Below are 44,579 nucleotides of genomic sequence, written 5' to 3' on the forward strand. Positions count from 1 at the left end.
AGATACAAAGATAGCGATTTTATCTGACATTCACAAATAGAATCACTGTTATTTTGATGATAATCAGAGGATTATTCTAAAATTGTTGCTGACCAACCTGATTGTATTCGATTCGCTGAATAGTTACTATAATTCAATGGTGGTGATCCATGAAACTAATTGATGCTTTTATAGTTGATTAAACTTGTTCATGGCGTTTGCTCTGATGTCATCCGCTATATCAATGTAGGGCTTCATGGCTTTGTAATCACTGTGTCCAGTCCATTTCATAACCACCGGTGCCGGAATTCCGAGTGCCAACGCATTACAGATGAAAGTCTTTCTTCCGGCATGGGTACTTAACAATGCGTATTTGGGTGTGACTTCATCTATGCGCTCATTTCCCTTGTAGTAGGTTTCCCGTACAGGCTCGTTGATTTCCACCAGTTCACCCAGTTCTTTCAGATAATCGTTCATCTTCTGATTGCTGATGACGGGCAATGCCATGTGGTTCTCGAAATGAACATCCTTGTATTTTTCAAGAATGGCTTTGCTGTGGTCGTTCAGTTCGATTATCAGGCTGTCCGCAGTCTTGACTGTGGTGACTTCAATATGGTCGGGCTTAATATCACTTCTTTTAAGGTTACGAACATCCGAATATCGTAAGCTCGTGAAGCAACAGAACAGAAAGACATCCCTGACACGTTCCAAATACTGCTTGTCATGCGGTATTTGATAATCTTTCAGCTTGTTCAGTTCATCCCATGTCAGGAATATTACCTTTTTAGGGGTTGTTTTCAATTTGGGCTTGAATGCGTCGTATGCAATGTTCTGATGATGCCCTTTTTTGAAGCTCCAACGCAGGAACCATTTGAGAAATCCCATTTGTTTACCGATGGTGCTGTTTCTCATGTCCTTTTTGTCACGCAAGAAATTGACATACTCATTTAGCCCGAATTCGTTGAAGTATTCAAAGGTTACATCCTCCTTGAACTCTTTGATGTGATTTCTTACCGCTGCAAATTTCTCATAGGTGGATGCCGTCCAATTATTCTGGTTGCCACACTCTTTTACAAACTCATCGAACACTTCCCAAAAACTAATCTGCACTTCTTCCTGTTGTTCTCCACTGCTGTCTTTCATCCGCAGATTGAACGCATCCTTTAGCTGCTGGGTGGTAGGTATGGTTTCCTGTACCTCAAACTCCTTGAACACGTTTTGCATTTCGGCATAGTATTTCAGCAAGTCTGCATTGATTTCGGATGCGCTTTGTTTCAGCTTGTTGGTGCATCCGTTCTTTACCCGTTGTTTGTCGGCATCCCATTTGGCTACGTCAATCCGGTAGCCTGTTGTAAACTCGATGCGTTGGCTTGCGTATATGACACGCATACGGATAGGCACGTTCTCTACGATTGGCACACCGTTCTTCTTCCGGCTCTCCAATGCAAAAATGATGTTACGTTTGATATTCATAATTGGGTGCGTTTGAAATTCTACACCCAAATATACACCCAAAAATTGAAATAGCAAAAGGCATTTAGAAAGATTTAGATTTACTCTTCATTGTAGATAATATATGATTATCAGTGATTTGCAATTTTATGATATTTTCTGAAAGCGTAGGTTCTGGAGCCTGTCTCTCCGCTGAAACCTAAGACATTAGGTGGTTAAATTAAGACAAGTCCCGTAAAATCAACGTTTTACGGGATTTTTTCTATTTATCCGGTGGACAACCGAAAGACATTCAAATGTCCACTTCAGACAAAGTTCCGTTACTAAATCGTTACTAAAAAATAGCCTATAAAAATAGTAACGATTTTCGATGTAAGTACTTGATTTGTCGCTCATTGACGTTCAAATGTCTGCTTGTAACCCAATTGTTAATTATTCCTTTGCAGAGGGAAGTCATTACACCCACTGTAACGGAGATAAATTAAAAAAGGATATGAGTAAGAGTACATTTAAGATTCTATTCTATCTAAGAAAGAATCAGGTAAACAAAGACGGAACAGTTTGTATTATGATTCGTTTGTCACTTAACGGTGAAATCACACAGTTCAGTTCTAAACTGAGTGTAAAACCGGATGCCTGGGAGACAGTTTTGGGCAAGGCGAAAGGAAATACACAGAAAGCCTGCCAGTTGAATGAAACATTGGAGGACATCCGTGCTTCGCTGAAAAACCACTACCGGGATATTGAAGTGCATGAGTCATTCGTAACGGTAGAAAAAATACGCAATGCGTTTTTGGGAATAACGGCGAAACAAAGAACACTGCTGGAACTTTTCAAGAAACACAATGAGGATGCAAGAAAACTGGTCGGCATTAGCAAGACTCCTGCCACCCTCGCGAAGTATGGCCGCTGCTACCGGAGGCTGGAGGAATTTATGAAAGTGAAATACAATATTTCGGATATATCACTGAAAGAAATCGGCCATATGTTCATTACGGACTTCGAGAATTATCTGAGAACGGAAAGCAAATGCAATGAGAATACTACGGCAAAATTCATGCAGACGTTCAAGATGATTGTAATCATCGCCAAAAACGAGGATGTAAATTAAACTGTGTCAGCAAAGAATAAAGTATTAACTTTGCTAACACAGTTTTTTTATGAAAGAAGAATTTGATTTTGATAGTATCAAGAACAAGGCAATTGAACAGCTAAAAGCGGGTAAGCCCTTGTTAGGTAAAGACGGTGCTTTTGCCCCTTTATTGGAAAGTATCCTGAATGCAGCTCTGGAGGGTGAGATGGATGCACATCTTACAGAAGAAGAACGTCAGATGGGTAACCGTCGTAACGGAAAAATGCAGAAACAGGTCCAGACTTCATTGGGCGAGGTAACCGTATCTACTCCCCGTGACCGTAATTCAAGCTTTGATCCACAATTCATTAAGAAGCGTGAGACCATTCTTGCAGAAGGCGTTGCAGACCGTATAATCGGCCTTTATGCTCTTGGTAACAGCACACGTGAGATTAGTGACTGGATGGAAGAGAATCTTGGAAATCGTGTATCTGCCGACACAATCAGTGCTATTATTGACCGTGTACTTCCGGAAATAAAAGCATGGTAATCACGTATGCTTGATTCTGCCTATCCTATAGTCTGGATGGATGCCATCCATTACAAAGTAACGGATGAACGTGGCTGTGCTGTTACACGTGCGATATATAATGTGCTGGGTATTGACCGGGAAGGTCATAAGGAGCTGCTCGGAATGTATATATCCAGGAATGAGGGAGCCAACTTCTGGCTCAGTGTACTGACAGATCTCCAGGACCGTGGAGTTGAAGATATTCTTATTGCCTGTATAGACGGATTGAAAGGCTTTCCTGAAGCCATCCAAAGTGTTATCCCAATACGGCTGTACAGCTTTGTGTCGTACATCAGATTCGTAATTCCATCAAATATGTAGGCTCCAAAAATCAAAAGGAATTCCTGAAGGACTTAAAATGTGTCTATCAGGCTGTAAATAAAGAATCTGCAGAAAATGAACTTCTTAAGTTGGAAGAGAAATTTTGCTCCGCAAGCAATAGAACAGAACTTGCCTATTATCAGCCGTTCATGGTTAATGGGATAATGATACAATACGTTGTTTTGCTCAAACAGACACGGGTCTGAAACAAAATCATTGTAAATGGTATAGTCGCCTATTTCGATAGACGGGTCTTTTACGACAGCGTTCAAATAAACGGTTTGCGTGTCACCCTTACGGGGATATATCTTGTTCATCATAACTTTCAGTTCTTAGTATTGTTTATATTTAAGATAAATGACGGATTGTGTACCAAGCAGTATCACATATAAGTATTCCACTGCCCAATATGTCGCTAACGGGACATTACTATAACCTAATCCCCATAAGCAGAACAGATAAGCAATCGTAGTTGTCACCTGAAAAATGAATACTGCCCGTGTCGCTCCAGTTCCGGTTGTAGCATTCAGATAGACATAACCGGGTAATGCAAAGAAGTAATTTAACAGCATAACAAGAAAAGGCAACCATGCAAGCTGTATGATATCGGGATTTTCTGTATATGCTCCTATAATGGGTTGGTGAAAGAACAACGCTAAAGCAATCAGTGGAATACCTGTCGCATATCCTAAACGGATAATTTTATGGCAAAGCGGAAATACTTTTTTCTTTTCACCTGCTCCAATCAAGTTACTCACCAAAGAACTGGTGACACCAGCCAACGAATTGACGATAACGGAAAACAGGGCGGAAACACTTCTTACAATGTTAGATACAGCCAATTCCGGTTCTCCCAAACGTTCGATAGCTACGAAAAACAGAAACCAAATGGCTACACTTGTGAAGAACTGGAGCATACTCCATACCGAGATAGAAAATACCTCTTTCAATATAGTTATATCAATATGCCAGTATAAGCCATATGCTTTTTTATCAATGTGCCCGAAGCCGAGCATATAAATTGCCAAGAACCATATTCCGGCAAGGGCAGATGCGCCCAGTTCCACATCACCCACATGCCCTAAAAACAAAGCATCGGTAATGTTTATCAGTTGTTCGATAAGGATGCTCATCATTACAGGAAAAGCGATGAGCCATATTTTCTTATAGGTATAATTCATTTGTTCAAAACAATATGATACAATACATTCTGTCGCTTTAAGCAGCACGACAATCTTATAGATTTATAATAAGGGATAATGACAAAACAATAACAAGCAAACTTAAAAAATAAGCCTGTCTATTGCTGAATAGCAATAATTGGAAGTGCTATTCGCCCGGCGTAGCTATATGCACAACTGCCATTTCATATTGTTGAACAACTATTTCTTTTTCTGTTAGTTCTGCAAAGATAGCGTTTTTCCCTGAACTTATATTCTCAAATTATCAATTTCTTTCTGAACCCCATCCAAAAAGCGGGAAGCGTGCGCCCCATCCATTTGCGTGTGGTGGAACTGGAAAGAAAGGGTAAGTGCCGTTTTCAGCAGGCGGCGTTTGTATTTGCCCCAAATGAGGAACGGATTATTAAAAATACCGCTATACATACCGACAGCACCGTCTATTTCATATTGTGCCAATGCGGAAGTTCCGATAACCATGCTTTCCGTCAAGTCGTGATTGACGCAACTTTCAGCCACTTGTTTGGTAAGTTGCAGATAGTGTTGATTGAACAGAGACAAATCATCGCAGAAAGGAACATCACACGAACTTACCTCGCCCTTTCTGTTAGCGACAATGGTGTTTACTGCAATGGTATCGTACTGCATCAGTTTACCGCCAACGGGCAGCATATAAAATTCTTTCACGCTTCTTGCGGCTTTGCCGATGCACCAGCACATCAACATATTAAACTTCATGCCCGATTTTCGGCTGATTTTCACAAGGCGTGACACGTTGAGTGTCTTAAAGAACGTCACCATTGGCATGGGGGCGTTCATCCACATTTCAAAGGCGTATGCCCGGCTGGTTTCTTGGGGATTTACTTCTTTCATACTTAATGCTATTTTCATTTAATGATTCAGGTAGCAAAAGTAGGAGAAGCGTTTGACCCTGAATAGAACAAACGGGACATTTATACGGGATTGGTGAACAAATCGGAATATGGATTTGATACTTTCAGCAAAGACATGGGCGTATATCCGCAGAACTTCTTGAACTCCCGGATAAAGTGCGACTGGTCGGCATAACCGCTGGCGTATGCTATTTGTGCCTGATTGATTTCTTTGCCCGTTTGATGCTGCATCTGCGCCAAAGCCTTTTGGAAGCGGACGATACGGGTATATTCTTTGGGATTGATGCCTACAAATGAATGAAATAACCGCTCAAACTGTTTTTTACTTAGGCAGGCAATAGAAGATAATTCGTTTACAGAGATTTGCGGAGTGATATATATTCGCTGTATGGCGGCATCTATCCTTTTAATTCTGTATGTGGTATCAGCTAAATTATCGGCAATTTGTGACACCAGCCATTTTTCTATATAGCTTATGCAAATAGAATTATTCTCACAGTCGAATATTCGTGTAGCCAGTTCATTCAAACTTTTGTTTTCAAGGCTGTAACCGGAAACTTCTTGATTGTAAAAGAGCGATGTCGGTATGTTCAGAAACATACTCATAGCGTGAGGGTGGAATACAACCACTATCATTTCTGTATTGCCATCAGCATACAAATGGGATGAAAAATTAACTTGTCCGCTGATAGTCAATTTGTCCTGTATGACGTTCAGTTCGGGAATATATAACGGTGCTTGTTTATGGAAAATGATTTGAGGACAACCGATAGGATAAGTAAAGGCATCCAGCGGTCGATTGCTTTTGAATACCCAATAATATCTTATATAAGGTTGCAGCAACTTACATGGCTTGTAAAATTTGAACTTCTCTTGAATCATTTTACAAAGGTAAAAGTTTTAATCGACACTGTCCAAAATTTTGTGTAAATCGAGAATACGGGATCCAGAAATGAGTCTCATATTTTCTTTATTATTAATTTTGTGAAAACATAAAATTATGTCAGAACGTAACAAAGTTATTCCCCAGTCGCAGGCAACAATAGCGGTAATTCCCGTAATGGGAAGTATCCGAAGAAGATTCAAACGGAACATGGAGAATCCGTCATATCCATTCCTCGTGACCGTAATGGTGAGTTTGAGCCGATACAGCGCCCAAACATGAAAGCCGTGGACTTTCTATAGAAAAGCTTGTTATTTCCTTATGCGCAAAGGAATGAGCGTTTCCGATATAGAGGAAGAGATGCGTGAGATTTATGAAATAGAACTTTCGACTTCAGCCGATTGGATTTGGAATGAACAATGAAAAAGCGTTGGACGGAATTATCATGCTGTCCAACGCTTTTTTATATCACGTCGTTTCATTTTTACTTCTTCTTCATGCCTTTATAGATGAAGAATGCCACGATGAGTACGCTGATGCCGATAAATACATAGCCTATCTCATGGCTGTATTCCGTTACTTTGGCAAGCAGTTGGTCTTCGTTTTCAATGCCGGGTACTGTGGACAGGTAATATCCGATGAAAGCCAGAATGGAATTCCACAGGCCTGCACCCAGAGTGGTGTACAGTAAAAAAGTTCCTTGCTTCATACGTGCCAGACCGGCAGGGATGGAGATTAACTGGCGCACAGCAGGTATCAGACGTCCGACAAACGTCGATATGGCTCCATGTTTGTCGAAGTATTCTTCCGCATGTTGCACTTTGGCTTCGTCAATGAGGCACATGTGTCCGAAACGGCTGTTGGCAAATTTGTAAATGATGGGGCGCCCCAGCCATTTTGCCATATAGTAGTTTATCAAAGCTCCGATATTTGCCCCTATGGTTGCAAACACCACCACCAGATATATATTCATGTTGTCATTGTTGGCGGCTTTCCAAGCGGCAGGAGGAACTACAACTTCCGAGGGAAAGGGGATAAACGAACTTTCAATGGCCATCAATAAAGTGATGGTCCAGTAATTGAGGTGGTCAAGACACCATTGGATAAAGGCTACTGATTCCATTTGCTAGATTAGTGGTATATAATTACTGTTATTGTAATGCGTTGAAAATATTCTTCATCACTAGGGCCAGCTCTTCTTGGTTATCTTCTTGTAGTATCTGCTGTAATCTATTCAGCTCTTCCAGTTTGAACGGATGTTCGCACAGCTGGTTGTACTTCATGAAATTCTCCTTGTCTTTGAGTAGCATATACAGAGAGGTCAGCCTTTCGTTGATACCTTCAAAATCCGGCTCCATCTCTTTGACATGCTCAAAGGCCAGCTTGGCATAGCTCAGTTGCCCTATCTCCATACTGCACATACCTATTTCGTGCCAAGTATCTGCATAGGGGGCATACTCTAAGGCTTGGGTCCATTTTTTCACACCTTTCTCATATTCTCCTTCTTCCATGTAGATGCGTCCCTCAATCAGGTACGAATCTATCTCTTCGGGTGCCAGATTGTATGCTTTTTTACAATATTGGTGGGCTTTGCGCTTTTTCCCCATCTTGTGCAGGCATAGGGCCGCATTGGCATAAAGAGAGGGCAAGGCGAGGTCATAACTGTCTTCGGCCGTTATGGCTTTTTCCAGATAGTCGTATCCTTCTTCCCATTCTCCTTTGGAGGCTTTGTTCAGACCGATGAAGGTGTTGATGAAACTGCGGGAAACGAGATGGAACTTCTCGGCTTGTAGGTAGTTCTCCATGGCACTTTCTTCATTTCCCAATTGAAAGAAGGAATGTCCTTTCATCAGGTAGGCGTCGGCAAACTCATCATCGGCCACCGTAGCATAGTCGCATGCTTCGATAGCTTTGTCGAACATCTGTTGGTCAAAGTAGCAACGGGCCAGTCCAAACCAGTAAGGAGCTGAATAAGGGTTCTTGTCAATCAGCTTATTGAAGATGAAGGTGGCTTTTTCGAACAGTCCTTGAGCATAGTAACAATCGCCGGTGACGGCAAGATAGGCTTCTTCTTCGGCATATTTTTTAAGTCCGCGCGTCAGCCATGTCAATGCTTTTTCCGGGAATCCCATGTCGATGTACATATAGGATATGTCGACGATATTGGCTAAGTCGTCCTTATCATCTATGCTGTCAAGTATCGCTTCCGCTTCTTCTTCTTTGCCTTCGTCTAACAGTAGGTTGGCTTTCAGCACTTTCACCTCGGAAGATTCTTCGGCAATCCGTTCTACTATACCTTTAGCTTGCTCTTTGTGCTGGGTATCCAGAAATAGGTATGCCTGTTCCACCATCAGGGCGGTATTATCCGGATGTATTGCCAAGCCATACTCTACGATTTCGGTAGCCATGGCATATTTATGATGCATGGCATACCAGTCTGCGAGGTCGGCTAAGTCGTCTGCGTCCAGATAGATGGTTTTGTTCTCTGCTTTAGCGGCTTCATATTGTTCTGCCATTTCTTGCAGTTCTTTGTCTCTTCCGGACAGCAGGTTCTTGTTACTCATATTCTTATTTATTGATTTTACCCCAAACGTCTTTCAGACCCACAGTACGGTTGAATACCATTTTTTCTGGTGTAGAATCCTTGTCAACATTAAAATAACCGATACGTTGGAACTGCAGGTAGGAGAGAGGCTGCATACCGGCAGCATATTTCTCGATGTAGCAGCAGGGCAGTACATTTAAAGAGTCGGGGTTGATTATCTCTTTCATGGCTGTCAGTGCATCGCAGTTCTTCTCTTCGCGGATGGCGGCAAGTCCGTCGCGCGGGTTTTCTACTTTCCACAGCCGGTCGTAAAGGCGTACTTCCGCTTCGAGGCAGTGGGCGCAACTTACCCAGTGGATGGTACCTTTCACCTTACGGTTGGCTCCGGGCAGACCGCTCTTGGTATCGGGGTCGTATTCGCAATATACCTCGGTGACTTCGCCGGCTTCGTTTTTCTTGCAACTGGTGCACTTCACGATGTATGCGTTCTTCAGACGTACTTCTTGTCCCGGTGTCATGCGGAAGTATTTCTTCGGAGCATTTTCCATGAAGTCATCGCGTTCCATCCAAAGCTCGCGGCTAAACTCGATGAAGTGGTTTCCTTCTTCGGGATGTTCGGGGTTGTTTACAGCTTCCATCTCTTCCACTTGCCCTTCGGGATAGTTGGTGATGATAAGCTTCACCGGATTCAGTACGGCGGATACGCGGGTGGCGCGGTCGTTCAAATCCTCGCGCACGGCGCTTTCCAGTAGGGCGAATTCATTGAGCGCGTCGTAGGTGGTATATCCGATTTTGTCGATGAATTTATGGATGGACTCCGGAGAGTAACCGCGGCGGCGGAAACCGCAGATGGTCGGCATACGGGGGTCGTCCCAACCATTTACCAAGCCTTCCTTGACCAGAGTCAACAGGTTGCGCTTGCTCATCAGTGTATAGCTGAGATTCAGCTTATTGAATTCATACTGATGAGGGCGGTTGTCGTCGAGGTCTTTGCCTTCCTTCACCCAGTCCACGAAGAGGTCGTAGAGCGGACGGTGGGGTACAAACTCCAATGTGCAGAGAGAGTGTGTCACACCTTCGAAGAAGTCGCTTTGTCCGTGGGCGAAGTCGTACATCGGATAAGCTTTCCAAGTAGTACCCGTGCGATGGTGCGGATGCTTCACTACACGGTAGATGATGGGGTCGCGGAAGTGCATGTTGGGGCTTGCCATGTCTATTTTGGCACGGAGCACCATGGCACCTTCTTCAATCTCACCGCTGTTCATCTTCTGGAACAAGTCCAGTGTTTCTTCGATGGGACGGTTACGGTAGGGACTTTCCACGCCGGGCTGGGTGGGAGTTCCTTTTTGGGCGGCAATCTGCTCGGAAGTCTGTTCGTCGATGTATGCCTTTCCCTCTTTGATGAGGCGGATAGCGAAGTCCCACAATTGCTGGAAATAGTCGGAAGCGTAATATTCATTACCCCATTTGTAGCCCAGCCATTGGATGTCTTCTTTGATGGCTTCTACGTATTCCACATCTTCTTTGGTGGGATTGGTGTCATCGAAACGTAGGTTGCAGACGCCACCGTGTGCGGCGGCAATACCGAAATCAAGGCAGATGGCCTTGGCATGTCCGATGTGGAGGTAACCGTTAGGTTCGGGCGGGAAGCGTGTCTGTACTTTCCCACCGTTTTTGCCCTCTTTCAAATCGTTTTCTACTATTTGCTCAATGAAGTTCAAGCTCTTTTTTTCGCTTGTCTCTTCGCTCTTTATTTCTGCCATAATGTTACTATTTTCGTATCGTGGGGACAAAGATAGGGTAAAAAAATGAAGAATGAAGAATGAAGAATGAAGATTTATTCTTTATGTACTGGGATATATCCACTCTCTTTGATGATTTTCTGTCCTGCGGCAGGCAAGACGAAATCGAGCAGGGGGATAATCGAGGCGTTTTTCCGGTAATGATAATAGGTATGACAGGCGCACTATCGGATAAGTATTACAACATGCAGCAAGCTGCGCGTGTCAGTGACATTCTACATGGGTGATATGATGGAGTTTGGAGATACCGTGCTCTCCACGCTCGGACAAGCAAGGCAGGCGTTTCAGAAGGAGAGTCCAGAACTGGCTACCGCCGTGTCTGCAAGGACAATATGCTGGACGAAATCAATGTTGATGCCACTGCCGTTCTTGCCGATTGCATCAGCCGGCATCAGGAGAGTACACTCTTTTGTCTGAACCTGGTGAGTGTGTTCCGCAAGTTGGAACGTTCCGATGACCATAATCACGAGTATCGCTGAAAAAATAGTGGTATTTATCGACAAGAAGGTGTTAAAACATGGCAGACGGACAGACAAACACTACTTAAATGATAAGAAATAAACAAAATTTTAGGATAATTTCAGTGTTTCATGGAAAATAGCCTTATATTTGTCCATTGAAAACGATTGCAGGTGTAGAAAAATGCTTTGAAATGATAATAAACTTAAATGATTTCTCAAAAAGATGTTATAAGACATGTTTTTTAATTTGGTTAGTATTACGAAAAGCGCCTATATTTGCGTCGTTATCCTGAAAACAATCTTTTTACCTTAAAAAAAACTAATACCTATTGAAAACTGAAAAAGGAGGCTTTGTGAAAAGCTTCCTTTTTTGTACCTATACGAAGGGCTTTTTGTATCTTTGCGCATATTAATAATAAATCGTGTATAACCTAAAAGTATATAGAACCATGTTTTCTGGAATAGTAGAAGAATGTGCCACATTGGTGGCGATGGTCAAAGACCAGGAGAATGTACATTTTACTTTCAAATGTTCATTCGTCAGTGAATTAAAAATAGACCAGAGTGTGTCTCACAACGGTGTTTGCCTTACAGTAGTCAGCCTGACGGATGATACCTATACCGTGACGGCCATGAAGGAAACGCTGGACCGTTCCAATCTTGGCTTGTTGCAGGTAGGAGATGAAGTGAATGTGGAGCGCAGTATGATGATGAATGGTCGACTGGATGGCCATATCGTTCAGGGGCATGTGGACCAGACTGCCACTTGCATTGATATAAAGGATGCTGAAGGAAGCTATTACTTTACTTTCCGGTATGCTTTTGACAAAGAAATGGCAAAGCGCGGCTACATCACGGTAGACAAGGGTTCGGTAACGGTCAACGGCGTCAGCCTGACTGTGTGCAACCCCACCGACGATACTTTTCAGGTGGCCATTATTCCTTACACCTTCGAGCATACCAATTTTCATACTTTCAAAGTGGGCAGTGTGGTGAATCTGGAGTTTGATATCATCGGTAAGTACATCAGCTGCATGATACAATATAAATAAGGTGGCGGCGCTATGGACGATTTCCTGCAATTAGCGGCATCCCGTCAGAGTGACCGTGCCTATGATATGACTCGTACCGTGGAGCCTGAGAAGCTGGAACGGATATTGGCAGCGGCTTGTCTGGCTCCATCTGCCTGCAATGCACAGCCGTGGAAGTTCGTGGTGGTTATGGAGCCGGAGCTGTCTGCCAGGGTGGGCAAGGCGGCTGCCGGACTGGGGATGAATAAGTTTGCCAAGAATGCTCCCGTCCATATTCTGGTGGTGGAGGAGTCCATGAATATCACTTCCTTTCTGGGTGCAAAAATCAAGGGTAAGTATTTTCCATTGATTGATATTGGTATCGCTGCCGCACATATCACGTTGGCGGCAGAAAATGAAGGGCTGGGTTCCTGCATTTTAGGCTGGTTTGACGAGAAGGAGATAAAAAAACTTGTCGGAATCCCGGCTGGTAAACGCCTTTTGCTCGATATTACGATTGGCTATCCGTTGAAAGAAAAACGGAAGAAGTCGCGGAAGCCGAAAGAGAAAACAATATCTTATAATAAGTATTAGCATTGGCTGAAGAACACAGAGGTGCAGAGATTAAACTAATGGACGAGAAGAAATTTCTGTGCCTCCGTGTTTGAGCCAAACTACAAATCCTTCAGCAGCACCTTGCTTGCATTCTTGTAGTATTCTTCCCGTGCCTTCAGCAATGCTCCCCATTGGCTGTTGAATTCATTTTCCTTGTCAATCTTGAAATCTTCTGAGCCGTGTGTGTCCAGCCTATCCAGTAAGAGGGCCACATTCATCTTGTTGATGTCCATGGAAGGCTGGTAGGCGATGTCTTCACTCTTTTCATCTGTCGCCACTTCATGCAGGAGGTTGATTTCCTGCAATTCATACAGGGTCTCGTGTGTCAGCCGGATAGGAATCTGGCACTCTTCTGATATCTCTTCGGCCGTATAGGGCTGAGCGTCTTGTTCAAAGCGCTTGGCTATGAGGGACATTATCAGGATGGAGATAAAGTCGCGGTAGCGCCGGCTGATGTTGCGTGCATCCTTGTCGAAACTGAAGTTCCGGATATTCTGTCCAGCGTAGGTCAGTTCGGCACCAAATAGGCAGATGGTCCAGGACACCTGCAGCCATAGCAGAAACATCGGAAGGGCAGCGAAACTACCATAGATGGCATTGTAACGGGAAACCCACAACTGGCTGCTGATGTAGAGGAACTGGAATGCCTGGTGTGCCGTACCTGCCAAAATACCGGATATGAGTGCGTGTTTCAGTTTGACCTTTGTATTCGGCATAAAGACGTATAGCGCTGTAAACATGAACCAGGTCAGTACGAAGGGGATGAGACGCACCATAAACTTGCCGACGGGAGCCAGCAGGGTAAAGTCTTCGAGGTTCTTCACCATTGTGCTCATGAAGATGGAAAGACCACCGGAAACCACCAGCAGAATGGGCATCAGCAGAAGCATGGAGAAGTAATCCGTTATTTTACGGTACATGCTGCGCGCCTTTTTCACCTGCCAGATGCGGTTGAAGGTGATTTCCATATTGTTGATTAGATTCAGGACTGTCCACAGCAACATAATCAGACCCACTCCGATGAATATTCCGCTCTTGGTCTGAGACAAATATGAATTCACAAATTGCAGGATGACTTCCGTGGTTTCCGTAGGACCGCTGAAACCGTTGACAATCTGGCTTTCCATCAGATTATCGAATCCGAAACCGCGAGCTATGGCAAACAAGATGGCAAGAATAGGCACAATGGCCAGCAGCGTACTGTAAGTCAGCGCCGAGGCTTTGTTCACTATCCGGTCTTTGGTGAAACGGTTGATGCAAAGATAAATCGTCTTGATGATATTGTATACGGAAAAAGTCGTTCGCGTAACTTCATCTTCTGTAATACGCCAGATGTCGTAGGTGAGGAATTTCCAAAGGGCAGCAATACGCTTGTTCATGCTATTGTCTCGATTATCCATTGTCAGTAAAAAAAAGCAGTCGGTCTGTAAGCCGGGTTCTGTTCTTCTGTTCCTGAAGAAGCCTAATCATCCATTCTTCATTAAAGAAGTGTCTGTCATTTATCTGAGCTGCATGTCGCCATACAAGCTTTAGCGGTCTACCCTCCGACATGGAGCGAGCAACTCTCATAACGCCGGTTTACATGACCTTACAACTCCCAAGACGTACAGCCCTTGTGTCGCCACAAGACTGGTAGGCTCTTACCCCACCTTCTCACCCTTACCGCAGCCCAAGGGGCGACGGCGGTTATTTTCTTCTACGTTACTCTACCCTCACGGACAGCTTTCTGTTAGGAAGTGGGATGCTCTGTGTTGCCCGGACTTTCCTCATACGCACGGGGCGCAAGCGACAGACCGACCAACTGCTTTATAGGGTACAAAGATAATGAATATTAATGAAGAATGAAGAATGAAGGATGAAGAATTTGTTGTGCAGTGTGCGAATGCAGTGTGGATGAACCCTTCATTCTTTATTCTTTACCCTTAATAATATTAAAAACATGTATCTATTTCGGAATAAATTCGTAGCTTTGCTATTATTAATAACCCCCAAATCCTTTTGGCCAATGAAAAAGTTTTTCTCTTTTTTTTCTTTGTTTCTGTTAATCCCGCTTTTTGCTGTCGCTTCGAAAGTAGGAGACCGTACAATCCCTGCAGAAGTGGCGCAATTCTCTGACAGTTTGAAACAGAAGTTTGCACCGGATAAGCGCGTGGCTTTGTTTGATGTAGATTACTCTTTCTCCGGAAAGAATGTGATGTTGCGTGGTGTCACCACCTCGGCAGAGGCAAAGAAGGCTTTGCTGGATGGTTTGGAGAAGAAGGGATATGCGGTGATGGATTGTCTGCAAGTGCTTCCGGATGAGGCCGGGCTTGAAGGCAAGACGTATGGCATTGTCAATGTGTCTGTGTGCAATCTTCGGGTGCATCCGGATTTCTCTTCGGAAATGATGACGCAAGGTTTGATGGGTATGCCGGTGCGGGTGTTGCAGCGCGACGGCTGGTATCGTATCCAGACACCGGACAGCTACATTGCATGGGTTCATCGAGTAGGCATACATCCCGTTACGCGGGAAGAGTTGGCCGTTTGGAATAGTGCGGAGAAAATTGTAGTGACTTCACATTACGGCTTTGTCTACTCGCAGCCTAGCCAGGCATCGCAGACCGTCTCTGATGTTGCTGCCGGAAACCGCCTGAAGTGGGAGGGGACAAAAGGCGCCTTTTATAAGGTGGCTTATCCCGATGGCCGCCAGGGATATATTTCCAAATCCATCTCCATGCCGGAGAAGAAATGGCGGGCCGCCTTGAAGCAGGACGCCGCCAGCATTATAGCTACGGCGCATAGCCTGATGGGCATCCCTTATCTTTGGGCTGGCACTTCCTCCAAAGGGGTGGATTGTAGCGGCTTCATGCGCACTGTTCTTTTCATGCACGACATCATCATTCCGCGGGATGCTTCCCAACAGGCATACGTGGGCGAGCATATCGATATCGCTCCTGATTTCAGTAACCTCCAGCCGGGCGATTTGATTTTCTTCGGACGCAAGGCGACACCGGAACGCAAGGAACGTGTGGTGCATGTCGGAATGTATATCGGCAACAAGCGCTTCATCCATTCGCAAGGCGATGTGCGTGTCAACAGTTTCAATCCCGATGACGAGCTGTTCGATGAATACAACCTCGGTCGACTGCTGTTCGCTACGCGCGTGTTACCTTATATAAATAAGGAGGCGTCACTCAATACAACTGCCACCAACCTATATTATAAATAATAATTTAGTTGATAGTTAGGCTGTGTAAAGTTGACGTTTGGAACTGTAAGGTTCTGCTTTAGCTTTCCAGAGTAGGCTTTCAACTTTCAATTTTCAACTATTATGTCAAACAGAAGAGATTTCCTGAAAACCGCCGCTTTTGCCGCAATCGGCTCAGGCATGGCAATCAGTCATGTATTTGCCGGAGGAAATGGTGCTCCTTCCTTGTTCAACGTGAACAGCAGGGCAGGTGTAACACCCAAGATGAAATTGCGTTTCTTCCCGTATGAACTGAAATTGCGCCATGTCTTTACAGTGGCCACCCATTCGCGTACTACCACTCCCGACGTTCAGGTCGAGATAGAATATGACGGTATTATCGGTTATGGTGAAGCCTCCATGCCCCCGTACCTGCAACACGAACTAGGCACAATGGACAGTGTATTGGCTTTTCTGAAGAAGGTACAGGATGTCATCGGCCAATTCTCAGACCCTTTTCAGTTGGAAGATATACTGGCTTATATAGACAGTCTCTCGGCAGGGGATTCTGCTGCTAAAACCGCTGTGGATATCGCCTTGCACGACCTTGTGGGCAAGCTGCTGCAAGCTCCCTGGTATAAGATATGGGGGTTGGACAAGGAGAAGACTCCCTCTACAACCTTCACCATCGGCATTGATACGGCCGACGTGGTGCGTGAAAAGACGAAAGAGTGTGCCGACCGGTTCAATATCCTTAAAGTGAAGCTGGGGCGGGAGAACGACAAGGAAATGATAGAGACAATCCGTTCAGTGACAGACCTTCCGATTGCCATTGATGCCAATCAAGGCTGGAAAGACAAACATCATGCGCTCGATATGATACATTGGCTGCACGAAAAAGGAATTGTCATGATAGAGCAACCGATGCCCAAGGAACAACTGGACGATATTGCATGGGTCACCCAGCAAAGCCCGTTGCCCATATTTGCCGATGAGTCCATCCAGCGTCTGAAGGATGTGGCAGGTTTGAAGGGGGCCTTTACGGGCATCAACATCAAGTTGATGAAGTGTACCGGCATGCGCGAAGCCTGGAAGATGGTGACTTTGGCACGTGCATTGGACATGAAAGTGATGGTGGGTTGTATGACCGAGACCTCTTGTGCCATTACCGCTGCCTCCCAATTCTCTCCGGCGGTGGACTTTGCCGACTTGGACGGCAGCCTGCTGATAGCGAACGACCGTTTCAAAGGTATGGAAGTTGTGAAAGGTAAGATAACGTTGCCTGATTTGCCGGGTATTGGAGTGGTGAAGTCATGAGAAAGCTATTGTATACCGTTGCTCTGTTTGTGATGGCTTCTGCATGCAGCACGAAGCCCGAGAGCAAGCCCTATAATTGGGAGGACGACCTGCACCAACGTCTGCTTACTGATTTCTGTATGACGGAATCCCAGGTGAAGGACTATATCCGCAAGTATATTCCCGACGTGACCGATGAGCAGATGCGTCAGTGGGAAGCCTCCAAAGCTTTGGAGTGCATGGTGCTGGATGGAGAGAAACGCTATTTCCGCAATGCCGGGCCTAACCTGTTTCGTGTGGATTCCACTTGCTATGGCCTTAAGATGGCCAAGGAAGGCACTTCGCCAAGTGGCAGCGAGAAAGTGAATATGGAGAACCTGCCCGAAATTATTTCTGCTGTGAAGAAGGAGGGCGAGGTCATTGTTGCGCCTAAGCGCATGCGCGTTACCTACACGTTGACCGTGGATACCAATGCCGTGCCTGCCGGGAAAATCATCCGTTGCTGGTTGCCCTATCCCCGTCAGGACCAGGCCCGGCAGCAGGATGTGAAATTCATTTCGGCCAGCGAACCGCAGTACACCTTTTCCTCGCCCGAGTGTCGTCACAGCACATTGTACATGGAGAAACGCGCTGTCGAAGGCGAGCCGACCGTATTCTCCGAAACCTTTGAGTTTACTGCCAACGGTGAATGGCATAATCTGAAGCCTGACGACGTGCACCCCTATGATACGACGACCTCCCTTTATAAGGAATATACTGCCGAGCGTGAGAAGCATATCGTCTTTTCTCCGCGCTTGCGCGAACTTGCTGCCAAATTGACAGCTGGTGAATCCAATCCCTACCTGAAGGCAAAACGCATCTTCCGGTGGGTGAATGACAACTTCCCGTGGGCCTCTGCACGCGAATATTCCACCATTGAGAATATCCCGGAATATGTATTGGACAACCGTCACGGAGACTGCGGCCAAGTCAGTCTACTGTTTATTACGCTTTGCCGCATCAGTGGCATTCCCGCACATTTCCAGAGCGGCTTCATGATGCATCCCCGCGCGTGGAATCTGCACGATTGGGCGGAAATCTACTTTGAAGGTGTGGGTTGGGTGCCCGTCGACCAGTCATTCGGCATTCCTGCCTTTGCCCGCAATGCCGACGAGGAATATTTCTTCCTGGGAGGTATTGACTCTTGGCGCATGATTGTGAACACCGATTACGGCATGCCGTTACAGCCCGAAAAACAGTATCCCCGTAGCGAGACGGTCGACTTCCAGCGTGGCGAGGTGGAGTGGGAGGGAGGCAACCTCTACTTTCCGCAATGGGACTACCACATGGATATTGATTACTTGAATTATTGAGGCAATATCTGCCCTCTAAAAACAGATGATGCGTTCAACCCGAACGCATCATCTGTTTACCCCCAATACATCATCCGTTTCGTCCGAAACGGATGATGCGTCTTTTTATGCCCTATCTGTCAGTTCTTTAACAGTCGGCAATCGTACATAAATGCTAATTTGTCAGTCTTTGCCGTTAACCGCTGTTAAGCCCTAAATATTCTCTGTTAAAAGAGAACAAAAAAAAGCGACAAGCGGAATAACTGAACGTTTTTTGTCGTTATTTTAACGTCGTAATGTTAAACAAAACTCAGATATTAACAATTTAAATAATAGGAAAAATAGTATGAAACAGACAACAAAAAACATCCTTGGAGTTGCAGCTATCGTGCTCCTGAGCTCTGGAGTGGCTGGATTGACCACTTATAAAATGCTGAATAAGGAAAAGCCTGCCGCATTCAGCGAGTTGTTTCAGCAGAACCCGAATAATCTGCTGCCGGCAGCTTTTCATGCAACGGATGCCCAGCCTGTGGATTTGACACAAGCAGCGGAGAGCTCGCTCCATGCTGTAGTGCATATACGTGCCACTCAGCTGAGTAAGACTCAGACGGTGCAAGAACAGCCGGATATTTTTGACTTCTTCTTTGGAGACGGTCGTGGACGCCAGCGCCAGATACAGACCCAGCCGCGTGTAGGTTTCGGTTCGGGTGTCATCATATCCAAAGACGGATATATTGTGACGAATAATCACGTGGTGGAAGGTGCTGATGAAATCACCGTGAAACTGAATGACGACCGTGAGCTGAAGGGACGCATCATCGGTACTGACCCCAGCACGGACTTAGCATTGATTAAGATTGAAGGGGATGATTTCCCGACAATTCCGGTTGGTGACTCCGACCAGTTGAAGGTGGGAGAATGGGTATTGGCTGTAGGCAACCCCTTCAACCTGAACTCTACCGTAACAGCCGGTATCGTCAGTGCAAAAGCCCGCTCCATTGGCTCTTCCACCTCCAACGGGCAAGCTGCAAACATTCAGTCCTTCATTCAGACCGATGCTGCCATCAACCAAGGTAATAGTGGTGGTGCGTTGGTGAATGCCAAAGGCGAGCTGGTTGGCATCAATGCCATGCTCTACTCACCCACGGGTGCTTATTCCGGTTATGGTTTTGCCATTCCTACCAGCATTATGACAAAGGTGGTAGCCGACTTGAAACAGTTTGGTACCGTGCAGCGCGCTCTCCTTGGCATTAAGGGTAGTGATTTGAGCACAGACTTGCAGATGGACGAACGCTGGACTGAAGAGCTGAAGAAGAAGGCCGACGAACTTGGCGTGAAAGAGGGGGTCTATGTGGCCGAAGTTGTTGAAGGTGGTTCCGCTGCCGGCGTCTTGAAGGAAAACGATGTAATCATAGCATTGAATGGCAAGAAGATTCACAAGTTCTCGGATTTGCAGGAAATGCTGGCAAAACACCGTCCGGGCGACAAGGTGAAGGTAACGGTGGTTCGTGACAAGAAGGAAAAGGTATTCGAAATCACGCTGAAGAATGAGCAAGGCACTACGAAGGTAGTGAAGGATGCCGGAATGGAAATCCTGGGTGCAGCCTTTAAGCCCGTGTCTTCCGAGCTGAAGAAGCAGTTGAACCTGGGTTACGGGCTGGAAGTTACCGGTGTTACCAATGGCAAGATGGCCGATGCTGGTATCCGTAAAGGATTCATCATTCTGAAGGCCAACGGAGTGTCGATGAAGACGGTGGATGATTTGGAAAAGGCGATGAAAGAGGCAAGAAAGTCTCCTGAACAAGGTTTGTTCATCACCGGTATGTTCCCGTCAGGAAAGCGTGCAATGTATGCCGTTGATTTGACCCAAGAATAAAGAATAGGGATAGTTTGGTAAGTAGATTGTAATATTAGCTAACAATAGCGAAAAAGGGGGTGCCGGTACAATACATACCGGCATTCTTTTTGTTATATAGGATAAGATATAAATAAGGTAAAAAAGTTAGGATGAAATTATTGTAACAAAATAATTTGTCGTACCTTTGCAACCCAAATCTGTATTATAAGAATGAGACAACTTAAAATTACCAAAAGTATCACTAACAGAGAGAGCGCTTCTCTTGATAAGTATTTGCAGGAAATCGGTCGCGAGGACCTCATTACTGTTGAAGAGGAAGTGGAGCTCGCTCAGCGCATCCGCAAGGGTGACCGTGTTGCATTGGAGAAATTGACACGTGCCAATCTGCGTTTCGTTGTATCTGTGGCCAAGCAGTACCAGAACCAAGGTTTGAGCTTGCCCGACTTGATTAACGAAGGCAATTTAGGACTGATTAAGGCCGCCGAAAAGTTCGATGAAACACGTGGTTTCAAGTTCATCAGTTATGCAGTATGGTGGATACGTCAGTCCATTCTGCAGGCTTTGGCAGAGCAGTCGCGTATTGTGCGTCTTCCGTTGAACCAGGTGGGTTCGCTGAATAAAATCAGCAAGGCCTTCTCCAAGTTCGAGCAGGAAAACGAACGTCGTCCGTCTCCCGAAGAGCTTGCCGATGAATTGGAAATCCCTGTTGACAAAATCTCTGATACACTGAAGGTGTCCGGCCGTCATATCTCGGTAGATGCACCTTTCGTAGAGGGAGAGGACAACAGCTTGCTCGATGTGTTGGTCAACGACGACTCCCCTATGGCCGACCGCTCTTTGGTGAACGAGTCTCTTGCGAGGGAAATTGATAGAGCTCTTTCTACGTTAACCGATAGGGAAAAAGAAATCATACAGATGTTTTTCGGTATCGGACAGCAGGAAATGACATTAGAAGAAATCGGCGACAAATTCGGCTTGACCCGTGAGCGTGTGCGTCAGATTAAGGAAAAAGCAATCAGAAGATTAAGACAAAGTAATCGTAGTAAATTGCTCAAATCTTATTTGGGATAAATAAGAAATATCAGTTTCCGACAAATAGAAGGAATTAAAAACCGTACGTCTTTAGTAGGCGTGCGGTTTTTTTTATATCTTTGTCCCATTGATAATTCATAACTTATAACTCATAACTCAATGAAATACGTTCGTATACTTTGTGCCGTAGCTTTGGTTTTTGCGTTGTGTTCGGCTTTTACAATGAAAGATAAGGAAAAGGCTGTATATGCTTTTGGGGTGGCGGCTTCTTTCAATGATTCCATCGTATATTATACAGACATCCAGGTATTGGACAGCGTAGAGCTGGATAAGAATGGATTCTTGCCCAAGCGTGATTTATACACTTACCAGCTAAAGAACTATCTGGAGTACAATCTGCAGAAGCCGGACTATACTTGCATGATTTATTTCTCTGAAAACAAGAAAAGGTTGGAAAAAGAGGCTGCAAAGGTAAAGGGCAAGTATAAGAGGAATAAGAATATGGTTCTGCAGGTAGTAGAGCCGGGGGCCTTTAGTTTTAAGAAACCGCAGGAATAAAATATATTGTTATGAAAATGACTTTTCGTATTTTGCTTTGGATTTGTCTTTCTGGCCTTTTTGTTGCTTGTAATGATGACAATCCGGTGATAGAGATAGTAAACGTAACAAGTGTTGCGTTAAATAAGAATACACTATCACTGGAAAATGGTCAGAGTGAAACTTTAGTAGCTGCCATAACTCCTGCTGATGCAACAAATAAAAAGCTAATTTGGATTTCTAGTGACCCTAGTGTTGCAACGGTTGACGATAATGGTAAGATAACAGCTTTAAAATCAGGAAGTACTACGATTCTTGTGGTGACAGAAGACGGAGCAAAAACGGCTACTTGCGTAGTGACGTGTGGTGACGAAACTCCTCCAGATTCTGAAGTGGTGTTAGTGGAAAGTATTTCGTTGAATGCCAGTAGATTATTGCTCAGACGAGGTGGTAGTGAAATACTTATGGCTACTATAACACCTGAAAATGCTACAAATAAAAATGTCAAATGGACTTCAAGTGATGAAACTATAGCAAAAGTTGATGCAGATGGTGAAGTAACGGCATTAAAATTGGGTAGTGCTGCAATCATAGCGACTACTGAAGATGGTGCAAAAGTTGCCACTTGTACTGTAACGGTTAGTGATATTGCTGCTCAGCGTACGGTATTGGTTTATATCGTAGCAGATAAAAACGGATTGGATGAAAACTATAATAACCAGAATTTTGCTACTCAGGATGTGGAAGAAATGATGGAAGGTATGAAGTCCGTTGATGCTTCGCTATACAATCTGTTGGTTTATCTGGATAATAATGATAATCCGGTTTTGTTCCGTATAAATAGTGATAAAAAAGGGAATGTAAACAAGGAAATCATCAAAGAATATGGAGAGCAGGTTTCAACTGATACTTCTGTTATGAAGGAGGTACTGGCGCGTGCTTTCAATGACTATCCGGCTGACAGTTACGGTTTAGTGTATTGGTCGCATTGCGACGGATGGATTCCATATCCTTTAGAAGCACCTAAGACTCGTTGGGTAGGTCAAGATAAGGGAGATGGTAGTGACAACCGGATGAATATTTCAGGCTTGATGACTGTTTTGGATTCAGCGCCATACTTTGATTTCATTATGTTCGATGCGTGTTTCATGATGTCGGTTGAGGTTGCTTACGAACTACGTAAACATACTGATTATTACATTGGATCACCAACAGAGAATCCTGGACCAGGTGCGCCATACAATAGGATTGTTCCGTTGATGTTCAGACAAGATGCGGCTATTGCAATGACTGCCGAATATTTTAAAGCATATTACGAGCTATATAATGGTGGAGTCGGTATGACTAATGCAAATTGGACGGGTGGAACTTCTATAGCAGCGCTGAAAACCGAAGGATTGGAAAATCTGGCAGCAGTGACGAAGCAGGTTCTTCAAAACACTACAGACATTTCTGAGCTTCGTTCAAGTGTCTTTGATTACGATAAGCGTAATTCTTATAACGGACATGTTGGCTATTACGATATGGTAGATATGATGAAGCATCTCACGGACAATTCCGGTTATTCTGCATGGAGGCAAGCTTTCGATAACGTTATTGGCTATTGGAATACTACTCCAAAAAACTATTCCCAGTTTGCCTCTATGTTCTCAATGGAGGGTACAAACGGAGTGACGCATTATATTCCTTCCACTGCTAATACGCAAAATGCTGAGGTCGCCAATGCGGCATATCGTATAACTTCATGGTATAAAGATACCGGTCTTTCCAGGCTTGATTGGTAAAACCATTAAAACTATATACTGAACGGGTTATCATAGAAAAAGCAATCTATGATAACCCGTTTCTTTTATATCTATTCTTCATAATACAAGTTTCTTAATAATATTTTCCTTTGGAAATTATGTTTTATCGAAAATAATACTTTTCTTTGCATCGTCAAACTTAAAAACAAAGAATATGAAATACGTAATCATTGGCGGTGTAGCAGGTGGAGCCACGGCAGCCGCCCGACTGAGAAGAGTGGACGAAATGGCTGATATCCTTTTATTGGAGAAAGGCCCTTATATCTCGTATGCTAATTGTGGTTTACCTTATTATATAGGCGGAGTGATAGCAGAGCGTGAGAAGTTGCTGGTGCAGACGCCCGAATCTTTCGGCAAGCGTTTCCGCATTGATGTGCGCGTGCAGAATGAAGTAATTGCCATTCGTCCCCAAAACAAGACCATTACCATACGCAATGCTGAAGGCAAGGAGTACGACGAAAGCTATGACAAACTTTTGCTTTCTCCCGGTGCCAACCCTGTGAAGCCTCCTTTGGAAGGAATCGATTCCGAAGGCATCTTCACATTGCGCAATGTAGAAGATACCGACCATATCAAGGCTTATATCTCGGACAAGCAGGTGAAGCGCGCCGTGGTTGTAGGTGCCGGTTTCATTGGATTAGAGATGGCAGAGAATCTGCATCACGCCGGTGTTCATGTGTCTGTAGTCGAAATGGGTAACCAGGTGATGGCGCCTATCGACTTCTCTATGGCGGCACCCATCCATCAACATCTGTTGCAGAAAGGCGTCTCCCTATATCTGGAAGAAGGCGTAACCCATTTCAAGCGTACGGACAACGGAATCACTGTATTCCTGAAAAGCGGAAAGACCATTCTTGCCGATATGGTGCTGCTCTCCATCGGTGTGCGTCCTGCCACTGCATTGGCGCAACAAGCCGGCTTGAAGCTGGGCGAAATGGGCAGTATCTGGGTAGACGAACACTTGGAGACTTCCGAAAAAGATATCTATGCCGTGGGCGATGCCATCGAATACCCCCATCCGCTGACCGGAAAGCCTTGGCTAAATTACTTGGCAAATCCTGCCAACCGCCAGGGACGTATCGTTGCCGATAATATGGTGTTTGGCAATACCGTCTCCTACGAAGGCGCTATCGGCACCTCCATTGCCAAAGTATTCGACATGACGGTAGCCTCTACGGGTCTTGCAGCCAAACGCTTGAAGCAGTGGGGCATGGAATACCAAAGCTCGGTGACCCACTCGGCATCTCATGCCGGTTACTATCCGGATGCCCTGCCTTTGACCTTGAAACTGACTTTCCATCCCAAAACCGGTAAACTCTATGGTGCGCAATGTATCGGTTACGAGGGAGTGGACAAGCGAATCGACCAGATTGCCGGACTCATCAAGCGGGGTGGCACAGTCTACGATTTGATGGAGACGGAGCACACGTATGCACCTCCTTTCTCCTCGGCCAAAGATCCCATCGCCATTGGCGGATATGCAGCATCGAACATTATCAGCGGTGCCATGCCCGTCATCTCTTGGCGCGAGTTGGTGGAAGAGAAGGATAAAGTGATGCTGATAGACACCCGTACGCCCGAGGAGTTCTCTTTCGGCACCATTCCGGGGGCTGTCAATATTCCATTGGACGAAATACGCGGGCATTTGGCAGAGATACCTACGGACAAGCCGGTAGTCCTTTTCTGCGCTGTGGGTCTGCGCGGTTATCTGTCCCTGCGCATCCTGATGGGACGCGGTTATCGCAATGTGCGCAATCTGATAGGTGGTTATAAGACTTATTCTACGGCAACAGCGCCTCTGCCGTCTCCATCTGTTCCGGCGGGCGGTGGCTCTTCTTCTGCTTCTTCGGTCGCCTCTGCTGACGACGGTGCTCCTGCAGCGGCATCTACCTCTAAAAAGGAACCGTTGAAGATAAACGCTTGCGGCTTGCAATGTCCGGGTCCCATCATGCAGGTGAAGAAGGCGATGGACAGCATTGCTGCGGGTGAGCGTGTGGAGATTGTGGCTACCGATGCCGGTTTTGCACGCGATGCTTCTGCCTGGTGTGATACGACGGGAAATAAATTGATAGAGAAGCATGACGAGAAAGGACGCTATACGGTAGTCATCGAGAAAGGCGCTCCGGCTTGCGCATCCGTTTCCAACACTCCCGTAGCCGGGGGTAGGGGAAAGACGCTGATTTTGTTCAGTGACGACCTGGACAAAGCGCTGGCAACCTTCGTACTGGCAAACGGAGCAGCGGCAACGGGACAGAAAGTAACCATTTTCTTCACCTTCTGGGGACTGAACGTCTTGAAGAAAGTGCAGAAACCCAGTGTGCAGAAAGACTTCTTCGGCAAGATGTTCGGCATGATGCTGCCGTCCAGCTCTTTGAAACTGAAGTTGTCGCAGATGAATATGTTTGGCATGGGTAGCCGCATGATGCGCTTCCTGATGAAGCGCAAGGGAGTGGATTCTTTGGAGTCGTTGCGCTCGCAGGCATTGGCGCAGGGAGTGGAATTCATTGCTTGCCAGATGTCTATGGACATGATGGGCATCCAGCACGAAGAACTTCTGGATGAAGTAACCATCGGCGGCGTGGCTACCTATATGGAACGTGCGGACAAGGCAAATGTGAACTTATTTATATAGGAGGACAAGATATGGAGACTTTATGTAAAATCCGTGATGTTTATCGGGCTATTGCCGAGTTCGAGGTGCAGTTTACGCAGATGTATGATTTATCGCTGAATGAAGGAATGCTGTTGTGCACGCTGCTCAATACTCCTAAGCTGACCTCCAGCGAAATAGCCGAGGCACTGGGTTTGTCTGCCTCCAACACTTCAAAGGTCATTCGCTCTGTCGAGGGAAAGAAGCTCATTACCCGTCTGATAGGTAAGGAAGATAAGCGTCAGATGCGTTTTTCTCTTACGACAGAAGGCAAGAACCGGATTTCGGATATTAAGAATGCTACTTTCGAATTGTCGGGGTTGTTGCAGCAGGTGGTCAGCCTCGTATAGTTTTGTGTAAAAGCGGATTAATATCGTGTTTGCAGGAAGTTAATATCCTGCGGACACGATATTTGTTTCTTGTATGACACGTTGTTAATTTCTTGTATGACATGTTATAAATATCGTGTATTGCACGCTATTTATACTCAGTCGTATTTTCGTAAAGGAACACAAGCTTGATACCAAAGAAATAAATTGAAACTTCCTATGTCAATTGCTCAATATTGTTTTACTTTGCTCTTAAATAGTAAGCAATACAGCAATCGATATGCAGAAATTATTGTCTTTGCCGCCTAATCTGGTGTCGGCATTCTATGAACTGGAAAATGTAGACCGTACGGAATGGTTTTGTACTTCCGACCCGGTGGGAATGAAACTTGGCTCGGGTGGGGGAACTACCTGGCTCTTGAGAGAATGGCAGAAGGAACGGGATAGGAAGTATTTGGCGGAGGAGCGTATTCCAACAGAAAAGTGCATTCCAACAGAGAAAAGCATTCCAATAGAGAAGCGTATTCTGCTGCATGCCGGAGGACAAAGCCGTCGTTTACCGGGATATGCACCGTCGGGCAAGATATTGACCCCAATTCCGGTGTTTCGCTGGGCGCGTGGACAAAAACTGGGACAGAATTTATTATCCCTTCAACTCCCGCTTTACGAAAAGATTATGGAGCGGGCTCCCGAAAGACTGCGTACGCTGATTGCCAGCGGTGATGTGTATATCCGTGCGGAAAAGCCGCTTCAAGAGATTCCTGATGCAGATGTGGTGTGCTATGGACTGTGGGTAGACCCGTTGCTCGCCACACATCATGGTGTGTTTGTCTCAGACAGGAATCGGCCGGAATCCTTGGACTTTATGCTTCAGAAACCCTCTCTGGAGGCATTGGAAAACTTGTCCAAGACACATCTCTTTTTAATGGATATCGGCATCTGGTTATTGAGCGACCGGGCCGTTGACCTGCTGATGAAACGTTCGCAGAAGGCAGATGGGGCTTTGGACGCGGATGCGCCATATTCCGACTTGAAATACTACGACTTGTATGCTGACTTCGGCTTGTCTTTAGGAAATCATCCCCGTATTGAGGACGAAGAACTGAACAGCCTCTCTGTCGCCATATTACCTTTGCCTGGAGGCGAATTCTACCATTATGGAACAAGCCGCGAACTATTGTCTTCAACCGTTACCTTACAGAATAAGGTCTACGACCAGCGCCGGATTATGCACCGGAAGTTGAAGCCCAATCCGGCCATCTTTGTACAGAATGCGGAAGTGCATGTCCCCCTTGCTTCGAAGAACGACAGCCTTTGGATTGAAAACAGCTTTGTTGGAGCTTCTTGGCGGCTGGGGGCACGGCAGATTATCACGGGTGTTCCCAAGAATGACTGGATGCTGACCATTCCGGACGGTATATGTATTGATATAGTTCCGCTTGCCGACCATCGCTGGGCAGTACGCCCCTATGGTTTTGACGATACTTTTAAGGGAGATATTCGGGATGAAAAGACTCTGTTCCTTGGAATGTCGTTTTTGGAATGGCTGGCCGAACGGGGATTGGTGTCGGAAGACATCACCGGCAGAAAAGATGACCTGCAGGCTGCTGCCATCTTTCCGGTTGTGAAAGATAAAGAGCGGATGGGGACGGTACTTCGATGGATGGTTTCCGAACCGGGCTTGACGGAAGGAAAGGCTGTCTGGCTGGAGAGTCATCGGTTGTCTGCCGACGAAATTTCAGCACAAGCCGACTTGCGTCTGCTGTATGCACAGCGGGAGAGTTTCTGCAAAGGAAACTGGGAAGTGCTGGCACGCAACCATGCAAAGAGTGTATTCTATCAACTCGACTTGATGGATGTGGCCGGTGAATTCCATAAATTCGGCATCGACAAGCCGGAAGTATTACCGACAGACGCTCCGCTGATGCAGCGTATCCATAACCGGATGTTGCGCGCACAGATTGAGAAACTGGACGGAAGGGACTTCAAGGCAGACGAGCAGGCCGCATTCGGCTTGTTGCGCGAAGGACTGCTGACTGATTTGTATGAACGCAAGAGCAGTCCCCGCCTGAATGTGTATAGTGACCAGATAGTATGGGGGCGTAGCCCCGTACGCATAGATATGGCGGGAGGATGGACAGACACTCCGCCTTACTCCTTGTTTGCCGGTGGGAATGTGGTGAATATTGCCATTGAACTGAACGGGCAGCCGCCTTTACAAGTGTACATCAAACCTTGCGCGGAGCATCGCATCGTGTTGCGCTCCATTGATATGGGAGCCATGGAGGTGGTGAATACTTTTGAGGAATTGCAATCCTATTGCACGATAGGTTCCCCCTTTTCCATTCCCAAAGCAGCATTGGCGCTGGCCGGGTTTGTTCCGGCTTTTTCGGAAACGGTTTATCCTTCGCTGGAAAAACAACTGGAAGCCTTTGGTACAGGTATAGAGATTACATTACTTTCCGCCATACCCGCAGGTTCCGGTCTGGGCACAAGTTCCATTTTGGCTTCTACTGTCTTGGGCTCATTGAGTGACTTTTGCGGACTGATGTGGGATAAGAACGAAATATGCCGCCGCACGCTTGCCTTGGAACAATTGCTGACGACCGGCGGCGGTTGGCAAGACCAATACGGTGGGGTACTGCAAGGCATCAAACTGTTGCAGACGGAGGCTGGATTTGCCCAGCAGCCATTGGTACGCTGGTTGCCCGAGCATTTGTTTGCTCATCCGGAATACCGCGATTGCCATCTGCTGTATTATACGGGCATTACGCGTACAGCCAAGGGCATCCTTGCAGAAATAGTGCGCTCCATATTCCTTAACTCTTCCTTGCACCTGGGGTTATTGGAAGAGATGAAAGCACATGCCTTGGATATGGCCGAAGCCATTCAACGGAATGACTTCAAGGGTTTCGGAACACTGGTAGGCAAGACATGGATGCAGAAGAAGGCACTGGACAGTGGAACAAATCCTCCTGCCGTAGAGGACATTATCCGTCAGATAAAAGACTATACCTTAGGATATAAACTGCCGGGAGCCGGTGGGGGAGGTTATCTGTATATGGTGGCTAAGGATCCGCAGGCAGCCCTGCGCATCCGCGAGACCTTGACGCAGAATGCACCGAATCCGAGAGCCAGGTTCGTAGAAATGTCGCTCTCGGATAAAGGATTCCAGGTGTCGCGGAGCTAAAATTGATTATTCATGATGATACGGCCCCCCGTTCAGTATGTTCATCGCCCGGTAGAGTTGTTCCACAAAGATGAGGCGTACCATCTGATGGGAAAAGGTCATGCGTGAGAGGGACATTTTCTCGTGTGCCGCCTCGTACACTTTTTGGGAGAATCCGTAAGGGCCTCCGATAATGAATACCAGCCGTTTGTTCACGATATTCATCTTGCGCTTCATATAGTCTGCAAACTCTATGGAGCGCATTTCTTTTCCACCTTCGTCCAACAGTACGACCACATCTCCCGGCTGGAGAGCTTTCAGTATCAGTTCCCCTTCCTTTTCTTTCTGTACTTCCGTTGAAAGGCTCTTGGTGTTTTTCAGTTCGGGGATGACCTCCATCTCGAATGAGAGATAGCGCCTGGTGCGTTGCACATAGTCGTTGATGGCTGTGATAAAGTGTTGTTCTACAGTTCGTCCTACGACGAGCAGAGTTGTTTTCATGCTGGTTCAGTTTTGATTAGCGCACAAATTTAGTATTTTTTTATTGTATTTTGAGACAAATGCTTACCTTTGCCTATCATAAATACTTGTGAAAATGAAAAAACGGGTAATCTTTTTGTTGACCGGTCTCTTCATTTGGACGTCTGTGCTGCTGGCCCAGAACGTTCCCGAGGGAGTGATTGGAGCCTTCAAGGAAGGAAACTCTCAGGAGCTCAACAAGTATCTGGGTGAAAAGGTCGATTTAATCATTCAGAATAAGTCGACCCACGCCGACAAGCGGACGGCAGAGGGCACAATGGCTGCTTTCTTCTCCAACCACAAGGTCGGCGGTTTTAATGTGAACCATCAGGGGAAACGTGATGAGTCAGGTTTCGTCATCGGTACCTTGATGACCGCAAATGGAAACTTTCGGGTGAATTGTTTCTTCAGAAAAGTACAGAACAAATATGTCATACATCAAATAAGGATAGATAAAACAGATGAATAAGGAAGAAGAATTGATTGACAGGCTGATAGACCTGGCTTTCGCCGAAGATATAGGCGATGGAGACCATACAACCCTTTCGTGCATTCCTGCTACGGCAATGGGCAAGTCCAAACTGCTGATAAAAGAACCGGGCATACTGGCCGGTATCGAGATAGCCAAGGAGGTGTTCCGCCGTTTCGACCCCACCATGAAGGTGGAAGTGTTTATTAATGACGGTGCCGCCGTAAAGCCGGGCGATGTGGCCATGATTGTGGAAGGCAAGATACAGTCTTTGTTGCAAACGGAGCGTCTGATGCTGAACATCATGCAGCGCATGAGTGGCATTGCCACCATGACACACAAGTATGCCGAGCAACTGAAAGGTACGAATACCCGTGTGCTTGATACCCGTAAGACCACTCCGGGCATGCGTATCCTCGAGAAAATGGCGGTAAAAATCGGTGGCGGTGTAAACCACCGTATCGGCTTGTTCGATATGATTTTGCTGAAAGACAACCATGTGGACTTTGCCGGAGGAATCGACAAGGCCATCAACCGTGCGAAGGAATATTGCAAGGAAAAAGGTAAAGACCTCAAGATAGAAATAGAAGTGCGCAACTTCGACGAATTGCAGCAAGTGCTCGACCTAGGCGGCGTAGACCGTATCATGTTCGACAACTTTACGCCGGCAATGACAAAGAAAGCGGTGGAGATGGTAGGTGGCCGCTATGAAACGGAATCTTCCGGCGGCATCACGTTTGATACGCTCCGCGACTATGCTGAATGCGGTGTGGACTTTATTTCAGTAGGAGCTTTGACTCACTCCGTGAAAGGATTGGACATGAGCTTTAAAGCATGTTGACAAAGGCGGAAAGCATTATTGCAGAATAATAAGGAAAGCCTCTCATAAAGAATGCTGCATTACGGCAGACTTATGAGAGGCTTTCTCTTGATAACCAGCAGAGTAATGACTCCTGAAAAAACAGATGGTGTATTGGGGTGAAACAGATGGTCTGTTGGGGACGGATAGATGATGCGTTTGGCTATAACGGATGATGTGTTTCAGAGTAATGGATAATAGCGTAGGAAGATATGAAAAACATAACATGGAATAAAGTAAAAACAACTGTCAAAGATTGGCAAGTGGGAGACTACATCCGGCAGACTTCCATTGTGGTGATTGGCGTACTGATTACTTTTGTCGGTAGTGAGTTGGTTACTCAAAACTCCGAGAAAAAGGATATTCAAGCCACCATGTCGCTGATTAGGGATGAACTGAAAAGTAACCGGGAAAATTATAAGAGTATCGTTTCAGAGTTTAGAGAGGATGAACGTCTTTCCAGCTTATTGGTGGAGCATGACTTAAAGCATCGGACGATACCGGAAGATTCATTGATACAGTTCCGCTTTCTTATGGGGCATATCCGCAGTTTTTATTATAGTCAGAATGCATTGGATATACTTAAAAACTCCATGTTGATGCAGAAGATTTCAGATAAAGAGCTACTGTTGCAGTTGACCGGAATCTATGAGGTATTGGATGGATTTAGGGCGACTATGAATGGCTATTACGATATGAAGGACGAAGTTATGGTTCCTTTCCATTTGGCATTGACTGACGAACAGACGGACCAGATAAATCGTGGAGGATATGAGGCATGGGATATTTACTTGTCGGACAGGTCGGTACGGAACTTTGTCAGGGTAGCGCGGAACTATTTCACGCCGGACTATGTAGAACGTGTGGGAAAACGTATAGACGAGGCAATACAAGCGCTTGAGAAAAAGTATCATTTAGAATGAAAAGATATGGGAAAGACAAGCTTTAACAGGTTGAACCATAAGATAAAAAGCTGGCGCATAGGTGATTATTTCCGTCAGTTCAGTATTGTGGCTGCGGGCATCATTGTCACTTTCTGGGGAAACGACCGGATTACCGAGAACGCCCGCCAAAAGGAAGTGCGTGCTACGATGCAGCTGATAACGGAAGAGTTGGAATATAATAAGCAGGAGCTCCGTAATATAAAGCACTTGTTGGATATTGACATACACATGAGTCTGCTGTTGAAGGAACATGATATGGATGTATCCAAGATACCGACAGATACTCTGTGGAAGTATGGCAAGCTTTTCAATAATATGGATGAATTCTCTTATAGGACAGATGCGCTGGATGTGCTGAAAGGTTCTTCATTGATGCAGTATATACCGGACAAACGTATGTTGCAGGATGTATTGCAGACTTATTTTGAGTTGGGCAGGAAACAGAGGGATGTCGGTGATTACTATGCAACGAAAACAGATGCTCTTATGAGTGCTGCCATGTCCAGGGAGTTGGCGCATGTTTTTGATGGTGACGACAGTCTTCGGGACCAGGCCTTGTTTCTTGTGCAGTATAAGAAATTTATCAATTACGTCAACATGGTTCCCGGTTTTCTGTATTGGCATGAATTTGATGAATTGGATGAAAGGCTGGCCAAGCAGATTCAAGTATTGAAAGCCAAATATAAGTAATCTCCGTTCTTTAACATCTTTTTATATTTAATTCAGCAGCATTTTCAAAAATGCTGCGTCTAACTAACAAACGACGCGAAGAGGCGTCCGTAAAACGAGCACTGACATTGGAAAATGAGATAGAACTGATTGAGGGCTGCCGGGCAGGAAAGGATTCCGCCCGAAAGGAATTATACACCCTCTACTCCAAGCAGATGCTGGCGGTATGTTACCGCTATACGGGCGATGTCGATGCGGCCCATGACGTATTGCACGATGGCTTCATCAAAATTTTCACCCACTTCACCTTCCGTGGCGAATGTGCATTGAGTACCTGGGTGACAAGGGTAATGGTGACGCAGGCGATAGACTACCTGCGGAAACAGCAACGTTTCAGCCAACTGGTGGTGAATGAGGAACAGTTGCCCGACATTTCGGATGAAGCGAGCATTGTCGAAACTGGAGGCCGTATTTCCGAAGAAATGCTGATGGCGTTCGTGGCGGAACTTCCCGATGGATGCCGTACTGTATTCAACTTATACGTCTTTGAGGAGAAATCGCACAAGGAAATAGCCGAAATCCTCCACATCAAAGAGCATTCGTCTACCTCGCAGTTGCATCGTGCTAAGTGTTTGTTGATAAAAAGAATTAAAGAATATACTGAATATGAGAGAAAATGATGAAATAACCGGTTTGTTCCGCAGTCGTCTTGCCGGCGCAGAGATGACAGTGCGGGAGGACTTCTGGGAAGGGTTGCAACGTGACTTGCCGTCACCGGTTGCCGCAAAAGGCAGGAGGCCGCTTTTTCTTTCTCCGAGGTTTCACCGCGTAGCCGCAGCCGCCTCTGTTGTATTTGTACTGGGAGCTGCTTCTGCCGCTTTCTGGTATTTCTCTCCGAAAGAGGAAATCAAGGAGGCCTTTACACAAGTGGCGGCCATGACGCCGGAAGGCAACTTGAACGGGGATGTGGTGCAGGAAAGTTTTTCCTCTATCCGTCAGGCGAACCCCGTGGCACAAAAGCCCGGTACACAGCATCCTGCTAACGGTATTCCGGCAGTATTGACGACGCAGGCCGATGAGGATGAATCCGTGTCTGTCCATGTTTCCTTCAGAATTACCCAACGGGTGTATGGAAACCGGCAACAGCCGGGAAACGGTTATTACAGTAACGGAATTCCGGCCGGAAACGGGGACTACTATTCAAATCCTGGCCATAAGGATAATATAGATGGAATGCCGTCATCTTTTGAGGAAGAACCGGCAAACTCTGTGGATGTATCACCGTTAAAGCCCCGTAATTGGGCATTGAAAGCAGGCATCGGCACTTCCCTGCCGAAAGGGAATTTCCATATGCCGTTCACGGCCGGGGTAAGTGTGGAACGTCGTTTGAACAAGCATTTCTCCTTGGAAGCCGGTCTTCAGTATAATTGCTTGGATGGTGACCGTACGTTGCATACGCTGGGAGTTCCGGTAAGGTTGAACATGATGCTGGCCAGTACGCCGAAAGTGGATTTCTATGCTATGGTAGGCGGAGCAGCCGAGAAATGTATTGCAGGTGCTCCGGACAATGGTTTCGGCGCAGAGCCGGTACAGTTGTCGGTTGCTGCCGGAGTAGGGGTACGCTATAAAATGAACGACCGTTTTGCCTTGTTTGCAGAGCCGTCCGTTTCTTGTCATTTTGATACGGATTCACAGACGAGAACCTTGCGTACGGAACGCCCTACCAACCTGAATCTGTTGTGCGGCCTGCGCATGACTTATTAATCTTAAATATCATGCAAATATGAAGACTCTATGCAATAAATTACATATATTCGGGCAGACTATGCTGCTTGTATTCTTTACTCTTTCTGTTCTCTCTTTGGGCTCTTGCAGCAAAGAGACGTTGGACTACAACCATCCGGATGTAGGCTTGTTTGTCAAGCAGTTGAAGGCTGGCAAATATTCTACTCAGAGTCCGGATGGGTTGAGTAACATGCCCAAGTTCACTTCCGAAGATATAGAGGAATTGCTGAAGTATGCCGAGGACTTGACGGCCATTCCCGCTTTTCCTCTGGCTCCGGTGTCCTATTCGGCAGGCGGCAAGCTGCGTCTGGGCGAATGCATCTTGTGGACGGTAGAGACTATCCGCCTCGGGAATAATGCTTCGATGGGATGCAAGATGGTACATACGGATGCGGAGAATTATGAAGGTATCTATTTCCTTTCGGACGAAGAGGTGCTGGATGCCGCTTCGCGCTACCGCCGCTGGTGGGAAACCCGTAAGTATCCACGGACTATGTGGACGATTGACCCCTGTTATGACGAACCGCTTTGTGGTAGCGGATATATGTGGTGGTGATTTTATGAGAAAGTTTATACTTGTTTGGGGGCTGCTCTGTGCAGTAGCCTTCCCTTGCTATGCCCAAAACTGGACCTCTCAGGACTCGTTGAGGCTGAACCGGTTGCTGAAGGGCGAGGGGGAGATAAAACTGAATCCGGAGGCATTGCAAGAATTGGAAATGAATAATTTCCTGGGCAGTCCGAAAGCGGTGATGGACAAGTCGTGGATGGATTTTGATAATTCATTGCCCGTCATGCCGAAAGCACCCGAGAAGAAAGTGGTACTTACCCTGCGTCCCTATACGGCCAATACCAAATATAATTGGGATCCTATTTATCAGAAAAAAATAAAGGTAGACAAAGATACGTGGCGGGGAGACGAATTCTATGCGCTTAAGATTCTGACGATTCCCACGAACTGGGCTAAACATCCGTTTGATGCCGGTCTGCGTGAGACGGTGGAGCAGATTGAGGCAACCGGTCTGCGTTACCGGGTGACGGAGCGTGCCAATAATATGGCTGTGGGCGGTTGGCAGCGTATCGGTGGTGTAGGAATATCCGGGCTAGACCTGATGGTGCCTTTTACCCGTGAGTTTTGGAATTTCAAAGGCCGGAAGCGCCGTGCCCGTACGCTGGAAGTATTGAAGGCATATGGTGACTCGATAACAGTTTCGGGAAAACAGTAATTTATTACTTTTGTCAGATTTTGAACTTTCTTTCTCCTCTTCTTGTTTTCATCAGTAACTTTTAAGAAAAGTAAGAATGAACAGATTGACTTCTCTATTCGGAATAAGATATCCGATAATTCAAGGTGGCATGGTGTGGTGTAGCGGCTGGAGACTTGCTGCTGCTGTAAGTAATGCGGGAGGGTTGGGCTTGCTCGGTGCAGGTTCGATGCACCCCGAAACGTTGCGGGAGCATATCAGGAAATGCCGTGAGGCTACACATCACGCTTTTGGTGTGAATATTCCTTTGATGTATCCTCAAATAGAAGAGATAATGCAGATTGTGGTCGACGAGGGAGTGAAGATTGTATTTACATCTGCCGGCAGCCCTAAGAAATGGACCGGGTGGTTGCACGAGCGTGGCATCACGGTGGTGCATGTTGTTTCGTCCTCGCGTTTTGCCGTGAAGGCTGAAGAGGCGGGCGTCGATGCAATAGTTGCCGAGGGCTTCGAAGCCGGTGGGCATAATGGGAGGGAGGAGACTACCACTCTGTGCCTGATACCTGCTGTACGTGCAGTTACTACACTTCCTCTGATTGCCGCCGGCGGCATTGCGACGGGCGAGGCCATGCTGGCCGCCCAGGTGTTGGGGGCAGAAGCTGTACAGATTGGTACACGCTTTGCCTTGACAGCAGAGAGTTCTGCAAGCGAGGTGTTCAAGGATTACTGCTTGCATTTGGAAGAAGGGGATACCCGTCTGCTTTTGAAGAAATTGGCTCCGGTGCGTCTGGTGCGCAATAACTTTCGCAGCGCCGTAGAGGCTGCTGAGGCTGTGGGAGCTTCAGAGGAAGAACTTTGTAGCCTTTTAGGGCGTGGCCGTGCCAAACGTGGTATTTTTGAAGGTGACCTGGAAGAAGGGGAACTGGAAATAGGGCAGGTATCCGCTTTGCTGCATGGAAAGGGAGTGCAATCTGTGGCGTCGGTCGTGCAAGAGTTGGTAGAGGAGAGCAGAAAGGCGTGGGAGAGGATGCGGGAAGCGTTCTGAAAAAACGGTGACAAGATAATTATACATAAGTCTTTTCGTATTTTTGACTCGGTATAGAGAATCATTGATATTATAAGTCCGGTATTTAGGAGACGCGCAGACGGTCGTTGTTTTTAAATTTTTCTAATAAAGAAATCCATTATAGAGTTATAAGTTATAAGTTGTTTGCTGATTACAGTGCCTGCCAGCAAATAACTCATAACCTATAACTCATAACTAAAAAGAGAAGCTCATGTCTCTATTCATTACAGACTTCTTTCAGACCTTGTTCCACACTAGTTCCAAGAAATCTCCGTTCATTTTCAATCTTTGCATTACACTGCTCGCTATGTGGCGGGAGAAAGAAGAAAATGTGTCAAAGTTCTCTTTTTCCTATTTTTCCGGTTCATATTTCAACCCGAAGACGTCGGCTACGGCTTTGTATGTTACCTTGCCTTCCACTATGTTCAATCCCAACGCCAGGGCCGGGTCGTCCTTGCAGGCTTGTCGCCAGCCTTTGCATGCCAGAGCAACGGTGTAGGGCAGGGTGGCATTTGTCAGCGCCATGGTTGAGGTGAAGGGAACGGCGCCGGGGATATTGGCAACGGCGTAGTGCACAATTCCGTCCACAATGTAGGTAGGGTCGCTGTGCGTGGTAGGGTGGGAGGTTTCAAAACAACCACCCTGGTCGATAGCTACGTCCACGAGTACGGTGCCGGGTTTCATCATCTTCAGCATTTCCCGGGTGATGAGATGTGGGGTCTTGTCACCGGGAATGAGTACGGAACCGATTACCAAGTCGATGTTCGGTAATTCCATTATGATGTTATGAGTGGAAGAATAGAGTGTCTTTACGTTTTTCGGCATCACTTCGCTCAGGTAGCGCAGACGGGGGAGATTGATGTCTGTAATCAGCACTTCGGCGCCCATTCCGGCAGCTATCTGTGCGGCATTGGTGCCCACGATACCACCTCCAAGGATAAGTACGCGCGCGGGGCGTACACCCGTCACGCCGCCCATCAGTTTTCCCTTGCCGCCTTGTGGTTTTTCAAGGAAGCGGGCTCCTACTTGCGTAGCCATACGTCCTGCCACCTCGCTCATGGGAGTAAGTAGCGGAAGTGAGTGGTCTTCCTTTTCCACGGTTTCGTAGGCGATGCAGACAGCACCGCTTTCAATCATGGCTTCGGTCAGTAATTTATCGGCGGCAAAGTGGAAATAGGTAAATACCACTTGTCCCTTTTTAATCAGTTTGTACTCCGGTGCAATAGGTTCCTTTACCTTGACAATCATGTCGGCTACGGCATACGTGTCTTCAATGGTCGGTAAAGTCTTTGCACCTACGGCGATGTAGTCATCGTCGGAGAAACCGCTGTTTGCGCCTGCCGTGGCCTGCACATACACCGTATGACCTTTTTTCACCAACTCGGCTACTCCGGCAGGGGTCATGCCCACACGGTTCTCGTTGTTCTTGATTTCTTTGGGTACTCCGATAATCATAACCTTAAAGTTTTAATTGGGGGTTAAACATGGCGCAATATAGCGATTTCCCGGCTTGGGTGTTATCGGTGCATCTATGTTCTTCAACAGGATTTTTATGTATGTTTTAATCAATGATAATTGTAGCTTTCTGTAGGTAGAGAGAACTATTCTTTTTATATTTGCATGCATTTAAAATAATATTGACCCTACAAAATATGAAATATCCTATATTTTTCTTTCTTTTGTTCTTTATTGGTAGTGTGCAAAGCGGTTATGCCCAAGAAACCGATACAGACAAGCCCTCCTTCATCCCGCCTTTTGATTTTCCCATCATTTTTTCCGGTAACTTCGGCGAGATACGTGCCAACCATTTTCATGGCGGACTGGATTTCAAGACCGGCGGCACCATAGGCAAGGCGGTACGCGCCTTGGCAGACGGATATATTTCGCGTATCCGCGTCACCCACGGCTCAGGCTATGTGCTCGATGTGATGTATGATAACGGCTATACCGCCATCTACCGTCATCTTAGCGCCTTTGTGGGTGAAGTGGCAAAGCGAGTGAAGGCTCTTCAGTACGAAAAGGAAAGCTGGGAAGTAGAGATAATTCCCGAGCCTGCTCCCGTGTCAGATGAGGGAGGCGATAGAGATAGAGGCAGTAATAATCTCGGGGTGCATATCTTGGGCGAATATCCCGTGAAGGCCGGTCAGATAATAGCTTTAAGCGGAAACACCGGATACTCTTTCGGTCCGCACCTGCATCTGGATATGATAGAGACGGCTACGGACGAATATATAGACCCGCTGCCTTTCTTCATGGACAAGGTGAAGGACAAGACTGCTCCGCGTGCCGAAGGTATCATGCTGTTTCCCCAGCCGGGAAAAGGAGTGGTGGAGGGCAAGCAGACGCGACGGGCTTTTCCGGCACATCCAACGAAACCCATTACCGCCTGGGGACTGATTGGTGCAGGTATCCGTGCCTACGATTATATGGACGGAGTGCAGAATAAATATGGCGTGAAGACGGTGATTCTCGAAGTGGACGGCGAGGAAGTCTTCCGCAGTACGGTAGACCGCTTTGCATACGAGGAAAACCGATATATCAATTCGTGGACGCAAGGTCAGTATATGAAGTCTTTTATAGAGCCGGGCAACCGCCTGCGCATGCTGCAGGCATCCAACGGCAATCGCGGACTGGTGGAAATCAACGAAGAACGCCCTTATCGGTTTGTCTATACGCTGAGCGATGCGCTGGGAAATACCTCCAAGGTTCGCTTCACGGTGCAGGGGCAGAAGACGACAATTGCTCCGGTGGAACATCGTGAGAAATACGCACTCAAATGGGACAAGGTGAACTATCTGCAGGAACCGGGGTTAGAATTGGTCATTCCGAAAGGAATGCTCTACGATAACGTCCTGTTGAACTATTCTGTGCGGGCTGATAGCGGTGACATAGCTTTCACCTATCAATTGAACGATACCCGTATTCCTATGCACGGTGCCTGTGATTTACGTATCGGCTTGCGCCGACGTCCGGTAGAGGATATGACCAAATATTATGTGGCGGGCGTGACGGCGCGCGGTGGAAAATACCGTATCGGCGGTAAGTATGAGGATGGTGTCATGAAAGTGCGTATACGGGATTTGGGGACTTATACCGTGGCAGTGGATACGGTTCCACCGGTGATAACTCCCGTGAACCAAGCCCAATGGGGACGTACGGGAAAAATCATCTTCAAGGCCAAGGACAAGGAAACCGGCATCAACACCTATCGGGGTACGATTGACGGAAAATATGCCTTGTTTGGAAAGCCCAACTCCATCAGTGGTAACCTGGTGTGCGAGCTCGACCCGAAACATGTGGAGAAAGGCGGCAAGCATGTGGTGGAGATGACGGTGACGGATGGCTGTGGCAACTGTACCACCGAACAGTTTGATTTTGTATGGTAAAGCCTCTCCCCCGACCCCTCCTTCGTAGGGAGGGGAGGTCAGAAGTTACTTTTGCTATATATAGTGTAATAAATAAGTGTAATAAAAATATGTGTAACAAGCTATCATTTTCTTCTCCCCTCTCTTTCGGAGAGGGGACGGGAGTGAGGCCTTAATTTATTAGAAGTATGAAAAGTAAAAGACTGACTCTTTCCGTCTTGTTTGTTGTGGCAGCCGTGGCGAATGCGCTGGCCTGCACCAATCTTATCGTGGGCAAGAACGCCTCCGCGGACGGTTCTACCATTGTTTCCTATTCTGCCGATTCCTATGGCTTGTTCGGCGAGTTATATCATTATCCGGCCGGCATGCACAAAAAAGGCACGCTGATTGACATACACGAGTGGGATACCGGCAAATACCTCGGGCAGATAGAACAGGCCCGCCAGACGTACAACGTCATCGGCAATATGAACGAATTCCAGCTCACTATCGGTGAGACGACATTCGGCGGACGCCCCGAACTGGTAGACACTACCGGTATTATCGACTACGGTAGCTTGATTTATCTCGGACTGCAACGTTCACGCACTGCTCGCGAGGCTATCAAGGTGATGACGGAATTGGTGCAGGAATATGGCTATTACAGTAGTGGAGAATCCTTCACCATTGCCGACCCCAACGAGATATGGATTATGGAGATGATTGGCAAAGGACCCGGTGTGCGTGGTGCCGTATGGGTAGCTGTCCGTGTGCCTGACGATTGTATCTCCGCTCATGCCAACCAAAGCCGTATTCATCAGTTCAACATGAACGACAAGGAAAACTGCATGTACTCTGCCGACGTCATCTCCTTTGCACGTGAGAAGGGTTACTTTGATGGTGTGAATAAGGATTTCAGTTTTGCCGATGCCTACGCTCCGCTCGATTTTGGTGCCCGTCGCTATTGCGAGGCCCGTGTATGGAGCTATTTCAATATGTTTACCGACCGCGGTAACGAGTTCCTGCCTTATATATTAGGCGAGACGAACACTCCGATGCCCTTGTTTGTGAAACCCAACCGCAAGGTTTCCGTGCAGGATGTGAAGAACGCCATGCGCGATCATTATGAAGGTACTCCTCTCGATATCAGCAAAGATTTCGGCGCAGGCCCGTATCATACCCCGTACCGTCTTTCTCCACTCTCTTTCAAGGTGGGCGACCAGGAATACTTCAATGAGCGTCCCATCTCCACTCAGCAGAGTGGTTTCGTATTCGTGGCACAGATGCGCTCCGAGTTGCCCGACCCTATCGGTGGAGTACTGTGGTTCGGCACGGATGATGCCAACATGACGGTATTTACGCCTGTATATTGCTGTACGGACAAGGTTCCTGTGTGCTACACCCGCGTGGACGGCGCCGATTACATCACTTTCTCCTGGAACTCCGCTTTCTGGATTTTCAACTGGGTGGCCAATATGGTTTATCCCCGTTATGACTTGATGATGGGCGACGTGCGTGCCACTCAGACAGAGTTGGAGACAACTTTCAACGAAGCGCAGGAAGGCGTTGAGGCTGCTGCTGCCAAACTGCTGGAAAAAGACCCAGCCAAAGCAAAGGCATTCCTTACCAATTATACAAACATGACTGCCCAAAGCACCTTTGATACTTGGAAACGTCTTGGCGAGTTTCTTGTCGTAAAGTATAATGACGGTGTTGTCAAACGTATGAAAAACGGTCAATTCGAACGTAATTCCATTGGCCAGCCGGCAGGCGTAATCCGCCCGGGATACCCGAAGGAGTTCCTTGAAGAGTATGTCAAGCAGACGGGAGACAGATATAAAATGCCTGAATAAAATTAGGATATTTGAACTTATTCTTCTACATTTGTGTCTTACAAAAAAGTTTATATTAACTCTTAAAATAATAACAGTCTTATGGAAAATCAGGAACTGATTAAGCAGGTGACTGAGAAAGCCGAAAAATGGCTTACCCCGGCGTATGATGCCGAAACTCAGGCGGAAGTGAAACGCATGTTGGAAAATCCAGATAAAACCGAATTGATAGACAGTTTTTATAAAGACCTGGAGTTTGGAACGGGCGGTCTGCGCGGCATCATGGGTGTGGGTACAAATCGCATGAACATCTATACCGTAGGAGCAGCTACTCAAGGTTTGTCCAACTATCTGAACAAATGCTTTGCAGATAGAGATGAAATCTCTGTAGTGGTAGGCTACGATTGCCGTAACAACAGTGACAAGTTTGCCAGAATCTCTGCCGACATTTTCTCGGCAAACGGCATTAAGGTTTATCTTTTCGATGCCCTTCGTCCTACGCCGGAAGTTTCATTTGCCATTCGTCATTTGGGATGCCAAAGTGGTATCAACATCACTGCCAGCCACAATCCCAGAGAATACAACGGCTACAAAGCTTATTGGGATGACGGTGCGCAGGTGCTCGCTCCGCACGACACAGCCATCATCGACGAGGTGAACAAGGTGACTGTGGACGACATCAAGTTCAACGGTAACCCGGAGTTGATTCAGATGATTGGTAAGGATGTGGACGATGTTTATCTGAGTATGGTTCATTCCATTTCCATCGACCCCGAAGTCATCTGTCGGCAGAAAGACCTCAGCATTGTGTATACTCCGCTTCACGGCGCAGGCCGCGTGCTCATTCCAGATTCACTGAAGGAGTGGGGATTTGAAAATATCAACTGCGTGCCCGAACAGATGGTGAAGGATGGCAATTTCCCGACAGTGGTTTCTCCGAACCCCGAAAATGCCGAAGCCCTTTCCATGGCCATTGCGCTGGCCAAGAAGATTGACGCCGACATTGTGATGGCAAGTGACCCGGATGCCGACCGTGTTGGTATGGCCTGCAAGGACGACAAAGGCGAATGGGTGCTTATCAACGGTAACCAGACTTGTCTCATCTTCCTGTACTACATCATCAAGAACCGTATTGCAATGGGCAAGATGCAGCCGAACGACTTCATCGTGAAGACCATTGTGACGACTGAACTCATCAAGGCTGTGGCGGACAAGAACAAGATTGAAATGCGCGACTGCTACACCGGCTTCAAGTGGATTGCCCGCGAAATCCGTCTGAGCGAAGGCAAGCAGCAGTACATCGGTGGTGGCGAAGAAAGCTACGGCTTCCTGGCCGAAGACTTTGTCCGTGACAAAGACGCGGTTTCTGCCTGCTCTTTGCTGGCCGAAATCTGTGCTTGGGCCAAAGACCAGGGCAAGACACTCTATGACGTATTGATGGAAATCTATGTAGAATACGGATTCTCGAAGGAAACCACCGTGAATGTGGTGAAACCCGGTAAGAGCGGTGCCGAGGAAATCAAGGCGATGATGGATAACTTCCGTGCCAATCCTCCGAAGGAAATAGGTGGTTCGGCTGTCAGCCTGATTAAGGATTACAAGACGCTGGAGCTTACTGATGCTCAGGGTGGTGTAAGCAAGCTGGATATGCCCGAGACATCCAATGTACTTCAGTATTTCACTGTAGACGGCACGAAGATTTCTGTCCGTCCTTCCGGTACGGAACCGAAGATTAAGTTCTATATCGAGGTGAAGGGCGAGATGGGCTGTCCGAAATGCTATGCCAGTGCTGATGCCGAAGCTGAAAAGAAAGTGGAGGCAGTGCGCAAGTCACTCGGCATCTGATAGGAAAGAGTAAAATGTGTATATAATGTTCGGAGGAGGTTGTGTCAAAATGCTGGCACAACCTTTTTTTATGCGCAAAGCCCGGACTTT

At 46.6% G+C, this 44,579-nt stretch carries 35 protein-coding genes, 1 other RNA gene and 5 pseudogenes; 29 read left to right on the plus strand and 12 right to left on the minus strand.

Going from position 1 to position 44,579, the window contains the following annotated elements:
• Window positions 1–168: 168 nt before the first annotated feature.
• Window positions 169–1,452, minus strand: coding sequence for a site-specific integrase (locus E5355_RS12670; protein ID WP_035457481.1), 1,284 nt, complete (start codon window positions 1,450–1,452; stop codon window positions 169–171).
• 472 nt (window positions 1,453–1,924) lie between these two features.
• Here E5355_RS12670 and E5355_RS12675 point away from each other — a divergent pair.
• Together E5355_RS12675 and E5355_RS12680 are read left to right on the plus strand one after the other, a co-directional pair.
• Window positions 1,925–2,527 (plus strand): annotated as a pseudogene (locus E5355_RS12675) (phage integrase SAM-like domain and Arm DNA-binding domain-containing protein); the annotation flags it as partial.
• Window positions 2,528–2,591: 64 nt separating this feature from the next.
• A pseudogene (locus E5355_RS12680) lies at window positions 2,592–3,499 on the plus strand (IS256 family transposase); the annotation flags it as partial.
• Here the strand turns inward: E5355_RS12680 and E5355_RS12685 are convergent.
• From E5355_RS12685 to E5355_RS12700, 4 genes and pseudogenes are all read right to left on the minus strand, one after another.
• Window positions 3,488–3,715, minus strand: a pseudogene (locus E5355_RS12685) (antibiotic acetyltransferase); the annotation flags it as partial. The pseudogenes E5355_RS12680 and E5355_RS12685 sit on opposite strands and share 12 nt — an antisense overlap.
• A 12-nt stretch (window positions 3,716–3,727) precedes the next feature.
• Entirely contained in the window at window positions 3,728–4,576 is an 849-nt protein-coding gene (locus tag E5355_RS12690) for an MATE family efflux transporter (protein ID WP_210434530.1), read from the minus strand.
• Window positions 4,577–4,825: 249 nt separating this feature from the next.
• The gene (locus E5355_RS12695) at window positions 4,826–5,446 is read right to left on the minus strand and encodes a CatA-like O-acetyltransferase, family 2 (protein ID WP_136010638.1); all 621 of its coding nucleotides are present in this window, start codon (window positions 5,444–5,446) and stop codon (window positions 4,826–4,828) included.
• A gap of 80 nt (window positions 5,447–5,526) precedes the next feature.
• Entirely contained in the window at window positions 5,527–6,348 is an 822-nt protein-coding gene (locus tag E5355_RS12700) for a helix-turn-helix domain-containing protein (protein WP_136010639.1), read from the minus strand.
• Between the two features lie 153 nt (window positions 6,349–6,501).
• On the opposite strand from E5355_RS12700, the pseudogene E5355_RS19935 reads away from it, so the two are divergent.
• Window positions 6,502–6,627: pseudogene (locus E5355_RS19935) on the plus strand (transposase); the annotation flags it as partial.
• Window positions 6,628–6,833: 206 nt separating this feature from the next.
• Here the strand turns inward: E5355_RS19935 and E5355_RS12710 are convergent.
• Genes E5355_RS12710 through E5355_RS12720 form a run of 3 tightly spaced genes read right to left on the minus strand, consistent with a single transcriptional unit; the run spans window position 6,834 to window position 10,657 of the window.
• Window positions 6,834–7,472 carry a DedA family protein gene (locus E5355_RS12710; RefSeq protein ID WP_136010640.1) on the minus strand — a complete coding sequence of 213 codons (639 nt, stop codon included), beginning with the start codon at window positions 7,470–7,472 and terminating at the stop codon, window positions 6,834–6,836.
• Between the two features lie 28 nt (window positions 7,473–7,500).
• Complete coding sequence (locus E5355_RS12715) at window positions 7,501–8,913, minus strand: tetratricopeptide repeat protein (protein WP_136010641.1); 1,413 nt, start codon at window positions 8,911–8,913, stop codon at window positions 7,501–7,503.
• A gap of 4 nt (window positions 8,914–8,917) precedes the next feature.
• Window positions 8,918–10,657 (minus strand): glutamine--tRNA ligase/YqeY domain fusion protein, encoded by a 1,740-nt coding sequence (locus E5355_RS12720; RefSeq protein ID WP_136010642.1) that lies wholly within the window; start codon window positions 10,655–10,657, stop codon window positions 8,918–8,920.
• Window positions 10,658–10,716: 59 nt separating this feature from the next.
• Between E5355_RS12720 and E5355_RS20385 the strand changes: the two genes are divergently transcribed.
• The 4 genes and pseudogenes from E5355_RS20385 to E5355_RS12740 all read left to right on the plus strand — a co-directional run bounded on the left by E5355_RS20385 (window position 10,717) and on the right by E5355_RS12740 (window position 12,761).
• Window positions 10,717–10,923 carry a hypothetical protein gene (locus E5355_RS20385; protein WP_168354332.1) on the plus strand — a complete coding sequence of 69 codons (207 nt, stop codon included), beginning with the start codon at window positions 10,717–10,719 and terminating at the stop codon, window positions 10,921–10,923.
• A 22-nt stretch (window positions 10,924–10,945) separates the two neighbouring features.
• Window positions 10,946–11,257: pseudogene (locus tag E5355_RS12730) on the plus strand (PhoU domain-containing protein); the annotation flags it as partial.
• 349 nt (window positions 11,258–11,606) lie between these two features.
• Window positions 11,607–12,209, plus strand: coding sequence for a riboflavin synthase (locus E5355_RS12735; protein WP_136010643.1), 603 nt, complete (start codon window positions 11,607–11,609; stop codon window positions 12,207–12,209).
• A 12-nt stretch (window positions 12,210–12,221) separates the two neighbouring features.
• A complete protein-coding gene (locus E5355_RS12740; protein ID WP_136010644.1) occupies window positions 12,222–12,761 on the plus strand; it encodes a nitroreductase family protein in 540 nt (179 codons plus the stop codon).
• Between the two features lie 80 nt (window positions 12,762–12,841).
• On the opposite strand, the gene E5355_RS12745 is transcribed toward E5355_RS12740, so the two are convergent.
• Window positions 12,842–14,161 (minus strand): YihY/virulence factor BrkB family protein, encoded by a 1,320-nt coding sequence (locus E5355_RS12745; protein ID WP_136010645.1) that lies wholly within the window; start codon window positions 14,159–14,161, stop codon window positions 12,842–12,844.
• Window positions 14,162–14,193: 32 nt separating this feature from the next.
• An RNA gene (rnpB, locus tag E5355_RS12750) (RNase P RNA component class A) lies at window positions 14,194–14,587 on the minus strand.
• Between the two features lie 200 nt (window positions 14,588–14,787).
• Here rnpB and E5355_RS12755 point away from each other — a divergent pair.
• The 10 genes from E5355_RS12755 to E5355_RS12800 all read left to right on the plus strand — a co-directional run bounded on the left by E5355_RS12755 (window position 14,788) and on the right by E5355_RS12800 (window position 29,976).
• On the plus strand, window positions 14,788–15,990 hold the full coding sequence (locus E5355_RS12755) for an NlpC/P60 family protein (protein WP_136010646.1): 1,203 nt from the start codon (window positions 14,788–14,790) through the stop codon (window positions 15,988–15,990).
• 102 nt (window positions 15,991–16,092) lie between these two features.
• On the plus strand, window positions 16,093–17,265 hold the full coding sequence (locus tag E5355_RS12760) for a dipeptide epimerase (protein WP_136010647.1): 1,173 nt from the start codon (window positions 16,093–16,095) through the stop codon (window positions 17,263–17,265).
• Window positions 17,262–18,596 carry a transglutaminase-like domain-containing protein gene (locus E5355_RS12765; protein ID WP_136010648.1) on the plus strand — a complete coding sequence of 445 codons (1,335 nt, stop codon included), beginning with the start codon at window positions 17,262–17,264 and terminating at the stop codon, window positions 18,594–18,596. Before E5355_RS12760 ends, E5355_RS12765 begins: the two co-directional genes overlap by 4 nt.
• 325 nt (window positions 18,597–18,921) lie before the next feature.
• Window positions 18,922–20,451, plus strand: a complete 1,530-nt coding sequence (locus E5355_RS12770; protein ID WP_136010649.1) for a Do family serine endopeptidase — start codon at window positions 18,922–18,924, stop codon at window positions 20,449–20,451.
• Window positions 20,452–20,643: 192 nt separating this feature from the next.
• Window positions 20,644–21,504: a sigma-70 family RNA polymerase sigma factor gene (locus E5355_RS12775; RefSeq protein ID WP_002561589.1), complete on the plus strand. Its 861-nt coding sequence runs from the start codon at window positions 20,644–20,646 to the stop codon at window positions 21,502–21,504.
• A gap of 120 nt (window positions 21,505–21,624) precedes the next feature.
• Window positions 21,625–22,023 (plus strand): hypothetical protein, encoded by a 399-nt coding sequence (locus E5355_RS12780; protein ID WP_136010650.1) that lies wholly within the window; start codon window positions 21,625–21,627, stop codon window positions 22,021–22,023.
• Window positions 22,024–22,034: 11 nt separating this feature from the next.
• Window positions 22,035–23,786, plus strand: a complete 1,752-nt coding sequence (locus E5355_RS12785) for a clostripain-related cysteine peptidase (protein ID WP_246866951.1) — start codon at window positions 22,035–22,037, stop codon at window positions 23,784–23,786.
• Window positions 23,787–23,961: 175 nt separating this feature from the next.
• A complete protein-coding gene (locus E5355_RS12790) occupies window positions 23,962–26,439 on the plus strand; it encodes an FAD-dependent oxidoreductase (RefSeq protein WP_136010651.1) in 2,478 nt (825 codons plus the stop codon).
• Window positions 26,440–26,450: 11 nt separating this feature from the next.
• Window positions 26,451–26,807 carry a MarR family transcriptional regulator gene (locus tag E5355_RS12795; RefSeq protein ID WP_005831273.1) on the plus strand — a complete coding sequence of 119 codons (357 nt, stop codon included), beginning with the start codon at window positions 26,451–26,453 and terminating at the stop codon, window positions 26,805–26,807.
• A gap of 259 nt (window positions 26,808–27,066) precedes the next feature.
• On the plus strand, window positions 27,067–29,976 hold the full coding sequence (locus tag E5355_RS12800; RefSeq protein WP_136010652.1) for a bifunctional fucokinase/fucose-1-phosphate guanylyltransferase: 2,910 nt from the start codon (window positions 27,067–27,069) through the stop codon (window positions 29,974–29,976).
• A 6-nt stretch (window positions 29,977–29,982) separates the two neighbouring features.
• Here the strand turns inward: E5355_RS12800 and rlmH are convergent, their stop codons facing one another.
• Complete coding sequence (gene rlmH / locus E5355_RS12805) at window positions 29,983–30,456, minus strand: 23S rRNA (pseudouridine(1915)-N(3))-methyltransferase RlmH (protein ID WP_136010653.1); 474 nt, start codon at window positions 30,454–30,456, stop codon at window positions 29,983–29,985.
• Between the two features lie 94 nt (window positions 30,457–30,550).
• On the opposite strand from rlmH, the gene E5355_RS12810 reads away from it, so the two are divergent.
• From E5355_RS12810 to E5355_RS12850, 9 genes are all read left to right on the plus strand, one after another.
• Entirely contained in the window at window positions 30,551–30,943 is a 393-nt protein-coding gene (locus tag E5355_RS12810; protein WP_136010654.1) for a DUF4783 domain-containing protein, read from the plus strand.
• A complete protein-coding gene (nadC, locus tag E5355_RS12815) occupies window positions 30,936–31,784 on the plus strand; it encodes a carboxylating nicotinate-nucleotide diphosphorylase (RefSeq protein WP_136010655.1) in 849 nt (282 codons plus the stop codon). The genes E5355_RS12810 and nadC overlap by 8 nt, the downstream gene beginning before the upstream one ends.
• 230 nt (window positions 31,785–32,014) lie before the next feature.
• Window positions 32,015–32,725, plus strand: a complete 711-nt coding sequence (locus tag E5355_RS12820) for a hypothetical protein (RefSeq protein ID WP_136010656.1) — start codon at window positions 32,015–32,017, stop codon at window positions 32,723–32,725.
• 6 nt (window positions 32,726–32,731) lie between these two features.
• Window positions 32,732–33,436, plus strand: a complete 705-nt coding sequence (locus E5355_RS12825; RefSeq protein ID WP_016274373.1) for a hypothetical protein — start codon at window positions 32,732–32,734, stop codon at window positions 33,434–33,436.
• Window positions 33,437–33,486: 50 nt separating this feature from the next.
• The gene (locus tag E5355_RS12830) at window positions 33,487–34,095 is read left to right on the plus strand and encodes an RNA polymerase sigma factor (protein WP_016274374.1); all 609 of its coding nucleotides are present in this window, start codon (window positions 33,487–33,489) and stop codon (window positions 34,093–34,095) included.
• Window positions 34,082–35,179: an outer membrane beta-barrel protein gene (locus E5355_RS12835; protein WP_136010657.1), complete on the plus strand. Its 1,098-nt coding sequence runs from the start codon at window positions 34,082–34,084 to the stop codon at window positions 35,177–35,179. Before E5355_RS12830 ends, E5355_RS12835 begins: the two co-directional genes overlap by 14 nt.
• Before the next feature lie 19 nt (window positions 35,180–35,198).
• Window positions 35,199–35,756 carry a DUF4943 family protein gene (locus E5355_RS12840; RefSeq protein ID WP_136010658.1) on the plus strand — a complete coding sequence of 186 codons (558 nt, stop codon included), beginning with the start codon at window positions 35,199–35,201 and terminating at the stop codon, window positions 35,754–35,756.
• Between the two features lie 4 nt (window positions 35,757–35,760).
• On the plus strand, window positions 35,761–36,423 hold the full coding sequence (locus E5355_RS12845) for a DUF4858 domain-containing protein (protein ID WP_136010659.1): 663 nt from the start codon (window positions 35,761–35,763) through the stop codon (window positions 36,421–36,423).
• A 76-nt stretch (window positions 36,424–36,499) separates the two neighbouring features.
• Window positions 36,500–37,447: an NAD(P)H-dependent flavin oxidoreductase gene (locus tag E5355_RS12850; RefSeq protein WP_136010660.1), complete on the plus strand. Its 948-nt coding sequence runs from the start codon at window positions 36,500–36,502 to the stop codon at window positions 37,445–37,447.
• Between the two features lie 372 nt (window positions 37,448–37,819).
• Here the strand turns inward: E5355_RS12850 and ald are convergent, their stop codons facing one another.
• Complete coding sequence (gene ald, locus E5355_RS12855) at window positions 37,820–38,923, minus strand: alanine dehydrogenase (RefSeq protein ID WP_136010661.1); 1,104 nt, start codon at window positions 38,921–38,923, stop codon at window positions 37,820–37,822.
• Between the two features lie 197 nt (window positions 38,924–39,120).
• Between ald and E5355_RS12860 the strand changes: the two genes are divergently transcribed.
• The 3 genes from E5355_RS12860 to E5355_RS12870 all read left to right on the plus strand — a co-directional run bounded on the left by E5355_RS12860 (window position 39,121) and on the right by E5355_RS12870 (window position 44,489).
• The gene (locus E5355_RS12860) at window positions 39,121–40,854 is read left to right on the plus strand and encodes a M23 family metallopeptidase (protein WP_246866952.1); all 1,734 of its coding nucleotides are present in this window, start codon (window positions 39,121–39,123) and stop codon (window positions 40,852–40,854) included.
• A 167-nt stretch (window positions 40,855–41,021) separates the two neighbouring features.
• Window positions 41,022–42,665: a C69 family dipeptidase gene (locus E5355_RS12865; RefSeq protein WP_008664769.1), complete on the plus strand. Its 1,644-nt coding sequence runs from the start codon at window positions 41,022–41,024 to the stop codon at window positions 42,663–42,665.
• A gap of 81 nt (window positions 42,666–42,746) precedes the next feature.
• The gene (locus E5355_RS12870) at window positions 42,747–44,489 is read left to right on the plus strand and encodes a phospho-sugar mutase (protein WP_136010663.1); all 1,743 of its coding nucleotides are present in this window, start codon (window positions 42,747–42,749) and stop codon (window positions 44,487–44,489) included.
• The last annotated feature ends 90 nt before the right edge of the window (window positions 44,490–44,579 follow it).

It is taken from the genome of Bacteroides muris (ex Afrizal et al. 2022) (assembly GCF_004793475.1).
GTDB classification, from domain to species: domain Bacteria; phylum Bacteroidota; class Bacteroidia; order Bacteroidales; family Bacteroidaceae; genus Bacteroides; species Bacteroides muris.

Excerpts from the sequence above, each read along its gene's own strand:
- E5355_RS12840 (WP_136010658.1), top strand. The coding sequence starts at position 35,199 with ATGAAGACTCTATGCAATAAATTACATATATTCGGGCAGACTATGCTG.
- E5355_RS12770 (WP_136010649.1), top strand. The coding sequence starts at position 18,922 with ATGAAACAGACAACAAAAAACATCCTTGGAGTTGCAGCTATCGTGCTC.
- E5355_RS12735 (WP_136010643.1), top strand. The coding sequence starts at position 11,607 with ATGTTTTCTGGAATAGTAGAAGAATGTGCCACATTGGTGGCGATGGTC.
- E5355_RS12785 (WP_246866951.1), top strand. The coding sequence starts at position 22,035 with ATGAAAATGACTTTTCGTATTTTGCTTTGGATTTGTCTTTCTGGCCTT.
- E5355_RS12810 (WP_136010654.1), top strand. The coding sequence starts at position 30,551 with ATGAAAAAACGGGTAATCTTTTTGTTGACCGGTCTCTTCATTTGGACG.
- E5355_RS12695 (WP_136010638.1), bottom strand. The coding sequence starts at position 5,446 with ATGAAAGAAGTAAATCCCCAAGAAACCAGCCGGGCATACGCCTTTGAA.
- E5355_RS12870 (WP_136010663.1), top strand. The coding sequence starts at position 42,747 with ATGGAAAATCAGGAACTGATTAAGCAGGTGACTGAGAAAGCCGAAAAA.
- E5355_RS12700 (WP_136010639.1), bottom strand. The coding sequence starts at position 6,348 with ATGATTCAAGAGAAGTTCAAATTTTACAAGCCATGTAAGTTGCTGCAA.
- E5355_RS12835 (WP_136010657.1), top strand. The coding sequence starts at position 34,082 with ATGAGAGAAAATGATGAAATAACCGGTTTGTTCCGCAGTCGTCTTGCC.
- E5355_RS12670 (WP_035457481.1), bottom strand. The coding sequence starts at position 1,452 with ATGAATATCAAACGTAACATCATTTTTGCATTGGAGAGCCGGAAGAAG.
- E5355_RS12830 (WP_016274374.1), top strand. The coding sequence starts at position 33,487 with ATGCTGCGTCTAACTAACAAACGACGCGAAGAGGCGTCCGTAAAACGA.
- E5355_RS12720 (WP_136010642.1), bottom strand. The coding sequence starts at position 10,657 with ATGGCAGAAATAAAGAGCGAAGAGACAAGCGAAAAAAAGAGCTTGAAC.
- rlmH (WP_136010653.1), bottom strand. The coding sequence starts at position 30,456 with ATGAAAACAACTCTGCTCGTCGTAGGACGAACTGTAGAACAACACTTT.
- E5355_RS12765 (WP_136010648.1), top strand. The coding sequence starts at position 17,262 with ATGAGAAAGCTATTGTATACCGTTGCTCTGTTTGTGATGGCTTCTGCA.
- E5355_RS12745 (WP_136010645.1), bottom strand. The coding sequence starts at position 14,161 with ATGAACAAGCGTATTGCTGCCCTTTGGAAATTCCTCACCTACGACATC.
- E5355_RS12775 (WP_002561589.1), top strand. The coding sequence starts at position 20,644 with ATGAGACAACTTAAAATTACCAAAAGTATCACTAACAGAGAGAGCGCT.
- E5355_RS12795 (WP_005831273.1), top strand. The coding sequence starts at position 26,451 with ATGGAGACTTTATGTAAAATCCGTGATGTTTATCGGGCTATTGCCGAG.
- E5355_RS12825 (WP_016274373.1), top strand. The coding sequence starts at position 32,732 with ATGGGAAAGACAAGCTTTAACAGGTTGAACCATAAGATAAAAAGCTGG.
- E5355_RS12715 (WP_136010641.1), bottom strand. The coding sequence starts at position 8,913 with ATGAGTAACAAGAACCTGCTGTCCGGAAGAGACAAAGAACTGCAAGAA.
- E5355_RS12865 (WP_008664769.1), top strand. The coding sequence starts at position 41,022 with ATGAAAAGTAAAAGACTGACTCTTTCCGTCTTGTTTGTTGTGGCAGCC.
- E5355_RS12850 (WP_136010660.1), top strand. The coding sequence starts at position 36,500 with ATGAACAGATTGACTTCTCTATTCGGAATAAGATATCCGATAATTCAA.
- E5355_RS12740 (WP_136010644.1), top strand. The coding sequence starts at position 12,222 with ATGGACGATTTCCTGCAATTAGCGGCATCCCGTCAGAGTGACCGTGCC.
- nadC (WP_136010655.1), top strand. The coding sequence starts at position 30,936 with ATGAATAAGGAAGAAGAATTGATTGACAGGCTGATAGACCTGGCTTTC.
- E5355_RS12820 (WP_136010656.1), top strand. The coding sequence starts at position 32,015 with ATGAAAAACATAACATGGAATAAAGTAAAAACAACTGTCAAAGATTGG.
- E5355_RS20385 (WP_168354332.1), top strand. The coding sequence starts at position 10,717 with ATGAAGAATGAAGATTTATTCTTTATGTACTGGGATATATCCACTCTC.
- E5355_RS12755 (WP_136010646.1), top strand. The coding sequence starts at position 14,788 with ATGAAAAAGTTTTTCTCTTTTTTTTCTTTGTTTCTGTTAATCCCGCTT.
- E5355_RS12800 (WP_136010652.1), top strand. The coding sequence starts at position 27,067 with ATGCAGAAATTATTGTCTTTGCCGCCTAATCTGGTGTCGGCATTCTAT.
- ald (WP_136010661.1), bottom strand. The coding sequence starts at position 38,923 with ATGATTATCGGAGTACCCAAAGAAATCAAGAACAACGAGAACCGTGTG.
- E5355_RS12845 (WP_136010659.1), top strand. The coding sequence starts at position 35,761 with ATGAGAAAGTTTATACTTGTTTGGGGGCTGCTCTGTGCAGTAGCCTTC.
- E5355_RS12860 (WP_246866952.1), top strand. The coding sequence starts at position 39,121 with ATGAAATATCCTATATTTTTCTTTCTTTTGTTCTTTATTGGTAGTGTG.
- E5355_RS12710 (WP_136010640.1), bottom strand. The coding sequence starts at position 7,472 with ATGGAATCAGTAGCCTTTATCCAATGGTGTCTTGACCACCTCAATTAC.
- E5355_RS12690 (WP_210434530.1), bottom strand. The coding sequence starts at position 4,576 with ATGAATTATACCTATAAGAAAATATGGCTCATCGCTTTTCCTGTAATG.
- E5355_RS12790 (WP_136010651.1), top strand. The coding sequence starts at position 23,962 with ATGAAATACGTAATCATTGGCGGTGTAGCAGGTGGAGCCACGGCAGCC.
- E5355_RS12760 (WP_136010647.1), top strand. The coding sequence starts at position 16,093 with ATGTCAAACAGAAGAGATTTCCTGAAAACCGCCGCTTTTGCCGCAATC.
- E5355_RS12780 (WP_136010650.1), top strand. The coding sequence starts at position 21,625 with ATGAAATACGTTCGTATACTTTGTGCCGTAGCTTTGGTTTTTGCGTTG.